Origin of the sequence: Micromonospora sp. NPDC047793, from assembly GCF_040642635.1 — a bacterium.
Taxonomy (GTDB): Bacteria; Actinomycetota; Actinomycetes; order Mycobacteriales; family Micromonosporaceae; genus Micromonospora.
The window spans coordinates 1-56,465 of record NZ_JBEYSG010000029.1 but is presented as its reverse complement, the minus strand read 5'-3'; the positions used below and the strand labels follow the sequence as shown (position 1 = coordinate 56,465).

The 56,465-nt window shown below is 72.5% G+C and carries 58 protein-coding genes (1 of these 58 running past the window's edge); 41 read left to right on the top strand and 17 right to left on the bottom strand.

Annotation, left to right across the window (positions count from 1 at the left end):
- The 4 genes in view from ABZ738_RS31800 to ABZ738_RS31785 are tightly spaced (at most 43 nt apart) and all read left to right on the top strand, a layout consistent with a single transcriptional unit that may run on beyond the window.
- Positions 1-341 carry the final stretch of a cytochrome P450 gene (locus tag ABZ738_RS31800; protein ID WP_131055814.1) on the top strand. It extends 928 nt beyond the left edge of the window, so the window shows 341 of its 1,269 coding nt (coding positions 929-1,269); its start codon lies beyond the left edge, outside the window; the stop codon is at positions 339-341.
- Between the two features lie 43 nt (positions 342-384).
- Positions 385-945: a peptide deformylase gene (gene def, locus ABZ738_RS31795; protein ID WP_131055810.1), complete on the top strand. Its 561-nt coding sequence runs from the start codon at positions 385-387 to the stop codon at positions 943-945.
- 4 nt (positions 946-949) lie between these two features.
- Positions 950-1,876, top strand: a complete 927-nt coding sequence (fmt, locus tag ABZ738_RS31790; RefSeq protein ID WP_131055812.1) for a methionyl-tRNA formyltransferase — start codon at positions 950-952, stop codon at positions 1,874-1,876.
- The gene (locus tag ABZ738_RS31785) at positions 1,873-3,288 is read left to right on the top strand and encodes a transcription antitermination factor NusB (protein ID WP_303393482.1); all 1,416 of its coding nucleotides are present in this window, start codon (positions 1,873-1,875) and stop codon (positions 3,286-3,288) included. The genes fmt and ABZ738_RS31785 overlap by 4 nt, the downstream gene beginning before the upstream one ends.
- Positions 3,289-3,341: 53 nt before the next feature.
- Here the strand turns inward: ABZ738_RS31785 and ABZ738_RS31780 are convergent, their stop codons facing one another.
- Positions 3,342-4,226, bottom strand: coding sequence for a septum formation family protein (locus ABZ738_RS31780; protein WP_357219503.1), 885 nt, complete (start codon positions 4,224-4,226; stop codon positions 3,342-3,344).
- A 78-nt stretch (positions 4,227-4,304) separates the two neighbouring features.
- On the bottom strand, positions 4,305-5,192 hold the full coding sequence (locus tag ABZ738_RS31775; RefSeq protein WP_176093310.1) for a septum formation family protein: 888 nt from the start codon (positions 5,190-5,192) through the stop codon (positions 4,305-4,307).
- A gap of 246 nt (positions 5,193-5,438) precedes the next feature.
- Between ABZ738_RS31775 and rpe the strand changes: the two genes are divergently transcribed.
- The 6 genes from rpe to ribH all read left to right on the top strand — a co-directional run bounded on the left by rpe (position 5,439) and on the right by ribH (position 11,000).
- Positions 5,439-6,119, top strand: a complete 681-nt coding sequence (gene rpe / locus ABZ738_RS31770; RefSeq protein ID WP_176093311.1) for a ribulose-phosphate 3-epimerase — start codon at positions 5,439-5,441, stop codon at positions 6,117-6,119.
- The gene (locus tag ABZ738_RS31765) at positions 6,085-7,101 is read left to right on the top strand and encodes a response regulator (RefSeq protein ID WP_254876775.1); all 1,017 of its coding nucleotides are present in this window, start codon (positions 6,085-6,087) and stop codon (positions 7,099-7,101) included. The genes rpe and ABZ738_RS31765 overlap by 35 nt, the downstream gene beginning before the upstream one ends.
- Positions 7,102-7,476: 375 nt before the next feature.
- Positions 7,477-8,538: a bifunctional diaminohydroxyphosphoribosylaminopyrimidine deaminase/5-amino-6-(5-phosphoribosylamino)uracil reductase RibD gene (gene ribD, locus ABZ738_RS31760; RefSeq protein WP_176093312.1), complete on the top strand. Its 1,062-nt coding sequence runs from the start codon at positions 7,477-7,479 to the stop codon at positions 8,536-8,538.
- Between the two features lie 2 nt (positions 8,539-8,540).
- Complete coding sequence (locus tag ABZ738_RS31755) at positions 8,541-9,158, top strand: riboflavin synthase (RefSeq protein ID WP_357219498.1); 618 nt, start codon at positions 8,541-8,543, stop codon at positions 9,156-9,158.
- Positions 9,159-9,234: 76 nt separating this feature from the next.
- A complete protein-coding gene (locus ABZ738_RS31750; protein ID WP_131057558.1) occupies positions 9,235-10,494 on the top strand; it encodes a bifunctional 3,4-dihydroxy-2-butanone-4-phosphate synthase/GTP cyclohydrolase II in 1,260 nt (419 codons plus the stop codon).
- 5 nt (positions 10,495-10,499) lie between these two features.
- Positions 10,500-11,000, top strand: a complete 501-nt coding sequence (gene ribH, locus ABZ738_RS31745) for a 6,7-dimethyl-8-ribityllumazine synthase (RefSeq protein ID WP_176093313.1) — start codon at positions 10,500-10,502, stop codon at positions 10,998-11,000.
- Positions 11,001-11,061: 61 nt separating this feature from the next.
- On the opposite strand, the gene ABZ738_RS31740 is transcribed toward ribH, so the two are convergent.
- From ABZ738_RS31740 to ABZ738_RS31720, 5 genes are all read right to left on the bottom strand, one after another.
- Positions 11,062-11,715 (bottom strand): hypothetical protein, encoded by a 654-nt coding sequence (locus ABZ738_RS31740; protein ID WP_357219495.1) that lies wholly within the window; start codon positions 11,713-11,715, stop codon positions 11,062-11,064.
- Positions 11,716-11,789: 74 nt separating this feature from the next.
- Positions 11,790-13,793 (bottom strand): acyl-CoA dehydrogenase, encoded by a 2,004-nt coding sequence (locus ABZ738_RS31735; RefSeq protein ID WP_131052969.1) that lies wholly within the window; start codon positions 13,791-13,793, stop codon positions 11,790-11,792.
- 83 nt (positions 13,794-13,876) lie between these two features.
- On the bottom strand, positions 13,877-14,626 hold the full coding sequence (locus ABZ738_RS31730) for an amino acid ABC transporter ATP-binding protein (protein ID WP_131052968.1): 750 nt from the start codon (positions 14,624-14,626) through the stop codon (positions 13,877-13,879).
- Between the two features lie 2 nt (positions 14,627-14,628).
- On the bottom strand, positions 14,629-15,474 hold the full coding sequence (locus tag ABZ738_RS31725; RefSeq protein ID WP_131052967.1) for an amino acid ABC transporter permease: 846 nt from the start codon (positions 15,472-15,474) through the stop codon (positions 14,629-14,631).
- Positions 15,471-16,331 (bottom strand): ABC transporter substrate-binding protein, encoded by an 861-nt coding sequence (locus ABZ738_RS31720; RefSeq protein WP_357219490.1) that lies wholly within the window; start codon positions 16,329-16,331, stop codon positions 15,471-15,473. Before ABZ738_RS31720 ends, ABZ738_RS31725 begins: the two co-directional genes overlap by 4 nt.
- Positions 16,332-16,451: 120 nt before the next feature.
- On the opposite strand from ABZ738_RS31720, the gene ABZ738_RS31715 reads away from it, so the two are divergent.
- The 10 genes from ABZ738_RS31715 (at position 16,452) to pheT (ending at position 25,945) form a co-directional block, all read left to right on the top strand.
- On the top strand, positions 16,452-16,733 hold the full coding sequence (locus tag ABZ738_RS31715) for a phosphoribosyl-ATP diphosphatase (RefSeq protein WP_217706071.1): 282 nt from the start codon (positions 16,452-16,454) through the stop codon (positions 16,731-16,733).
- 44 nt (positions 16,734-16,777) lie between these two features.
- A complete protein-coding gene (hisG, locus tag ABZ738_RS31710; RefSeq protein ID WP_131052965.1) occupies positions 16,778-17,623 on the top strand; it encodes an ATP phosphoribosyltransferase in 846 nt (281 codons plus the stop codon).
- The gene (locus tag ABZ738_RS31705) at positions 17,620-18,675 is read left to right on the top strand and encodes a DMT family transporter (protein ID WP_131052964.1); all 1,056 of its coding nucleotides are present in this window, start codon (positions 17,620-17,622) and stop codon (positions 18,673-18,675) included. The genes hisG and ABZ738_RS31705 overlap by 4 nt, the downstream gene beginning before the upstream one ends.
- The gene (locus ABZ738_RS31700) at positions 18,672-19,199 is read left to right on the top strand and encodes a PH domain-containing protein (protein WP_357219487.1); all 528 of its coding nucleotides are present in this window, start codon (positions 18,672-18,674) and stop codon (positions 19,197-19,199) included. Before ABZ738_RS31705 ends, ABZ738_RS31700 begins: the two co-directional genes overlap by 4 nt.
- Before the next feature lie 668 nt (positions 19,200-19,867).
- Positions 19,868-20,503: a translation initiation factor IF-3 gene (gene infC / locus ABZ738_RS31695; protein WP_131052962.1), complete on the top strand. Its 636-nt coding sequence runs from the start codon at positions 19,868-19,870 to the stop codon at positions 20,501-20,503.
- A 20-nt stretch (positions 20,504-20,523) separates the two neighbouring features.
- Positions 20,524-20,718 carry a 50S ribosomal protein L35 gene (gene rpmI / locus ABZ738_RS31690; RefSeq protein WP_131052961.1) on the top strand — a complete coding sequence of 65 codons (195 nt, stop codon included), beginning with the start codon at positions 20,524-20,526 and terminating at the stop codon, positions 20,716-20,718.
- A 33-nt stretch (positions 20,719-20,751) separates the two neighbouring features.
- Positions 20,752-21,144 (top strand): 50S ribosomal protein L20, encoded by a 393-nt coding sequence (gene rplT, locus ABZ738_RS31685; protein ID WP_131052960.1) that lies wholly within the window; start codon positions 20,752-20,754, stop codon positions 21,142-21,144.
- A 67-nt stretch (positions 21,145-21,211) separates the two neighbouring features.
- Positions 21,212-22,009, top strand: a complete 798-nt coding sequence (locus ABZ738_RS31680; protein ID WP_131052959.1) for an RNA methyltransferase — start codon at positions 21,212-21,214, stop codon at positions 22,007-22,009.
- Between the two features lie 255 nt (positions 22,010-22,264).
- The gene (gene pheS, locus ABZ738_RS31675; RefSeq protein ID WP_131052958.1) at positions 22,265-23,335 is read left to right on the top strand and encodes a phenylalanine--tRNA ligase subunit alpha; all 1,071 of its coding nucleotides are present in this window, start codon (positions 22,265-22,267) and stop codon (positions 23,333-23,335) included.
- Between the two features lie 39 nt (positions 23,336-23,374).
- The gene (gene pheT / locus ABZ738_RS31670; protein WP_357219480.1) at positions 23,375-25,945 is read left to right on the top strand and encodes a phenylalanine--tRNA ligase subunit beta; all 2,571 of its coding nucleotides are present in this window, start codon (positions 23,375-23,377) and stop codon (positions 25,943-25,945) included.
- A gap of 79 nt (positions 25,946-26,024) precedes the next feature.
- On the opposite strand, the gene ABZ738_RS31665 is transcribed toward pheT, so the two are convergent.
- A complete protein-coding gene (locus ABZ738_RS31665; protein ID WP_357219477.1) occupies positions 26,025-26,732 on the bottom strand; it encodes a Crp/Fnr family transcriptional regulator in 708 nt (235 codons plus the stop codon).
- Positions 26,733-27,075: 343 nt separating this feature from the next.
- Between ABZ738_RS31665 and ABZ738_RS31660 the strand changes: the two genes are divergently transcribed.
- The 13 genes from ABZ738_RS31660 (at position 27,076) to argH (ending at position 41,685) form a co-directional block, all read left to right on the top strand.
- Positions 27,076-27,891: a hypothetical protein gene (locus ABZ738_RS31660; protein ID WP_357219474.1), complete on the top strand. Its 816-nt coding sequence runs from the start codon at positions 27,076-27,078 to the stop codon at positions 27,889-27,891.
- On the top strand, positions 27,888-30,176 hold the full coding sequence (locus tag ABZ738_RS31655) for a hypothetical protein (protein WP_357219471.1): 2,289 nt from the start codon (positions 27,888-27,890) through the stop codon (positions 30,174-30,176). The genes ABZ738_RS31660 and ABZ738_RS31655 overlap by 4 nt, the downstream gene beginning before the upstream one ends.
- Positions 30,173-30,997, top strand: a complete 825-nt coding sequence (locus ABZ738_RS31650) for a hypothetical protein (protein WP_357219468.1) — start codon at positions 30,173-30,175, stop codon at positions 30,995-30,997. The genes ABZ738_RS31655 and ABZ738_RS31650 overlap by 4 nt, the downstream gene beginning before the upstream one ends.
- Positions 30,998-31,221: 224 nt before the next feature.
- On the top strand, positions 31,222-32,424 hold the full coding sequence (locus ABZ738_RS31645; protein ID WP_131054062.1) for a nucleotide sugar dehydrogenase: 1,203 nt from the start codon (positions 31,222-31,224) through the stop codon (positions 32,422-32,424).
- The gene (locus ABZ738_RS31640; RefSeq protein WP_236145813.1) at positions 32,421-33,221 is read left to right on the top strand and encodes a glycosyltransferase family 2 protein; all 801 of its coding nucleotides are present in this window, start codon (positions 32,421-32,423) and stop codon (positions 33,219-33,221) included. Before ABZ738_RS31645 ends, ABZ738_RS31640 begins: the two co-directional genes overlap by 4 nt.
- An 8-nt stretch (positions 33,222-33,229) precedes the next feature.
- The gene (locus tag ABZ738_RS31635) at positions 33,230-34,255 is read left to right on the top strand and encodes an NAD-dependent epimerase/dehydratase family protein (protein WP_357219464.1); all 1,026 of its coding nucleotides are present in this window, start codon (positions 33,230-33,232) and stop codon (positions 34,253-34,255) included.
- Between the two features lie 106 nt (positions 34,256-34,361).
- A complete protein-coding gene (gene argC, locus ABZ738_RS31630; RefSeq protein ID WP_131054060.1) occupies positions 34,362-35,363 on the top strand; it encodes an N-acetyl-gamma-glutamyl-phosphate reductase in 1,002 nt (333 codons plus the stop codon).
- A complete protein-coding gene (gene argJ, locus ABZ738_RS31625; RefSeq protein WP_357219460.1) occupies positions 35,360-36,529 on the top strand; it encodes a bifunctional glutamate N-acetyltransferase/amino-acid acetyltransferase ArgJ in 1,170 nt (389 codons plus the stop codon). Before argC ends, argJ begins: the two co-directional genes overlap by 4 nt.
- 82 nt (positions 36,530-36,611) lie before the next feature.
- Positions 36,612-37,499 carry an acetylglutamate kinase gene (gene argB / locus ABZ738_RS31620; protein WP_131054058.1) on the top strand — a complete coding sequence of 296 codons (888 nt, stop codon included), beginning with the start codon at positions 36,612-36,614 and terminating at the stop codon, positions 37,497-37,499.
- 17 nt (positions 37,500-37,516) lie between these two features.
- On the top strand, positions 37,517-38,728 hold the full coding sequence (locus ABZ738_RS31615; protein WP_131054064.1) for an acetylornithine transaminase: 1,212 nt from the start codon (positions 37,517-37,519) through the stop codon (positions 38,726-38,728).
- Positions 38,725-39,651 carry an ornithine carbamoyltransferase gene (gene argF / locus ABZ738_RS31610; RefSeq protein ID WP_131054057.1) on the top strand — a complete coding sequence of 309 codons (927 nt, stop codon included), beginning with the start codon at positions 38,725-38,727 and terminating at the stop codon, positions 39,649-39,651. Before ABZ738_RS31615 ends, argF begins: the two co-directional genes overlap by 4 nt.
- Positions 39,648-40,163 carry an arginine repressor gene (locus ABZ738_RS31605; RefSeq protein ID WP_117230175.1) on the top strand — a complete coding sequence of 172 codons (516 nt, stop codon included), beginning with the start codon at positions 39,648-39,650 and terminating at the stop codon, positions 40,161-40,163. Before argF ends, ABZ738_RS31605 begins: the two co-directional genes overlap by 4 nt.
- Positions 40,164-40,221: 58 nt before the next feature.
- Positions 40,222-41,685 (top strand): argininosuccinate lyase, encoded by a 1,464-nt coding sequence (gene argH, locus ABZ738_RS31600; protein WP_176095740.1) that lies wholly within the window; start codon positions 40,222-40,224, stop codon positions 41,683-41,685.
- Positions 41,686-41,882: 197 nt separating this feature from the next.
- On the opposite strand, the gene ABZ738_RS31595 is transcribed toward argH, so the two are convergent.
- A complete protein-coding gene (locus tag ABZ738_RS31595) occupies positions 41,883-42,311 on the bottom strand; it encodes a DNA-binding protein (protein WP_131056199.1) in 429 nt (142 codons plus the stop codon).
- A gap of 415 nt (positions 42,312-42,726) precedes the next feature.
- On the opposite strand from ABZ738_RS31595, the gene ABZ738_RS31590 reads away from it, so the two are divergent.
- Positions 42,727-43,332: a DNA-3-methyladenine glycosylase gene (locus tag ABZ738_RS31590; protein WP_176093322.1), complete on the top strand. Its 606-nt coding sequence runs from the start codon at positions 42,727-42,729 to the stop codon at positions 43,330-43,332.
- A 20-nt stretch (positions 43,333-43,352) separates the two neighbouring features.
- Here the strand turns inward: ABZ738_RS31590 and ABZ738_RS31585 are convergent, their stop codons facing one another.
- Together ABZ738_RS31585 and ABZ738_RS31580 are read right to left on the bottom strand one after the other, a co-directional pair.
- Positions 43,353-44,042: a LysE family translocator gene (locus ABZ738_RS31585; RefSeq protein ID WP_357219454.1), complete on the bottom strand. Its 690-nt coding sequence runs from the start codon at positions 44,040-44,042 to the stop codon at positions 43,353-43,355.
- 2 nt (positions 44,043-44,044) lie between these two features.
- Positions 44,045-44,791: a metallophosphoesterase gene (locus tag ABZ738_RS31580; protein ID WP_357219451.1), complete on the bottom strand. Its 747-nt coding sequence runs from the start codon at positions 44,789-44,791 to the stop codon at positions 44,045-44,047.
- Positions 44,792-44,882: 91 nt separating this feature from the next.
- On the opposite strand from ABZ738_RS31580, the gene ABZ738_RS31575 reads away from it, so the two are divergent.
- The 3 genes from ABZ738_RS31575 (at position 44,883) to ABZ738_RS31565 (ending at position 47,412) form a co-directional block, all read left to right on the top strand.
- Positions 44,883-45,491 (top strand): CGNR zinc finger domain-containing protein, encoded by a 609-nt coding sequence (locus tag ABZ738_RS31575; protein ID WP_357219448.1) that lies wholly within the window; start codon positions 44,883-44,885, stop codon positions 45,489-45,491.
- A gap of 170 nt (positions 45,492-45,661) precedes the next feature.
- Positions 45,662-46,792 (top strand): LLM class flavin-dependent oxidoreductase, encoded by a 1,131-nt coding sequence (locus ABZ738_RS31570; RefSeq protein ID WP_176093324.1) that lies wholly within the window; start codon positions 45,662-45,664, stop codon positions 46,790-46,792.
- The gene (locus ABZ738_RS31565) at positions 46,789-47,412 is read left to right on the top strand and encodes an FMN reductase (protein ID WP_131057739.1); all 624 of its coding nucleotides are present in this window, start codon (positions 46,789-46,791) and stop codon (positions 47,410-47,412) included. Before ABZ738_RS31570 ends, ABZ738_RS31565 begins: the two co-directional genes overlap by 4 nt.
- 50 nt (positions 47,413-47,462) lie before the next feature.
- Here ABZ738_RS31565 and ABZ738_RS31560 read toward each other — a convergent pair whose 3' ends face one another.
- Entirely contained in the window at positions 47,463-48,308 is an 846-nt protein-coding gene (locus ABZ738_RS31560) for a universal stress protein (protein WP_131057738.1), read from the bottom strand.
- A 79-nt stretch (positions 48,309-48,387) separates the two neighbouring features.
- Positions 48,388-49,143 (bottom strand): hypothetical protein, encoded by a 756-nt coding sequence (locus tag ABZ738_RS31555; RefSeq protein ID WP_254876778.1) that lies wholly within the window; start codon positions 49,141-49,143, stop codon positions 48,388-48,390.
- Positions 49,144-49,298: 155 nt separating this feature from the next.
- Between ABZ738_RS31555 and ABZ738_RS31550 the strand changes: the two genes are divergently transcribed.
- The 3 genes from ABZ738_RS31550 (at position 49,299) to ABZ738_RS31540 (ending at position 52,073) form a co-directional block, all read left to right on the top strand.
- A complete protein-coding gene (locus ABZ738_RS31550) occupies positions 49,299-49,778 on the top strand; it encodes a GNAT family N-acetyltransferase (RefSeq protein ID WP_131054947.1) in 480 nt (159 codons plus the stop codon).
- Positions 49,779-49,844: 66 nt separating this feature from the next.
- Positions 49,845-50,480: a hypothetical protein gene (locus ABZ738_RS31545; RefSeq protein ID WP_131054948.1), complete on the top strand. Its 636-nt coding sequence runs from the start codon at positions 49,845-49,847 to the stop codon at positions 50,478-50,480.
- Between the two features lie 147 nt (positions 50,481-50,627).
- Positions 50,628-52,073, top strand: a complete 1,446-nt coding sequence (locus ABZ738_RS31540; RefSeq protein ID WP_131054949.1) for a hemolysin family protein — start codon at positions 50,628-50,630, stop codon at positions 52,071-52,073.
- A gap of 32 nt (positions 52,074-52,105) precedes the next feature.
- On the opposite strand, the gene ABZ738_RS31535 is transcribed toward ABZ738_RS31540, so the two are convergent.
- The 4 genes from ABZ738_RS31535 to ABZ738_RS31520 form a co-directional block, all read right to left on the bottom strand.
- A complete protein-coding gene (locus ABZ738_RS31535; protein WP_131054950.1) occupies positions 52,106-52,417 on the bottom strand; it encodes a PRC-barrel domain-containing protein in 312 nt (103 codons plus the stop codon).
- A complete protein-coding gene (locus ABZ738_RS31530) occupies positions 52,404-52,784 on the bottom strand; it encodes a hypothetical protein (protein ID WP_131054951.1) in 381 nt (126 codons plus the stop codon). The genes ABZ738_RS31535 and ABZ738_RS31530 overlap by 14 nt, the downstream gene beginning before the upstream one ends.
- Positions 52,781-54,007, bottom strand: a complete 1,227-nt coding sequence (locus ABZ738_RS31525; RefSeq protein WP_131054952.1) for a divalent metal cation transporter — start codon at positions 54,005-54,007, stop codon at positions 52,781-52,783. Before ABZ738_RS31525 ends, ABZ738_RS31530 begins: the two co-directional genes overlap by 4 nt.
- Before the next feature lie 150 nt (positions 54,008-54,157).
- Positions 54,158-54,550: a PaaI family thioesterase gene (locus ABZ738_RS31520; RefSeq protein WP_131054953.1), complete on the bottom strand. Its 393-nt coding sequence runs from the start codon at positions 54,548-54,550 to the stop codon at positions 54,158-54,160.
- A gap of 99 nt (positions 54,551-54,649) precedes the next feature.
- Here ABZ738_RS31520 and tyrS point away from each other — a divergent pair, with 99 nt between their 5' ends.
- Entirely contained in the window at positions 54,650-55,936 is a 1,287-nt protein-coding gene (gene tyrS, locus ABZ738_RS31515; RefSeq protein ID WP_131054954.1) for a tyrosine--tRNA ligase, read from the top strand.
- Positions 55,937-56,465: the final 529 nt, after the last annotated feature.

Genomic DNA, 56,465 nt, shown 5'->3' with positions numbered 1-56,465 from the left:
CCGCCGGCAGCTGGATGTTGGTGCTGCTCGGCGCGGCCAACCGCGACCCCCGGCGGTACCCGGAGCCGGCGCGGTTCGACCCGTGGCGGGCCCAGCTCGGCCCGCTCTCCTTCGGTGCCGGCCCGCACTACTGCCTCGGTGCGGGGCTGGCCCGGCTGGAGGCGCAGGTGGCGTTCCCGGCCGTGCTGCGGCGACTGCCCGGGCTGGCTTCGGCGGGCACCCCCCGCCACCGCACCCGGTTGACCCTGCGCGGGTACGACACGCTGCCGGTCACCGTCGGCGAGCTGGCGCCGCACGCCGATCGTGGTGCGCCGACCGGCACCTCCGCGGGCACTCCGTAGACTGGTACGGCACTCCCGTCCCACCGTTAAGGAGCCGACCCGCGTGACCGTTCAGCCCATCCGTCTGTTCGGGGACCCGGTGCTGCGCACGCCGGCCGATCCGGTGGTCGACTTCGACGTCGAGCTGCGTTCGCTCGTCGCCGACCTGACCGACACCATGCGTGAGCGCAACGGCGCCGGCCTCGCCGCGCCGCAGCTCGGGGTGGGCCTGCGGGTGTTCACCTTCGACGTCGACGACGTGCTCGGTCACCTGGTCAACCCGGTGCTGGAGTTCCCCGACGAGGAGGAGCAGGACGGCCCGGAGGGCTGCCTGTCCATCCCCGGGCTGTACTTCGACACCAAGCGACGGCAGAACGTGATCGCCAAGGGCTTCAACGGCTACGGCGACCCGATGCAGATCGTCGGCACCGGCCTGATGGCGCGCTGCGTGCAGCACGAGACCGACCACCTGGACGGGGTGCTCTTCATCGACCGGCTGGACCAGGCCGGCCGCAAGGAGGCGATGAAGGCGATCCGGCAGGCCGAGTGGTACGACGTCGCCGCGCCGCCCACGGTGAAGCTGAGCCCGCACGGCAGCGGCAGCCCCTTCGGTCTGGGGCGGTGAGTCGATGCGCGTGATCTTCGCCGGTACGCCGGCCGTCGCCGTCCCCGCCCTCGCCGCCGTGGCCGCCTCGCGGCACGAGCTGGTGGCCGTCGTCACCCGGCCGGACGCCCCGGCCGGACGCGGTCGTGGCCTGCAACGCTCACCGGTCGGCGCCTGGGCCGACGAGCACGGCGTCGAGGTGCTGACGCCGGCCCGTCCCCGGGAGCCGGAGTTCCTGGAGCGGCTGCGCGAGCTGGCACCGGACTGCGTGCCGGTGGTCGCCTACGGCGCGCTGGTGCCCCCCGTGGCGCTGGAGATCCCCCGGCACGGCTGGGTGAACCTGCACTTCTCGCTGCTGCCGGCCTGGCGGGGTGCCGCACCCGTGCAGCACGCCGTGCTGCACGGCGACGAGCTGACCGGGGCCAGCGTCTTCCAGTTGGAGGAGGGGCTGGACACCGGGCCGGTGTACGGCACCCTGACCGACGAGATCCGACCCGCCGACACCTCCGGCGACCTGCTGGAGCGGCTGGCCGACAGCGGTTCAGGGCTGTTGGTGGCGGTGCTGGACGCGCTGGAGGACGGCACCGCCCGCGCCGAACCGCAGCCCGCCGACGGGGTCTCGCTGGCCCCGAAGCTGACCGTCGAGGATGCCCGGGTGCGCTGGGCCGACCCGGCGTTCGCGGTGGACCGCCGGATCCGCGCCTGCACCCCGGCGCCCGGCCCGTGGACGACCTTCCGGGACGAGCGGGTGAAGCTCGGCCCGGTCACCCCGGCACCCGACGGCCCCGATCTCAAGCCCGGTGAGCTGCTGGTGGAGAAGGCGCGGGTGCTGGCCGGCACGGCCACCGTCCCGGTCCGCCTCGGCGAGGTGCGTGCGGCGGGCAAGCGGGTCATGCCGGCGACCGACTGGGCACGCGGTGTCCGGGTCGCCACCGGGGAGGAGTTCGCGTGAGGGAGACCACCGCTCGTCGAGGGCCCGAGCGCCGTGGCCCCCGGAGCGGGCGCAACGCCGCGGACCGGCCACGTCACGCCGCGTACGAGGCGGTCGCGGCGGTGCATCGGGACGACGCGTACGCCAACCTGGTGCTGCCGGCGATCCTGCGCGACGAGGGACTGATCGGCCGGGACGCCGCCTTCGCCACCGAGCTGACCTACGGCACGCTGCGCCACGTCGGCACGCTCGACGCGATCCTCACCGCCGCCGCCGGTCGGGACGTGCAGCGGATCGATCCGCCGGTCCGTGACGCGTTGCGGATCGGCGCGTACCAACTCCTGCACACCCGGGTGCCCGCCCACGCGGCGGTGTCGTCCACCGTCGACCTGGTGCGGGTGGTGGGCCCGGGGGCCACCGGCTTCGCCAACGCGGTGCTGCGCGAGGTCGCCGAGCGCGACAACGAGGCATGGGTGGCCCGGCTGGCACCGCCGCTGGAGACCGACCCGATCGGTCACCTCGCCCTCGCCTACAGCCATCCACAGTGGATCGTCCGGGCGTTCTCCGAGGCGCTCGGCGGGGACCTCGGCGAGACCACCCGACTGCTGATCGAGGACAACGAGCGCCCGCCGGTGCACCTGTGCGCGCGGCCGGGCCGGGCCGACCCGGTCGAACTCGCCGACGAGGTGCGTGGCGCTCCGGGCGCCTTCTCGCCGTACGCGGTCTATCTCGGCGGCGGTGCCCCCGGCGACCTGGCGGCGGTGGTCGACGGCCGGGCGCACGTGCAGGACGAGGGGTCCCAGTTGGTGGCCGACGCCCTCGCCGCCGCGCCGCTGGACGGGCCGGACGGCCGCTGGCTCGACCTCTGCGCCGGTCCCGGCGGCAAGTCGGGGCTGCTCGGCGCGATCGCCGCGCAGCGGGACGCGCGGTTGACCGCGGTGGAGGTGGCCGAGCACCGGGCCCGACTGGTCGAGAACGCGACCCGGGGGCTGCCGGTGACCGTGCTGCACACCGACGGCCGGCTGGTCGGCGGCGAGCCGAAGCTGCCGGAGGAACACTTCGACCGGGTGCTGGTCGACGCGCCCTGCACCGGCCTGGGCTCGCTGCGTCGCCGGCCGGAGTCGCGCTGGCGGCGCCAGCCCTCGGACCTGCCCGCCCTGACCCGGTTGCAGCGTGAGCTGCTCACCGCCGGGCTGCGGGCGGTACGCCCCGGCGGGGTGGTGGCGTACGTGACCTGCTCGCCGCACGTGGTCGAGACGCACGTGACGGTCACCGAGGCGGCCCGCCGCTGCGGCGCACCGGTGGACTTCGTGGACGCCCGGCCGTTGCTGCCGGCCGGCATGCCCGGGCTCGGCGACGGGCCGACCGTGCAGTTGTGGCCGCACCGGCACGGCACCGACGCGATGTTCCTGGCTCTGCTGCGCCGCACCTGAGCCTCGCCGCACCGCGTTCCCGGGCCCGGGCGAAGCGCCCCGGGCCCGCCGGGTCAGGTGATCGGCAGGGCCCGGGTGCCGCCGCCCTTGAGTGACCGGGTCAGGGTGCGCTCGTGCAGCCACAGGAAGCACTGCACCCCACGGTCGCCGCTGCGCCAGTCCGGCTCGGAGGGGTGGTAATAGATCGTGCCGACGCGGTATTGCAGGTTGCCGTCGTCGGGTACGCCGGCGTACTTCGCGATCAGACTGCGGCAGGCGCGGTGCGCCCGCGCGCTGTCCTTGAGGAACGCCGAGTAGCTGGTGGCCGGGGCCTTCCACACCCCGACGAACTCGGCCCGGTGCCGGGCGCTGCACTTCACGGCCACCATCTCGGTGACGTCGTCACCCTTGGTCTCGGCCTCGAAGCAGCCGTGCCGCAACGGCGACGACCCCTCCAGCGTGCCCGCCAGGCTGGCGGTGCGGCGGACCGGGTTGGGGGTGTCCAGCCCGCGCATCTCGTGGGCGTCGCAGCGGAACCAGCGGGCCCCGCCGATCCAGGCCCGGGGCGACGGGAAGACGACGGTCAGCCCGATCCGGGCGGTCCGCCAGTCGCCGCCCAGCACGCCCCGGACGGCCCGGTCGCACTCGCCGTACGCGGTGCGCATCGCCCGGCTGCCGGCCTCGGGCGGAGCCGTCCCGCCCGCCCCGGCCAGCCGCCCGACGTGCAGCGTCTCGGCCCGGTGCGGCTGCGCGCAGTCCACCGGCGCGTACCCGCCGAGGTATCCGACGTCCTGCGGTTGGGTGTGGCAGGTCTGCGCCGCCGGGGTGAACACCTCCGGCGCGGCCATCACCGGCCAGTCGTCGACCAGGTCACCGTCGATGCCGGCCGGTCTGGTGCTGCACGCGGCCAGCGCCAGCGTCACCGCGCCCAGCGCGACCCCGATCCACCACCGTCGCATCCCCCGTCGACCTCCTGCCGCGCGTGGCCGTGACCGCGGACACGGCACGCCACGGTGCGGCAGCATACGGCACCGTGGTCAGGTGACGGGTAGTCCCTGCGGGCCGACACCGCGCATGGAGCCGGTCAGCTTGCGGTCGTCGCTCCACAGGAAACACCGCACTCCCCGGTCGCCCTCCTCCCACTCGCGCTGCGACGGCGGATAGAAGATCGAGCCGGCACGGTACGGCAGGTCGGCGTTGTTCGGTACGTCGGCGAAGGAGGCGATCAGCTCCATGCACCGCTGGTGCGCCCGGGCGGAGGAGTCGACGAACTCCTTCCAGCTCATGTCCCGCTCGACGTAGACCCCGACGAATTCGGCGCGGTGCGGTTCGGTGCAGAGCACCGGCGCCATGTAGTTGAGGTTGTCGCCGATCAGCTTCGGGTCGAAACAGCGGTGCACCAGCGGCGAGTCGCCGATGAGGGCGCCGCGCAGGCTGCCGGTGCGGTTGACCGGGCGGGTGTTGTCGATGCTGTCGGTCTCGCTCAGGTCGCAGCGGAACCACCGGGCGCCGCCGTTCCAGGCGGAGACCGAGGGCAGCGCGATGTTCATCGTCAGGCGTGCGGTGTGCCAGTCGCCGCCGAGCACCAGGCGGGCCCGCTGGTCGCACTCGGCCCGCGCGGTCCGCAGCGCCGCCGAGCCCGGTTCCGGTCGCCGTCCCCGCGCGTCCGACCCGGTGAACGTGCCCACGTGGACCGCCTCGGCGAGGTGGTTGCGGGCGCAGTCCACCGTCTCGTATGTGCCCGCCTGCACGATCGGGGTGATCCGGGGCAGGCAGGCACCGGTGGCCGGGACGAACATCGTCGGCGCCCGCAGGGCGGGCCAACCGTTGGTGATGTCGCCGTCCGTCCCGCCCGGCCGTACGCAGCCACTGAGCACCATCGCCGCCGCGCCGGCCAGCGCCAGCGTCGCGAGCCACCGTCGCATCGTCCGCCCTTTCCGGGAACCGTCGCCCGGCTGTCGGCTCCCGTGCCCACCGGCCTGCACGTTACCGTCACCGTCCCCGATGGAGTGTTGCCGCGATTCGGACCATTGGCCAGTCAAGTCCCCGCTTCGTCCGGTTCCACTGGTCCGAAGGGGGTCATTCTGCACCAATGGTCACGCCCGAGTCACCGGGCGTCCCCGTTGGTGGCGTGCTGCCGCGACCGTCGGGCGCGTTCGTACACTGGCCCAGTGACCGTACCGCCGCCGATCGTCGCGCCCAGTATCCTCGCCGCCGATTTCGCCCGTCTCGCCGAAGAGGTCCGTGCCGTCGAGGACGCCGCGGACTGGCTGCACGTCGACGTGATGGACAACCACTTCGTGCCCAACCTGACCATCGGGCTGCCCGTCGTGCAGAGCCTGCGGGCCGCCACCCGGCTGCCCTTCGACGTGCACCTGATGATCGAGGACCCGCAGCGCTGGGCACCCGGCTACGCCGACGCCGGCGCGTACAACGTGACCTTCCACGCCGAGGCGTGTGACGACCCGGCGGCCCTGGCCAAGGACCTGCGGGCGGCCGGCGCCAAGGCCGGCCTGGCGATCGACCGGGACACCCCGATCGAGCCGTACCTGGACCTGCTGCCGAGCTTCGACACGCTGCTGGTGATGACCATCAAGGCCGGCTTCGGCGGGCAGCGGTTCATGCCGCAGTTGCTGGAGAAGGTCCGCCTCGCCCGGCGGCACGTGGACGCCGGCCATCTCGAACTGCGGATCGAGGTGGACGGGGGGATCGCCGCCGACACCATCGAGCAGGCCGCGGCAGCCGGTGCCGACGCCTTCGTCGCCGGCACTGCGGTCTACGGCGCGGACGACCCGGCCGAGGCCGTACGCCGACTGCGTGCGCTGGCGGAGCGCGCGGCGCCCGGAGCCTGAGGTGGAGCCGGCCGGGGAACACAAGGACGTGATCCTGGTCGTCGACGACGACCGGGACATCGCCCGTTTCGTCGAGGTGAACCTGCGACTGCACGGCTTCGAGGTGGTGCTCGCCGGGGACGGTCAGGAGGCGCTCGAACTGATCGAGCGGCAGCGGCCGGACCTGGCCGTGGTGGACCTGATGATGCCCCGGGTGGACGGCCTGGAACTGACCCGGCGGCTGCGCGCCGATCCGATGACCGCCGCGCTGCCGGTGATCATGCTGACCGCCAAGGGGATGACCGTGGACAAGGTCCACGGGCTCAGCGCCGGTGCCGACGACTACCTGGTCAAGCCCTTCGACACCGCCGAGCTGGTCGCCCGGGTCAGCTCCACGCTGCGGCGCAACAAGGAGTTCCGCGAGGTCTCCCCGCTGACCGGGCTGCCCGGCAACAGCCGGATCCGGCGGGAGATCGCCGACCGGATCCGGGTCGGCTCGGACTACGCCGTCGGCTACATCGACGTCGACCGGTTCAAGAGCGTCAACGACCGGTACGGCTTCTCCCGGGGTGACGGCTTCATCTCGGCGCTGGCCCGCAGCCTGCACCGGGCGGTGGTCTCGGTCGCGTTGCCCCCGGCCTTCCTCGGGCACGTCGGCGGCGACGACTTCGTCTTCGTCTGCACCCCGGAGCAGGTCCTGCCGCTCACCTCCCGGGTCTCGGCGGACTTCGAGACGGCCGCCGACGCGCTCTACGACCCGACCGACCGGGAACGCGGCTACGTGGAGCTGAAGGACCGGCGGGGCAACGTCCGGCGGGCCGCGCTGGTCACGCTCTCCATCGGGGTCTCCGTCTCGGACCGGGACAAACGCCTCACCGACCCCCTGGAGGCGATGACGATCGCCTCGGAGATGAAGACCGTGGCCAAGAGCCAACCGGGCTCGTACGTGGCGGTGGACCGCCGTCGGGGTGTCGCCGACCCCGGTCACCGACATGTGAAGTAGCTCGCCGGGGTGGCGCAGAACCCTGCGAAGCGTGTAAGACTTCCCTCAGTACCCACCACGCGCTGGCGGGACTCGGTGTAATTCCGAACCGGCGGTGATCCACGGTCCGACCGTGGTAAGCCCGCGACCCGGGAGCGGTTCGTCCGCCCGGTGGACCTGGTGAGAATCCGGGGCCGACGGTTGGGGGCGGCTGGTCCGCACCCAGACAGTCCGGATGGGAGACAGCGCGCGGGACGGCACGGGCGTGTGGTTCGCCGGACTCTCGGCGTGCCCACCGTCTGCCGGGGGCGGCTGTGCCGTACCCGGATCTGCGCCGCCTGCTCGCGAGTCGATCTTCCTGCCCGCGCGAGCAGAGCGAGAGGGCAGGGCCAGGTGATGGCGAGCGTCTCCGTCGACGAGGCGATGCGTCGCGCGATCGAGCTCGCGGCGCGCGGACTCGGCACGACCAGTCCGAATCCCGTGGTCGGCTGCGTCCTACTCGACGCCGACGGCGAGGTGGTCGGCGAGGGCTTCCACGCGTACGCGGGCGGACCGCACGCCGAGATCGTCGCGCTGGCCCAGGCCGGGCGGCGCGCCAAGGGCGGCACCGCAGTCGTCACCCTGGAACCCTGCGACCACACCGGCCGCACCGGCCCCTGTAGCGCCGCCCTGGTCCAGGCCGGGGTCGCCCGCGTGGTGATCGCCGTACCGGACCCCAACCCGGTCGCCACCGGCGGCGCGGCGACCTTGCGGGCCGCCGGGGTCCGGGTCGACCTGGGGGTACGCGGCACCGAGGCGGAGAGCGGCAACATCGCCTGGCTGACCGCCATGCGCCGGGGCCTACCCTTCGTCATCTGGAAGTACGCCGCGACGCTCGACGGTCGTTCGGCGGCGGCCGACGGCACCAGCATGTGGATCACCTCCGAGGCGGCCCGGATGGACGTGCACGCGCTGCGCGCCACCGTCGACGCAGTGGTCGTCGGCGTCGGCACCGTGCTCGCCGACGACCCCCGGCTCACCGTCCGCAACCTGCGCGACGGCAGCCTCGCCATCCAGCAGCCGCTGCGGGTGGTGGTCGACTCGGCGGGGCGTACCCCGGCCGACGCCGCGGTCCGCGACGGTGCGGCCCGGACCTGGATCGCCACCGCCGCCGAGGTGGGCACCGGCCCGGACGGCGGCGTGGACCTCTTCGCGCTGATGGCCGCGCTGCACGGGCGCGGGGTACGTGCCGTGCTGCTGGAGGGCGGCCCGCGCCTGGCCGGGGCGTTCCTCGCCGCCGGCCTGGTCGACCGCGTCGTCGGCTATCTCGCTCCCCGGCTGCTCGGCGCCGGACCCGCCGCTCTGGTCGACGCGGGTGTGAGCACCATCGCCGAGGCCATCGACCTGGAACTCACCGACGTTACGCAGATCGGTCCCGACCTGCGGATCACCGCGCTGCCCCGAAAGAGGGAGGGCTAGGCATGTTCACCGGCATCGTCGAGGAACTGGGCGAGGTCGTCGGGATCACCCCGACGGCACAGGATTCGGCCACGGTCGCCGTACGCGGCCCACTGGTCACCTCCGACGCCCGACACGGCGACTCGATCGCGGTCAACGGCGTCTGCCTGACCGTGGTGGAGGTCGACGGCGGAGTGTTCACCGCCGACGTGATGGGCGAGACGCTCCGGCGTACGGCGCTGGGCGCGCTGCGCGCCGGCGACCCGGTCAACCTGGAACGCGCCGCCGCACTGAACAGCCGCCTCGGCGGTCACCTGGTGCAGGGGCACGTCGACGGGGTGGGCGAGGTGATCTCCCGGGAACCGGCGCCGCGCTGGGAGACGGTCCGGTTCCGGCTGCCCGCCGCACTCTCCAGGTACGTGGTGGAGAAGGGGTCGATCACCGTGGACGGGGTGTCGTTGACGGTCGCCGAGGTCGGTGACGACTGGTTCTCCGTGGGCCTGATCCCCACCACGCTCTCGCTGACCACGCTCGGCGGCCGGACCGTCGGCGACCCGGTCAACCTGGAGACCGACGTCCTGGCCAAGTACGTCGAGCGCCTGCTCACCGCGCGCTCCACCGGAAGCGGAGTGCCGGCATGAGCGAGCGTCAGCGAGCGAATCATCGGTGCAGTAAGGCGCTGCCTCATGGCGGCACGGAGCGAAGCGGAGTGCCGGCATGACCTTCGATCGCATCGAGGACGCGCTGGCGGAGATCGCCGCCGGTCGACCGGTCATCGTCACCGACGACGCGGACCGGGAGAACGAGGGCGACCTGATCTTCGCCGCCGAGTTGGCCACCCCGGAACTGCTCGCGTTCACCGTGCGGCACACCTCCGGCTTCATCTGCGTACCGCTCACCGAGGACGAGTGCGACCGGCTCGACCTGCCGCCCATGCACCACACGAACCAGGACCGGCGGCAGACCGCGTACACGGTGACCGTGGACGCCCGCGAGGGCGTGAGCACCGGTATCTCCGCCGCCGACCGGGCGCACACCATCCGGCTGCTCGCCGACCCGGCCACCGGCCCGGCCGACCTGGCCCGACCCGGTCACGTGGTGCCGCTGCGGGCCCGCACCGGCGGGGTGCTGCGTCGGCCGGGGCACACCGAGGCGGCCGTGGACCTGACCCGGTTGGCCGGGCTGCGTCCGGCCGGCGTGCTCTGCGAGCTGGTCAACGACGACGGCACCATGATGCGGTTGCCGGACCTGGAGAAGTTCCGGGCCGAACACTCGCTGACCCTGATCACCATCGCCGACCTGATCGCCTACCGACGGCGCACCGAGAAGCAGGTGGAGCTGGTCGCCGACGCGCGGATGCCCACCGAGCACGGGGTGTTCCGGGCGTTGGGCTACCGCAGCGAGTACGACACGGCCGAGCACGTGGCGCTGGTGATCGGCGACATCGGTGACGGGCGCGACGTGCTGGTGCGGGTGCACTCCGAGTGCCTGACCGGCGACGTCTTCGCCTCGGTGCGCTGCGACTGTGGGCCGCAGCTCAACGCCGCGCTGGAGCGGGTGGCCCGGGAGGGGCGGGGCGTGGTCCTCTACGTCCGAGGCCACGAGGGACGCGGCATCGGCCTGTTGCACAAGCTCCAGGCGTACCAGTTGCAGGACCAGGGCCGGGACACCGTCGACGCGAACCTGGACCTGGGCCTGCCGGCCGACGCCCGGGACTACGGCACCGGCGCGCAGATCCTCTACGACCTCGGGGTCCGCACGATGCGGCTGCTGACCAACAACCCGGCCAAGCGGGCCGGGCTGGAAGGCTACGGGCTCACCGTGACCGGCCGTGAGGGCCTTCCGGTGCGCCCGCACCCGGAGAACGTGCGCTACCTGCGCACCAAGCGGGACCGGATGGGGCACCTGCTCGACCTGGACGAGGTGTCGGAGGCCCCGATGGGCCGTCCGGTCGCCGGCAAAGAGATCGGAGCGTAGGCGAGATGGCGGGTTTCGGCGAGCCGGGGACGACCCCGGTCGACGCGTCCGGGATGACCGTGGGAGTGGTCGCCGCACGGTGGCACGGTGAGCTGACCGACCACATGCTGGAGCGGGCGGTCGCCGCCGCGCAGGCGTGCGGGGCGCGGGCCGTGACGGCCCGGGTGGCCGGCTCGGTGGAGCTGCCGGTGGTCGCGCAGGCGTTGGCCCGCCGCTGCGACGTGGTGGTCGCGCTCGGCGTCGTGATCCGTGGCGCGACCGCGCACTTCGACTACGTCTGCCGCTCGGTCACCGACGGGCTGACCCGCATCGCGCTGGACGAGGGCAAGCCGGTGGCACACGGCGTGCTCACCGTCGACACCATCGAGCAGGCCCGCGACCGGGCCGGGCTGCCCGGCTCCGCCGAGGACAAGGGCTGGGCCGCCACCGTCGCCGCACTCGACGCGGCGCTGGCCGTCCGGCAGGTCGCCACCGCCGGCAACCAGCGCGTCGGCTTCGGCGCCTGACCCGCCGACCGGCGATCCGCCTGTCGCCGGGGACCGCGTCCGGGTCCCCGGCGACGGCGGCTCAGGCCTCGTCCTCGTCCGGGTCGAACTGCTCCTTGACGGCCTCCTCGACGGTCTTCGCGCCCAGCGTGGTGACCACCTGGTTGCGGACCGTGCAGCCGGCCCAGTAGGCGCCGGTGGGCTGCGAGCCCGTGATGCTCATGTAGTCGCCGTCCCACTTCGCGACGTCCTTGTTGACGGATTCGAGGTCGGCATCGCTCTTGAGGACGTGCGGGATGCCGTTCTTGCTGATGTACATGAAGTCCGTCGGCATGTAGATCGTCACGTCGTTCACCCCGGCGGCGGCCAGCAGCGTGCCCAGCGTGGTGACGTCGTGCCCGGTGTGGCAGACGAGGAACCAGAGCGTCCGGCCGCTGATGCCGGCCGGGGTGAACTTCGCCGTGACGTCCTGCACGAACTCGTCCAGCCAGCGCCCGCCGACCCAGGGCCGCTCCTCGTGGTGCCGGTCGTCGAGCGCGTAGCCGGAGTGGGCGAGGACGAGTACCGGCTCGCCGGGTGCGAGCGGGGGTGCGAGCGGGGTCTGCATCTCGGCGATCTTGCTGTTCAGCACGGACCGGGCGACGTGCGCCGCGACCGCCTCGTTGGCCTGCAGGCGCGTGAGGTCGGCCGCGAACACGCGGCTCAGCTTGCTCTTGCTCTCGATGATCCAGATCACCAGGAGGTCTCCCGTCGGTGAGGCGTGTCGCCCCAGGATGGGGTACCGCTGGTGATCACCCTGTCCGCGATCCGTTACCGATCAGTCGGGAACCGGTCGTGAGCGGCCATCGCCTCCTGCCGGTCGCCCTCCTCCCGCAGGATGGCGCAGTGCAGCCACGCCTCCGGGATGGCGAAGCCGTCCACCAGCGTGCGCATCTGCGGGCGCAGCTCCTTGAGCAGGCTGTTCACCACTGCGGTGATCGCCTTGGCGCGGGCCGGGGTGAGCCGGCCGTGCTCCAGGAACCATCCCTTGTGGGCCTCGATGACGCTGAGGGCGTACAGGTCGCAGACGCGGGAGAGCAGGGCCGCGACGGCCGGGTCGGTGGTGCGTTCGATGCCGGCGACGAACGCCTCCAGCGTGACCCGGTCGATGTGTGCGGAGGCGACGGTGAGGACGTGGTCCTGCACGTCGTTGAAGATGTCGAAGGGCCGGTCCCGCTTGCTGCTCGCGCCGTTGCGCAGCCGCCGGACGGCACCGTCGAGGAGGTGCTTCTCGCGGTCCTCGAAGACGGAGAGCTGCCAACCCCGGTCGGTGACGGCGACCTCCTCGTCCCGGCCGGGCACGGCGCTGACGAGCCGCTCGATGAGTGCCCGCGCGGCGGTACGCTCCAGCACCATCTCGCGGACCTGCTCGGCGACGAAGGACGCCCGCCCCCAGCCGTCCAGCGAACCGAACTCGTCCTTGTAACCGGTGAGCAGTCCCTTGGCCACCAGTTGCAGCAGGACCGTGTTGTCGCCCTCGAACGTGGTGAAGACGTCGGTGTCGGCCTTGAGGCCGGGCAGGCGGTTCTCGGCCAGGTAGCCGGCGCCGCCGCACGCCTCGCGGCACATCTGGATGGTCCGGGTGGCGTGCCAGGTCTGGGCGGCCTTGAGGCCGGCGGCCCGCGACTCCAGCTCCCGCTGCCGGTGCTCGTCGACCGGCTCGTCGCTGCCCTGCACCTCGTGGACGGCGGCCACCAGTTCGGCCTGGGCGAAGTGCAGCGCGTACGTGGTGGCCAGCGCGGGCAGCAGCTTGCGCTGGTGGGCCAGGTAGTCGTTGAGCAGCACCTCGCGGTCGGCGTCGGGCGTGCCGAACTGACGGCGGAGGTCGCCGTAGCGGACCGCGATGGTCAGCGCCGACTTGGTCGCCGCCGCCGCCGCGCCACCCACGCTGACCCGGCCCCGGACCAGGGTGCCGAGCATGGTGAAGAAGCGTCGGGCGTCGTCGGCGATCGGGCTGGCGTAGGTGCCGTCCGCCGCGACCTGGCCGTAGCGGTCCAGCAGCATGTCGCGCGGCACGCGCACGTGGTCGAAGCTGAGCCGTCCGTTGTCCACGCCGAGCAGCCCGGCCTTGGGGCCGGCGTCGCCGATGGTCACGCCGGGCATCGGGGTGCCGTCGGCGTCGCGGATCGGCACCAACCAGGCGTGTACGCCGTGCCGCTGCCCGCCGGTGATCAACTGCGCGAAGACCACCGCCATCCGCCCGTCCCGGGCGGCGTTGCCGATGTAGTCCTTGCGGGCGGCCTGGTGCGGCGTGTGCAGGTCGAAGGTCTGCGTCTCCGGGTCGTACGTGCAGGTGGTGCGCAGCTGCTGGACGTCCGAGCCGTGACCGGTCTCGGTCATCGCGAAGCAGCCGAGGAGGTCGCCCGCGACGATGTCCCGGAGGTGGGCGTCGTGGTGCCGGCGGGTGCCGAGCGCCAGCACCGCCCCGCCGAACAGTCCCCACTGCACGCCCGCCTTGACCATCAGCGAGAGGTCGACCTGCGCCAGCATCTCGCTGGCCACGATCGAGGCGCCGATGTCGCCACGGCCGCCGTACTCGGTGGGGAAGGCCGTCGCCATACCCATCTCGGCGGGTAGCTCGGGGAGCAGCCGGCTGATCCGATCCCGGGCCTGCTCGCTGCTCTCCCCATAGACCGGGAGGAAGCGGTCGTCGAGCTTGTTCCGGTGTGCGTCGCGGACCTCGGCCCACGGCCCGTCGAGGACCTTCCGCAGGTGGGCGACGTCGACGGGGTCGGAAGCGGAACGGGTCACGGCTACCTCTACAGACGTCGTCATGGTCGGTTTGTACCCAATCAAGGGTACAAACCTGCCGGTCGGCGCAGGTGACCGTCGTCACGATGCCCGATACGCGACGCCGCTCAGCCCGGCAGCCGACCCGCCTCGATGATCCGGGCCAGGAACTGCCGGGTACGCGGCTGCGTCGGCGCCCCGAACACCTGGGCCGGCGGGCCGGACTCGACCACCCGGCCGCCGTCGAGGAAGCAGACCTGGTCGGCCACGTCCCGGGCGAAGCTCATCTCGTGCGTGGCCAGCACCATGGTCATGCCGTCGGTCTTGAGGTCGCGGATCATCGTGAGCACCTCGCCGACCAGCTCCGGGTCGAGCGCCGAGGTGACCTCGTCGAGCAGCAGCAGCCGGGGCGAGTTGGCCAGCGCCCGCACGATCGCCACCCGCTGCTGCTGGCCGCCGGAGAGCCGATCCGGGTACGCGTCGGCCCGGTCCCCGAGCCCCACCCGTTCCAGCAGCTCCCGGGCGTGCGCCTCGGCGTCGGCCCGGGACCGCCCGTGCACCCGGCGCGGGGCCAGCGTCACGTTGTCCAGCACGCTCAGATGCGGGAAGAGGTTGTACGACTGGAAGACCATGCCGATGCGGCGGCGTACCCGGTCCGGGTCCACGCCCGGGGCGGTGATCTCCTCGCCGTCCAGCTCGATCGTCCCGTCGTGCAGTTCCTCCAGCAGGTTGACGCAGCGCAGCAGCGTCGACTTGCCGGAGCCGGAGGCCCCGATCAACGCCACCACCCGGTGCTCGGCCACGGTCAGGTCCAGCGAGTCCAGCACCACCCGCCCACCGAACTCCTTGCGCAGCCCCCGACACCGCAACACGTCCACGGTCAGCCTCCGGACTGGCGTCGGGCCGCCCGCAACGTCACCTGGTCGGTGACCGCGATCAGCGGGATGGCGAGCAGGACGAAGAGCACCCCGGCCACGATGTACGGCGTGTAGTTGAACGTCTGGGCGGTGGCGATCTGCGCGGCCCGTACCGCGTCGATCGGCCCGGCCAGGGACACCAGCCCGACGTCCTTCTGCAACGCCACCACGTCGTTGAGCAGCGGCGGCGCCACCCGCCGGACCGCCTGCGGCAGCACCACGTGCCGCATCGTCTGCCGATAGGTGAGCCCCAGCGAGCGGGCCGCCGCGAGCTGGCTGGAGTGCACCGACTCGATGCCGGCGCGGAACACCTCGGCCAGGTACCCGCCGTAGGTGAGCACCAGCGCCAACCCGCCCAGCACCAGCACCGGCGGCATGCCCTGCAACCGCAGTCCCGGCACGCCGAGGGTGAGCACGTACAGCACGATGATCAGCGGCAGGCCGCGGAACGTGTACGTGTAGCCCGCCGCGAGCGCCCGGATCGGGAAGAACACCGGCCCGCGCAACGTCCGCAGGACGGCGATCAGCAGCCCGAGCAGCAGTGCGCCGATCGCGCAGCAGACCAGCAGGCGGACGTTGAGCCAGAGCCCGGTGAGCACCCGGGGCAGCGCGTCCCGGGCGATCTCCGGATCGAGGAACGACTCGCGTACCCGGTCCCAGCCCGGTGCCCCGGTCACCGCGACCGCCAGCAGCGTGCCGATCGCCGCCGTGGAGGCGGCGGCGACCAGCACGCTCAGCACGGTCTGCCGACGGCGGTACGCGTCCCGGGCCCGCTGCGCGGGCGACGGGTCGTGGGTGAGGGTGCTCACGTGAGTTCGGGTGCCCCCGCCACCTGGGCGAGCCACTGCTGCTCCAACTGCTTCAGCACGCCGTCACCGGAGAGCTGACCGATCGCTCCGCTGACGCAGCCGGTCAGCGGGGAGTCCTTGTCCAGCAGCAGCCCGAACGCCTCCGGCGAGCCCACCTGGGGGAACTGCCCGACGATCACCGCGTCGTCGATCTCGGCCGAGGTGATGTAGAACGCGGTGGGCAGGTCCACCACCAGCCCGTCGATCTGCCCGTTCTGCAGGGCCTTCTTGGCGTCGTCGTTGCTGTTGTAGACCTGCGGTTCGACGGTCGGCTTCACCAGGTCGGTGATCGCCTGGTAGCTGGTCGTGCCGACCTGGGCGCCGAGCTTGGCGTTCCGCAGGTCGGCCAGGGACTTCTTGCCCGCGATCGGGGACGACTTCAGCGCGATGACCGACTGCCGCACCAGGTAGTACGGCGCCGAGAAGTCCACCGCCCGCTTGCGCTCGTCGGTGATGGAGAACTGGTTGATGTCGAAGTCGAACTCCTTCGGCCCGGGCGCGACGGCGGTCTCGAACTTGACCCGGGTCCAGACCACGTCCGCGCGGGCGAACCCGAGCTTCTCGGCCACCGCGTACGCCACGGCGGACTCGAAACCCTCGCCGTTGTCGGGCTTGTCGTCGACGAACCACGGCTGGTACGCGGGCTCGTCCGTGGCGATGGTGAGCTTGCCCGGCGTGCGGGTGACCAGGCTCTCCTTGTCGCACGCGGCGGACGCGGTGGGCTGGGGGGCGGGTGCGGATTCGGGCGCGCAGGCGCTGACCGCGAGCAGTACCGAGCCGGCGGCCGCGAGCGCGAGGATGCGAGGAGTGCTGACCATGGCGCACAGCGTACGACCCGCATCGGCGGACGTCGAAGGGGTGTCCCACCATGTCGGTAGGGAATTCGGGTCCCGCCCAGCGGTCGGCACCGGACCCGTGGTCACGGCGACCGAGGGCGACTGAGAGAATCCGATTCCGTGAAGACGTTCGAGGAGTTGTTCGCCGAGCTGCAGGCCAAGGCCGCCGCCGGCACCCCGGGCTCCGGCACGGTCGCCGCCCTGGAGAAGGGTGTGCACTTCATCGGCAAGAAGGTCGTCGAGGAGGCGGCCGAGTCGTGGATGGCCGCCGAGCACGAGGGGCCCGAGCGCACCGCCGAGGAGATCTCCCAGCTGCTCTACCAGGTCCAGGTGCTGATGCTGGCCAGCGGTCTCGACCTGAAGGACGTCTACCGACATCTGTGAGTGCCCCGCCGTCGACCTCAACCCGATCGAAGGAGCACTCCGTCATGCTGCGTGTCGCCGTACCCAACAAGGGCGCCCTGGCCGAGTCGGCCGCCAAGATGCTGCGCGAGGCGGGCTACCGCCAGCGCACCGACCCCAAGGACCTCGTCTGCCGGGACGAACCCAACGACATCGAGTTCTTCTACCTGCGGCCGAAGGACATCGCCACCTACGTCGGCTCCGGTGACCTGGACGTCGGCATCACCGGCCGGGACCTGCTGATCGACTCCGGCGCGCCGGCCGAGGAGATCGTCGACCTCAACTTCGGGCGGGCCACCTTCCGCTTCGCCGCCCGCCCCGACGACGTCGACGACGTCCGGGAACTCGGCGGCCACCGGATCGCCACCGCGTACCCGGGCCTGGTCGAGCGGCACCTGGCCGAGCTGGGCGTGAAGGCCGAGGTGACCCGGCTCGACGGGGCGGTGGAGAACGCCATCCGGCTCGGCGTCGCCGACGTGGTCGCCGACGTGGTCGAGACCGGCGCCACCCTGCGCCAGGCAGGGCTGGTGGTCTTCGGCGAGCCGCTGCTGCGCTCGTCGGCGGTCCTGGTCCGTCGCGCCGGCGCCACCTCCCACCCGCAGGCCGAGCAGTTGCTGCGCCGGCTGCACGGGGTGCTGGTGGCCCGCCGCTACGTGATGCTCGCCTACGACGTACCAGCCGGTCTGCTGGACCGGGCCAGCTCGCTGACCCCCGGCATCGAGTCGCCGACCGTCTCCCCGCTGCACCGGGAGGGCTGGGTGGCGGTGCAGGCCATGGTGCTCCGCGACGACGTACACCAGATCATGGACGAGCTCTACGACCTCGGCGCCCGGGCGATCCTGGTCACCAACATCCACGCCTGCCGGCTGTGAGACCGCGCCCGGCGGCGCTGGCGCTCGCCCTGGTCACCCTCGGCGGCGTCGCGTCGGCGGCGCAGGGCGCGGTCAACGCCGAGTTGGGGCAGCGGACCGGCAACGCCACCCTGGGCGCGGTCGTCAACAACCTCGGCGGCTGCCTGCTGGTGCTGGTCGGGCTGCTGGTGCTGCCGTCCATGCGGACCGGGCTCGTCGCGCTGCGGCGGGCCCGGATGCCCTGGTGGTCGTACCTCGGCGGGCTGGGCGGCGCGGCCATCGTGGTGCTCGCCGCCTACGCCGTTCCGGTGCTCGGCGTCGCGGTCTTCACCATCGCCCAGGTCGCCGGCAGCAGCCTCGGTGGGCTGGCCTCGGACCGGACCGGCCTGGCCCCGGTGGGCCGGCTGCCGCTCACCCCGTCCCGGGTCGCCGGGGCGCTGCTCGGGGTGGCCGCGGTGGCGCTGGCCCAGACCGGTCGACCCATCGGTGACCTGGCCGTCGGCGTGCTCCTGCTCGCCGTGCTCGGCGGTGTCGCCGTCGCGTTGCAGGCCGCGCTCAACGGCCGGATCTCCGCCGCCGGTTCGGCCGCCGCCGGGGTCGCGGTCAACTTCGTCGTGAGTACGCCGGCGGTGCTGCTCGTCGCCGCACTGGCCGGCGCCTTCACCGGCCCGTCCGTCAGCTGGCCGAGCGGTTGGCACCTCTACACCGGCGGCCTGCTCGGCGTCGGCATCGTCGCCGCCCTGGTGATCGGTGTCCGCGCGGCCGGCGTCCTGCGCACCGGCCTGGCCCTGGTCGGCGGCCAACTCGTCGGCGCCCTGCTCCTGGACGTGCTGCTGCCGCAGGGCCCCGGCGCCCGGCTACCGGTCCTGGCCGGTGCCGTGCTCACGCTGCTCGCCGTCCTGGTCGCCGGCCGAGGCCCCCGCGCCGCCACCGCCCCCGCCACCGGCACCCCACCTCCGCCCCCGGCTCCACGTGCCTACCCGGTCGCCGAGGTCGGGCCCGGTGGGGACGACGGTGTGGTCCGTGTGGCGCCGGACGACGTGCCGGGGCCGGATGGCAAACTGGGGACATGAGTGAGCGGCGGGACGCGACGCAGGTCAGTGCCGGCACGAGCGAACACGAGCCGGCGGACGGCACCGAGCGGATCCGCCTGCGACCGCGCCGCATCCGGCTGGTCTGCTGGATCTCGGCAGCCGTACTCGTCGTCGTCTTCGCGCTGATCGCCACCACGCTGACCGGCCCGACCGGCAACGGCTACGGCAGCTTCCAGCGCGGCGACCAGTTCGCCATGATCGGGCTCGGCGTCCTCTTCGCCCTCGGCACACTGCTGTTCACCCGCCCCCGGGTCGAGGCGGACGCCCACCGCATCCGGGTCCGCAACATCATCGGCTCGTACGAGCTGCCCTGGGAGGTCGTCCGCGGCGTACGCTTCGACCGCGGCGCACCGTGGGCCGCCCTGGAGCTCTACGACGACGACCTGCTGCCCGTGGTCGCCCTTCAGGCCGCCGACAAGCAACTCGCCGTCGACGGAGTCCGTGCCCTGCGTCGCCTGCACCAGGCGCACCTGACCGCCGTCGCCGACCGCGCCACCCGCTGACCCGCCCCCACCTCCGTCCCGACCGGTCCCCGGCCAGCCCCAGCCCAACGTCGACCGGACCGCAACGCCGCCGGTCGCTGTCGAGCTGAGGGCGTCGACGGATCGCCTCGTCTTCAGTTCATGGGTGATGGCGTCGACGGTTCAGGTCGATAGGGCGGGGTCCGAGTGACTGTTCGTCGTGCCCTTTGGAGCTGAGGGCGTCAACGGGTCGCTGCGTCCTCGGTTCTTGGCGATGGCGTCGACGGTTCAGCTCGACAGGGCGCGAACTCGGGTTCCTGACCGTGGCGCCGGCGGGGGAGTGCACCAGTCCCGGCGCGGGAAGAGCCAGCGCACGGTCGAGCCGGCACAGGGGCGGGTCGGTTTGGGGGCCCGGTTACCCGGGGTGTAGTGTGGTCGAGTCGACCAGGCTGTCCGCGTTGCGCGGGCGGCCATGAAAGTGGGGCGCCTGCTCCCACCCGAGTCGCCGACTACGGCGGCCGGGTCCGGTCTCCGGTTCCGGGCATGTCCCGGGCCGGGATGCGCGATCCTGTGATCGTGCCGACCGGTCGAGCGGGCCCTGGCATGTGCCGGGGCCTTCTGCTTTCCGGGTCGGCTCCCAACCGGGAGCCGCAGGGTCGGACACGCATGAAGAACCGACTCGAGGAGGCCCCATCAGCGTCGAACCACGCGTGAACGAGCAGATCCGGGCACGTGAGGTCCGACTGGTCGGCCCCGAGGGCGAGCAGGTGGGCATCGTCCCGCTGGAGCGCGCCCTTCAGCTGGCCGCGGACGTCGATCTGGACCTGGTCGAGGTTGCGCCCATGGCGCGCCCGCCGGTGTGCAAGCTCATGGACTTCGGCAAGTTCAAGTACGAGAGCGCACTCAAGGCGCGCGAAGCGCGGCGTAACCAGCAGCAGACCGTCATCAAGGAGATGAAGCTCCGGCCGAAGATCGATCCGCACGACTACGAGACCAAGAAGGGTCACGTGGTGCGGTTCCTCAAGGCCGGCGACAAGGTCAAGGTGACGATCATGTTCCGCGGTCGCGAGCAGAGCCGCCCGGAGCTGGGTTACCGGCTCCTGCGCCGGCTCGAGAGCGAGATCTCGGAGCTGGGGTACGTCGAGGCCGCTCCCAAGCAGGACGGTCGAAACATGATCATGGTGCTCGCGCCGCACCGCGCCACCAAGGCCGCCGCGGTCGCCGCGGTCGCCTCCCGGGGCGGGGCGCCCCGGGACCGGGCAGCGGATGAGTCCGCCGCGCCGGAGGCCGGCGAGACCGCAGCAGCCGGTGACACCGGCACCGTCGCCGACAACAGCGGCGAGTAACAGGGGAGAAGACGTTCCACATGCCGAAGATGAAGAGCCACACGGGGACGGGCAAGCGGGTTCGCGTGACCGCCAAGGGCAAGATCATGAAGCAGCAGGCCGGTCTGCGTCACAACCTGGAGAAGAAGCCCTCCACCCGTACCCGGCGGCTGACGGGCCTGGTCGAGGTCGCCAAGTCCGACGTCAAGCGCCTCAAGAAGCTGCTCGGCCGCTGACGCGCGCCAACCTGAGTCCAAGAAGGAGTTGAGATGGCACGCGTCAAGCGGGCTGTGAATGCCCAGAAGAAGCGTCGTACCCTGCTGGAGACCGCGAGCGGTTACCGCGGTCAGCGCTCCCGGCTGTACCGCAAGGCCAAGGAGCAGGTGCTGCACTCGATGCAGTACGCCTACCGGGACCGTCGCGACCGCAAGGGCGACTTCCGGCAGCTGTGGATCCAGCGGATCAACGCGGGTGCCCGTGCCAACGGGATGACCTACAACCGCCTGATCCAGGGCCTCCGCCTGGCCGGCATCGAGGTCGACCGCAAGATCCTGGCCGACATGGCGGTCCACGACGCTTCGTCGTTCGCGGCGATCGTCGAGCTGGCCCGGGCCGCGGTCAAGGCCGAGGGCACCGGCGGCGCGCCGGCTCAGGCCGCCTGATCCCCGCACAACGCAGTGAGGCGTCCCCACGACCGGGGGCGCCTCGCGCGTGTGTGGTGAGGACGAGATGACCTTCACACCGCGTACCCCCAGGGTGGTCGCCGCCCGCCGACTCCAGCGCCGCCGGGACCGCGAGGCCACCGGCCGGTTCCTGGCCGAGGGGCCGCAGGCGGTCCGCGAGGCACTGGCCCGCCCGCGTACGGTGCGCGAGCTGTTCGGTACGCCGACCGCTCTCGACCGGTACGCCGACCTCGCGGCAGCCGCGGCCCGCGACGACGTACCCGTCTCCGAGGTGACCGAGGAGGCGCTCGCCGCGCTCGCCGAGACCGTCGCGCCGCAGGGCCTGGTCGCCGTCTGTGAGCACGTCGACGTACCCCTGGAAACCGCTCTGGCCGGACGGCCGCGCCTGGTCGCGGTCCTCGCCGGTATCCGTGACCCGGGCAACGCCGGCACCGTGCTGCGGACCGCCGACGCGGCCGGGGCCGCCGTGGTGGTCTTCGCCGGGGAGGCGGTCGACCCGTACAACGGCAAGTGTGTCCGGTCCTCGGCCGGCAGCCTGTTCCACGTCGACGTGGTCCGCGAACGCGACCCCGCCGAGGTGGTCGACGCGGTGCGGTCCGCCGGGCTGACCGTGCTCGCCGCCACCGGGCACGGCGCCGACGACCTCGACGACCTGGCCGACGCCGGTCGGCTCGCCGCGCCCACGGCCTGGCTGTTCGGCTCCGAGGCGCACGGCCTCCCCGCCGAGCTGGCCGGGGCCGCCGACGCCCGGGTCCGGGTGCCGCTGCACGGGCGGGCGGAGAGCCTCAACCTGGCTGCGGCGGCGGCCGTCTGCCTGTACGCTTCGGCGAGAGCACAGCGCTGACCTCCGGTCAGGCGCACCGCACGAGTAGGCACCGCACGAGACATGCCGTGCGACAAGACTCAGCACGAGGAGAGCGGCCCCCATGGTGAACGCGACCGGGCGTTCCTTTAGCCAGCCCGCCGGTGTCGGCGGGCGGCGGGCCTGACCTGCTCCCCACGCGACTCCCACCGGCGGGCTGCGGCGTAGCCGCGCGTCCGTAGACTCGCTTCGCCGCCCGTGAGGGCCGGCACCGCCGTGAGGGAGTGCCCGTACGCCATGAGCTACCGCAACGATCCGTACGACCCGAAGCAGGTCGCCCTGCTCGACCCGGCCGCCCTGGCCGAGGCCGTGTCCGAGGCCGAGAAGGCGTTCGCCGCCGCCGGTGACCCCGACGCGCTGGCCGTGGTGCGCCCGGCGCACCTCGGTGACCGCGCCCCGGTCTCGCTGGCCCGCCGGGAGATCGGCGCGCTGCCGCCGGCCGCCAAGTCCGACGCCGGCAAACGGGTCAACGAGGCCCGCCGCGCCATCGAGCAGGCCCACGCCGCCCGCGCCGAGGTGCTGGAGCGCGAACAGGCCGAGCGGGTGCTGGTGGAGGAGCGCGTCGACGTGACGTTGCCCCACGACCGGCGGCCGCGCGGCTCCCGACACCCGGTCAGCCTGGTGACCGAGCAGATCAGCGATCTGTTCGTCGGGATGGGCTACGAGGTGGCCGAGGGCCCCGAGGTCGAGTTGGAGTGGACCAACTTCGACGCGTTGAACATCGGGCCGGACCACCCGGCGCGCGGTCTGATGGACACCTTCCACATCGCACCCGCCACGGAGTCCGGGCTGGTCCTGCGGACCCACACCTCACCGGTGCAGGCGCGGACCATGCTGACCCGCAAGCCGCCGATCTATGTGGTCGTGCCCGGCCGGGTCTATCGCACCGACGAGTTGGACGCCACCCACGCGCCCGTCTTCCACCAGGTCGAGGGCCTGGTGGTGGACAAGGGCATCACCATGGCCCACCTGCGCGGCACCCTGGACCACTTCGCCCAGGCGATGTTCGGCGCAGGGGCGCGGACCCGCTTCCGGCCGCACTACTTCCCGTTCACCGAGCCGTCGGCCGAGTTCGACGTCTGGTTCCCGGAGCACCGCGACGGCCCCCGGTGGGTGGAGTGGGGCGGCTGCGGCATGGTCAACCCCCGGGTGTTGCGCGCCTGCGGCATCGACCCGGAGGTCTACTCGGGGTTCGCCTTCGGCATGGGCATCGACCGCACGGTGATGTTCCGGCACGGGGTCAGCGACATGCGGGACATGGCCGAAGGCGACGTGCGGTTCACCCGCGCGTTCGGGGCCGGTGTGTAGGGCGACGGGTACGAGTCACGGAGACGGTGGTCACAAGTCATGCGAGTTTCTGTCAGTTGGCTGCGGGAGTACGTCGATCTCCCGGCCGACCTGCCCGCCGCCGACCTGGAGCGGGCCCTGGTCGACCTCGGTATCGAGGTCGAGTCGATCGTGGACCTGGCCGACACGGTCCAGGGGTCGCTGGTGGTCGGTGAGGTCCTCGAGATCGAGGAGCTGACCGGCTTCAAGAAGCCGATCCGGTTCTGCCGGGTCGACGTCGGGGCCGCCAACGGCACCGGCGAGCCGCAGGAGATCGTCTGCGGGGCGCGCAACTTCGCCCCCGGCGACCGGGTGGTGGTGATCCTGCCCGGCGGCGTCCTGCCGGGTGGCTTCGCGATCGGCGCCCGCAAGACGTACGGGCGCAACTCCAACGGCATGATCTGCTCGGAGCGTGAGCTGGGCCTCGGCGACGACCACGACGGCATCGTGGTGCTGCCCGAGGGCACCGCCGGCAAGCCCGGCGACGACGCCCGCCCGGTGGTCGGCCTCGACGACGTCGTGGTCGAGGTGGAGATCACCCCGGACCGGGGCTACCAGATGTCGCTGCGGGGGCTGGCCCGGGAGTTGGCGCTCGCCCTCGGGGTGAACTTCCGGGATCCTGGTCTGGTGCCCGCGCCGGCCGGCACCGCCGACCCGGCGTACCCGGTCGAGGTCCGGGACACGGTCGGCTGCGACCGGTTCGCGGCCCGGCTGGTGCGCGGCGTGGACCCGACCGCTCCGAGCCCCGAGTGGATGCAGCGGCGGCTCACCCTCGCCGGCATCCGCACCATCTCCCTGCCGGTCGACATCACCAACTACGTGATGCTGGAAACCGGCCAGCCGATGCACGCCTTCGACGCGGACCGGATCACCGGTGCGCTGGTGGTTCGACGGGCCGAGGCGGGCGAGAAGCTGACCACGCTCGACGGGGTGACCCGGGTGCTCGCGCCGGAGGACATGGTCATCTGCGACACCGGGGCGCCGAACCCGCTCGCCGGCGAGGGCGTGCCGATCTCGCTCGCCGCCGTGATGGGCGGCGAGACCAGCGAGGTGGTGCCCGGCACCGTCAACGTGCTGTTCGAGGCCGCGCACTGGGACCCGGTGATGGTCGGGCGCACCGCCCGCCGGCACAAGCTGTTCAGCGAGGCCGCCAAGCGGTGGGAGCGGGGCGTCGACCCGGCCCTGCCGCTGGTCGCGCTGGACCGGGCGGTGCGGCTGCTCACCGAGTACGCGGGCGGCACCGTCGCCGACGAGGTGCTCGACATCGACCACGTCGCACCGCGTACGCCGGTGGTGCTGCCGGTCGACCTGCCCACCCGGCGGGTCGGCGTGGAGTACCCGCCGGCCCGGGTGGTGGCCCTGCTGGAGCAGGTCGGGTGCACCGTCGCCCGGGGTGCCGACCGGCTCGCCGAGGACGCGGGCGAGGTGGGTGCCGTCGGCGGTGTCGAGGCGCTCAGCGTCACCCCGCCCACCTGGCGGCCCGACCTGACCGATCCGGCCGACCTGGTCGAGGAGGTGGCCCGCCTCGACGGGTACGACAAGGTGCCGTCGGTGTTGCCGACCGCGCCGCCCGGGCGGGGGTTGACCGCGCGGCAGCGCCGTCACCGCGCGGTGTGCCGCTCGCTTGCCGAACGCGGCTTCGTCGAGGTGCTGGCGCACCCGTTCGTGGCGACCGAGCTGGCCGACCAGCTCGGGCTGCCCGCCGACGACCCGCGTCGCCAGGCGGTCCGGTTGGCCAACCCGCTCTCCGAGGAGGAGCCGCTGCTGCGGACCACGCTGCTCGGCCCGCTGCTCGGCATCGTCCGCCGCAACCTCGGTCGTGGTCTGCGTGACCTGGCGCTCTACGAGACCGGCGCGGTCTTCCGCGCGCGTCCGGGTGCCGGCCGACCGCCGGTCATGGGCGTCGACCGGCGGCCCGCCGACGAGGAGTTCGCCGCCGCCGACGCGGTCGTCCCGGACCAGCCCCGGCACGTCGCGGTCGTGTTGACCGGTGACGTCGAGCCGGCCGGCTGGTGGGGTGCGGGCCGGGCGGCCGGCTGGGCGGACGCCGTGGAGGCGGGTCGGGCGGTGCTGGCCGCCGCCGGGGTGCCGCAGGACAGCATCGAGGTGCGGGCCGCCGAGTACGCCCCCTGGCATCCCGGCCGGTGCGCCGCGTTGCTGGTGGACGGCACGGTGGTCGGCCACGCCGGTGAACTGCACCCGACGGTGCTCGCCACGCTGGAGTTGCCCCGCCGGACCAGCGCCATGGAGCTGGACCTGGACGCGCTGCCGGAGGCGCCGGTGGCGCTCGCGCCGACGGTGTCCGGCTTCCCGCCGGCGCTGATCGACGTGGCGTTGGTGGTGGACGAGTCGGTCCCGGCGGAGGCGGTGCGGCAGGCTCTCACCGAGGGCGCCGGCACCCTGCTGGAATCGGTGCGGCTGTTCGACGTGTACGCCTCCGAGCAGGTGGGCGCGGGCCGCAAGTCGTTGGCCTACAAGCTGACCTTCCGCGCACCGGACCGGACGCTGACCGTCGAGGAGGCGGTGGCCGCAAGGGACGCCGCGGTGGCCCGTGCCGCCGAGCGTTACCACGCCACCCTGCGCGGCGCCTGACGCGTATGTAAGGAGGGGTCCCCTGCTAACGCCTCGTGCATAGCAGGGGACCCCTCCTTACATCCGGGGTGTGCTCCGGTCAGTTCTCGTCGTCGAGGCGACCGAGGGCGCGTAGCCCGTCCAGGTCGCGGACGGTCATCCGCCGATAGTCCGTGTCCACCAGGCCCTCGTTGCGCAACTCGCGGAGACTCTTTTGGATCGAGGTCTCGGAGGCGCCGCAGATGGTGGCCAGCTCCGACTGGGTCAGCCGGACGTCGATGACGACCCCGCCGGACGCCTGCCGACCGTGGGTGCGGGACAGCTCCGCCACCACCCTGGCCACCCGGATGGTCACCGGGTAGGAGGTGAAGTCGATCCGCCGCCGGTTCGACCACCGCAGCCGATCGGAGACCATCGCGGCGAGTTCGAGCGCGGCGTCGGGATGGCCCTTCAGGAACGTACGGAACCGGTCGGACGGGATCACGCAGTACCGGGCGGGCCCGCAGGCGGTGACGGTCGCCGAGCGTGGCTGGTCGTTGAGCGCCGACATCTCCCCGACCAGGTCGCCCCCGACCCGCAGGGACAGCAGCGCGGTTCGTCCGTCGGCCAGCGCAGCGGTGACCTTCGTCAGGCCCTCCTCGATGAGGATCAGGTGGGACTCCCGCAGGCCTTCGTGGATCAGGATCTGACCGGCCGGCACCTGGCGGCGGACCCCGAGTTCGAGAAGGGCGGCGCGTACGGGAGGACCCAGTCGTTGAAGAAAGGTGCCGTGAGGCCACTCCGGAATCTGGGGTGGATCTCGCCGCATCAAGGCTCCCAATCTGCTTAGCCAACGACAGCGGTCGAAGCGTAGCCGGTCGCCTACAATCTTCGGCGCCCACCGGAACAGAGCCGCTGTGAGCAGGTATCCGACCAGCAGACCGAGGGTAGGCAGCAACTCCAGATCCAGCCCCAGGAGCAGGTCGATCGGAACTGTCCACATACGGCGAGTACACCGCCCGGAGCTGGCCGGAATGCCCGCTCAGGACGGAATGACGGTTGGTCGACAACCCCTGTGATGCCGTACTTCTACGGGGTCTGCGCCCGTCGCCACGGCTTGGATGTCCCCTGGTGCCAGGACCGGCAGGGTGTGGTGACGAAGGGGTGACGACATGAGACATCCGGAACGGCGGATGCTGATCTGCGTGGACATGGAGCGCTACAGCGGGCGCGGTAACGTCCAGCAGTACGAGGCGCAGCAGGACTTCCACCGACTGCTGCGGGAAGCGGCCGAGGAGGTGGGCCTGCGACGGGAAGACTGGAGGACACAGCAGTCCGGTGACGGAGAACTGGCGATCCTGCCCCGCGAGCTTCCCGAGGCACACCTGATCGGTCGGTTCGTGCCGGAGCTGAACCGTCGACTGCGTCGCTACAACGCCAGTCGCCTCCCGGCGGCCCGCATCCGGCTGCGGATCGCGGTGCACCAGGGCATGGTGCACCTGGACGGCGCCAACGGCTTTCCCGGTCAGGCGGTCGTACTGGTGAGCAGGCTCTGCGACGCCGCACCGGTACGCCGTGCGCTGGCCGCGTTCCCGGACGCCGGGATCGCGCTGGTGGTCTCCTCGGACATCTATCGCGACGTGGTCACCGAGTATCCCGAGCAGATCCGCCCGGACCGCTTCAAGCGGATCGACGTGCGCATCCCGGACAAGCAGTTCCAGGCTCAGGGGTGGCTCTGCGTCGTGGATGAGGACGTCGCCTCGTGGGTGGGGGACGAGTCGCCGGAGATGTCCGGTGGGGTGAGCGAGCCCAGGCTGGGAGAGGAGAGGCGGGGCGGCTACCCCGCGCACCGTGCCCCGGATCCGGTGGCCGGCGGAATCCGTACCGGTGACATCCGTGTCGACGGTCAGAACGCGGTGGGACACGGCGCCATGGCGATCGGTTCGGTGGGCCGGGACGTCCATCTCCGTCCTGGTACGGACCGATGACCGACCCGAACCCGCAGTCGGCTCCGCACGACTCCGTGACCGGCACCGTCCCGGACACGCCGCAGTCCGCGCCGCCGAGTGGTGAGACACCAGCGCCCCACGACGGACCGGCACCGGAGGCCGGTGCGGGCACGTCGGGGCCGGCCGAGCCAGCCGGGCCGGAGGAGCCGGAGGACGTCGAGGAGCCACTGGATCCCGGCGATGTGCTGCGCCGACTCGCGGGTCTGCTCGGCGGCGTCGCCGGCGTCGAGGTGGGCGACGTCCTCGTCCGGGGACAGAACGCCACCGGACACGGTGCGATGGCGATCGGCACGGTCAACGTCACCGCGACGGCAGCGCAGGCGGGCCGGGTCTGGTCCGAGACGCTCAGCGCGACCATCGTCCGGGACGTGGTCCACGGCTACGCCCCGGCCGTCAGTGACCAGCAGCTCGACCGGGTACTGAAGCAACGCCACGTGGTGTGCTTGTCCGGCCCTGCCGGCAGTGGGCGTTTCACCTCGGCGCTGGTCGGGGCAGCCCGCCGGCACGGTCTCGACCGGGTCGGCGTACTCGGTGTCGCGCAGCCCGCCGACCTGCTCGGTGGTGCGACGGGCCCCCGGTCGGGGTGCGGGTACGTGCTGCGGCTCACCGACGAGGCGGTGCGCGGCGTCGACGGTTACACGTTGGTCCAGTTGGCGTCGCGGGCCGAGTCCGAGGGGGTGACGCTGCTGCTGGTCGGTGACTTCTCCCGACGTGCCCGGGACCTTGGCGGGCACGTCATCGAGCATCGACCGGCGCCGGCCGGGGACGTGTTCCGCGCTCGGCTGCGACGGGAGTTGGCCGGACGCTGCGTCGGTTTCTGCGCCGACCGCTGCGACGGGGAGTGCCTGGAGCGTTACGTGGACGAGGAGTGCGCCCGCCATCCGCTGCTCGCCACCTATCTCGCCGCCGAGCCTCGGTCGCGCGAGGTGGTGCCGGTGGTCGAGGCGATCGCCCGGACGCTGCCCCGTGCCGGCCAGCTCACCGAGCGGCTGGCGCAGATGCTTCCCCAGCAGCTCCGGGAGCGCGCCGCGCGCATCCTGGATCCGCAGGACGGTGCCGGCATCCCGGTGGGCTGGTCCGGCGAACAGGTACGTGCGTTCCGACTCTCCTGTGTGGTGTTGGCGGGGCTGTCGACAGCGGAGATCCGGTTCGCCGCCGGCCGGCTGGTGGCGGCCGACGCGCCGGAGCGTCCGCCGGGGGCTCCCGTGCCGGAGCGGTCACCGGCGACGGCGGTACGGCTGCGGGGCACCGCGCTCGACGATCTGCTCGGGGCCACCCTGCGTGCCGCCGTGGTGGTGGAGCCGGCCGACGGATGGGCCGTCGGTGGGGTACGGGTGCAGTTCGCGACGGGCAGCGAGGATCTGCGGTCGGCCGTGCTCGACGTCGCGTGGGCCGAGTGGTGGCCGCCGGAGGTCCTGCTCGGCTGGCTCGCGGACATGGTCCGTACCGACCTGCCGGAGGTGCGGCAGGCCGCGGCGGGGGCGATCGGTTGGTCTGCCGGCCGGGACGTCCGGGCGGCTCTGGACGCCGTGCGGGACCTGGCCCGGGACCGGCGCGCCGGGGTTCGGCAGGCCGCCGCGATCATCCTGGTCGCGATGGCACTGCAGCCTCGCCTGCGTCAGCGGGTACGGGTCGAGTTGGACGGCTGGGCCGCCGGAACGGCCGCGCACCTGCGGGACACCGTGGCCCGCGCCCACGAACTGGGGTTGGCCCGTCTCTGGCCGGACGCGGCCCTGGTCCAACTGCGGATGGTCGCGTCGGCGCGGATGCAGCGGTGGAACAACTCGGTGTCGCGCGGGCTGGTCGAGGTGTACCAGGGCGGGAACGCCGCCGCGCTCGTCCCCGACCTGGCCGGATGGACCCGGTCGAGCGATCGGGAGGTGCGGCTGCACGCCGCGAGGACCCTCCGGGTGCTGGCGGAACGGTGGGCGCCGGCACCCCGGGAACAGTGGCCGGAACTGCTGGACCTGGCCCGGGCGGAGATCGTGTCCCCGCATGACCTGGCCGAGCTCTGGGCGACGGCGTTGAGCCTCCCGGAGACGGCGTACCGCGCCTGGCGGACGCTCGGTTTCTGGCTGGACCGGGCCGACGGGCAGCCGGAGGTCGCCGGCCACGTACTGGCGCTGCTGCGGCTCGTGGTGGCCGGACGGCCTCCGCTGCGCCGCCGGCTCGACCACCAGTTGCGTCATGTGTGGCGTCCCGTCATGCCGCGCAAGCCGCTACTCGACGATGTCGAACGACTGATTCGTGAGGACAGCCGATGACCACTGCATCCCCGGGGAACACGCCCACGCACCATGCCGTACCGCGTCAGCCGGAGCGCTCGTGGTGGCAGCGCATCTTCTCGCCGATGCCCGTTGCGCCAGTGCCTGTGCCGAGGCCCGCTCCGGTGCGGGTGACCTTCCGGCAGGACGTACCGAGACCGATGCTGGTGCCGGCCAAGGGGGACGCCTTCGACTTCTGCCTGTACGTGGCCTACCTGTGGACGGCGTCGAACATGCCCTTCGAGGAGCTGCAGATGCGTGCCGAGGGTCTGCTGCCGTGGGCGCGGAGCATCGTCCGGGAGCGCGTGATCGACCTTGCCCGCGAGTACGAGCCGCACCGGGCCCACGATCTGGAGCGGGCGCTGAACAACGTGTTGATGCACCAGCGGTGGCCGCAGGAGCAGGGCCAGCTGCCGCAGTTCGGGGTGCGTATCCGGGTCAGCCCGGAGGATCGGGTGCGCGAAAGACTCCGTCCGTACTGGGAGGAGCGGATCAGGCTGGAGTGCGACCACGAACTGCAGAAGATCCGGGCTCGCCAGGCCGACGAGTTGACTCGCCGGTGGGGCGCGGTGCTGCGTGACCTCGAGGACGACCCGGTCACCGCCCACGCGGCGGCCCTGGCCGGGGAACAGTTCGCCGATATCTTCCGGCGCTACGTCGAGGAGCGTCGGGGCAGCGTGCCGGACCTGGTGCGGCTGCTCCGCGAGGCGGTCAAGGGGCACAGCGACCTTGCTCTCGGGCCGTCCGAGTACACGCAGGCGTGGGATCTGGCACTGCGCACGTATGAGCGGCAGCACGGGTTGTCCGAGCAGGTCAACTGAAGCGTCAGGGCGCTCGTAGAGATGTTAGGAAGGGTCCCCTCCTATGCACGAGGCGTTAGGAGGGGACCCTTCCTTGCATCCGGTCCTTGCATTCGGGCAGAGATCGGCCGAAAGGCTGGCATCGATAGCTGTTTGGTTACCCGCGAGTCACGTGCGAGCGGTTAGCCTGCTTGGACCCCGCGCACCGCCGCCGATCAGACCCGCCACCCCACGGGAGCCCCCTCATGTCCGACGAGCCACCCCCTGCGGTCGACGTCTGCATAGTCGGTGGTTGTGGCCGGGTCGGCCTGCCACTGGGCATCGCCTTCGCCGCCCGCGGACTCTCCGTCGTGCTGTACGACCTCAACGCCGACGCGGTGGACACCGTCAACGCCGCCACGTTGCCGTTCGCCGAGGCGGGTGCCGCCGCACCGCTGGCCGAGGCGGTGGCCGCCGGTCGTCTGCGGGCCACCACCGACCCGGCGGCCGTCGGCCTCTCCGCGCATCTGGTGGTCGTGGTGGGTACGCCGGTCGACGAGCACCTCAACCCGGATCTCGGTGCCGTGCCCCGGGCCCTGGAACGCTGTGCGGAGCACCTGCGGGACGGTCAGCTCGTCGTGCTGCGCAGCACCGTCTATCCGGGAGTGACCGCGCTGACCGAGAAGCTGCTGGCCGCCAAGGGTGTGCACGCCGACGTCGCCTTCTGTCCGGAGCGTATCGCCGAGGGCCACGCGATGACCGAGTTGTTCGCGCTGCCGCAGATCGTGGCCGCGCGGACGCCGGAGGCGCAGGCTCGGGCGGAGCGGCTGTTCCGGCACCTCACCGAGCAGATCGTGCCGTTGCAGCCGGAGGAGGCGGAGCTGGCGAAGCTGTTCACCAACACGTGGCGTTACATCAAGTTCGCCACCGCCAACCAGTTCTGGATGATGGCCAACGACGTCGGATTGGACTTCGCCCGGATCCGGCACGCCGCGGCGTTCGACTATCCGCGCGCGGCGGACCTGCCGATGCCGGGCTTCGCCGCCGGACCGTGCCTGTTCAAGGACACCATGCAGTTGGCCGCCTTCAACCGGAACAATTTCGTGCTCGGTCACTCGGCCATGCTGATCAACGAGGGGCTGCCGCTGTATCTGGTGTCCCGGTTGGAGGACCGCTTCGATCTGGCCACGTCGACCGTGGGCATCCTCGGCATGGCGTTCAAGGGCGGCAGCGACGACCCTCGGGAGAGCCTGGCGTACAAGCTGCGCAAGATCCTCGCGTTGAAGGCCCGCGAGACGCTCTGCACCGACCCGTACGTGGTCGACGAGCGGCTCCTCGACCTGGACGAGGTGGTGCGCCGGTCGGATCTGCTGGTCATCGCGGCCCCGCACGAGCAGTACGCCCGCCTCGACACCGACCGGCCGGTGATCGACATGTGGGGCCTGACCGGGCAGGGGGTGCGGGTGTGAACCCGCGCGTCTCGGTGATCGTGCCGGTCTACGACGAGGGCGAGGCGATCGTCCGTTGCCTGGAACGGATGCTGCGGGAGTTGATGCTCCCCGCCGAGGTGCTCATCGTGCACGACCAGCCCGAGGACACCACGGTGCCGTACGTGGAGCAGATCGCGCGGACCGATCCTCGGGTGCGGGCGGTGCTGAACACCTACGGGCGGGGCCCGGCCAACGCGATCCGGTTCGGCATCGACGCGGCCCGGGCGCCGGTCGTGGTGGTGACGATGGCCGACGGCTGTGACGACCCCCGGCAGATCGACGAGCTGGCCCGGCTGGTGGACCGGGGTGTGGTGGTCGCGGCGGCGTCCCGGTACATGCCGGGCGGCCAGCAGGTCGGCGGACCACGGCTGAAGCGGATCATGTCCCGGTGGGCGGGCCGGAGCCTGTACACCTTCGCCCGGGTCGGCACCCGGGACGCCACCAACAGCTTCAAGGCGTACGACACCGCGTTCGTGCGGGAGGTCGGTATCGAGTCGCGGACCGGCTTCGAGATCGGGCTGGAGCTGACCGCCAAGGCGACCCGGCTGCGGCTGCCGGTGGCGGAGATCCCGACGATCTGGCTGGACCGACCGCTCGGCGAGTCCCACTTCGACCTGGGGCGTTTCCTGCCGGGCTACCTGCGTTGGTACGTCTTCTCCTACGGTCGGCGGCTGAGCCGGGAGAAGATGGCCGCCCGGCGCGGGCCGGCGGTCGTGGCGGTCCCGCGCGGCGCCGGGTACGAACAGCGCGGCACCGAGTACGAGAAGACGGCTTAGGAGCGTACGTGGCGAAGGTCCTGGTTACCGGTTCGGCCGGCTTCATCGGCGGCTATCTGGTCTCCGAGTTGCTCGATCGCGGGCACGAGGTGGTCGGGATCGACGACTTCTCGAAGTACGGGCCGGTCACCCACAGCTACGACACGCACCCGCGTTTCCGGTTCGTCGAGGGTGACGCCCGCGACGTCGGCCTGCTCACCGACCTGCTCGACGGCTGCGACCACCTGGTCGCCGGTGCGGCGATGATCGGCGGGATCTCCTACTTCCACGCGTACGCCTACGACCTGCTCGCCACCAACGAACGGATCATGGCGGCCACCTGTGACGCGGCGATCCGGGCCCATCGGGAGGGTCGGCTCGCCAAGGTCACCTATCTGTCCTCCTCGATGGTGTACGAGTCGACGACGCACTGGCCGAGCCGGGAGGGCGACGAGCGGCGGATCCCGCCTCCGCTCTCCTCGTACGGCTTCCAGAAGCTGGCCGTGGAGTACTACGCCCGGGCGGCCTGGGAGCAGTACCGGCTGCCGTACACGATCGTGCGGCCGTTCAACTGCGTGGGCGTGGGGGAGGGGCGGGCCCTGGGCCAGGCCGAGGTGCTCTCCGGCAACGTCAAGCTGGCCATGTCGCACGTGGTGCCCGACCTGGTGCAGAAGATCGTCAAGGGGCAGGACCCGCTGCACATCCTCGGCGAGGGCGACCAGGTGCGGCACTACACCTACGGCGGTGACCTGGCACGGGGCATCGCGCTCGCCGTCGAGCACCCGGCCGCGTTGAACGAGGACTTCAACCTCTCCACCGCGCGGTCGACCACCGTACTGGAGCTGGCCGAGGTGATCTGGTGCAAGATCAAGGGGCCGGACGTGCCGTTCCGTCACGTCAGTGACGACCCTTTCGAGTACGACGTGCAGAGGCGTGTGCCGGACACCACCAAGGCCGCCGAGGTGCTCGGTTTCACGGCCGCCACCTCGCTGGACGAGATGCTCGACGAGGTCGTCCCGTGGGTGACCCGGGCGGTGGCCGAGGGGCGGCTCTGACCGTCCCGTCCGCACCCGGTGACATCACCATGCAGCGGTATGCATGACCTTGCGGTCAGTCACCGGCCGCTGCTAACCTCTTCTGCATAGTCATGCGGAGGTAGGTATGGGAATTCGGGTCGCAGTCGCCGGGGCGAGTGGATACGCCGGAGGTGAACTGCTGCGCCTGTTGGCCGGGCACCCCGAGTTCGACCTGGTCGCCGCCACCGCGCACCGCCAGGCGGGGCAGCCGCTGGACAGCGTGCACCCGCAGCTCACCGGCATGGACCTGACGTTCGCGGCGACCACCCCGGACGTCCTGGCCGATGCCGACCTGGTCTTCCTCGCCCTGCCGCACGGTGAGTCGGCGGCGCTCGCGTCCCGGCTGCCCGCGCAGGTGCGGGTGGTGGACCTCGGCGCCGACCACCGCCTGGTCGACGGGGACGCCTGGACCCGCTACTACGGCGGCACCCACGCCGGCGCGTGGACCTACGGGCTGCCCGAACTGCCCGGTCAGCGGGAGCGCATCGCCGCCTCGACGCGGGTGGCCAACACCGGCTGTTACGCGGCCACCATCGTGCTGGCGCTGGCACCACTGATCGCCGCCGGAGCCGCCGACCCGGCCGACGTGGTGGTCGTCGCCGCCAGCGGCACCTCGGGCGCGGGCCGGGCCGCCAAGACCCACCTGCTGGCCAGCGAGGTGGCGGGCGACCTGTCGCCCTACAAGGTCGGCGCCCACCAGCACGTACCCGAGATCAAGCAGGCCACCGGCGCGACCGGGCTGTCGTTCACGCCGGTGCTGGCGCCGATGCCGCGCGGCATCCTGGCCACGGTCACCGCGCGGCCGACCGGCGAGGTGGACCCCCGCGCGGTGCTGGCGCAGGCGTACGCGGACGCGCCCTTCGTGCACCTGCTCCCCGAGGGCCGGTGGCCGCACACCGCCGCCACCCTCGGTGGCAACTCCTGCCACCTCCAGGCCACCGTCGACGTCGACTCCGGTCGGCTGATCGTGGTCGCCGCCCTGGACAACCTCGGCAAGGGCGCCGCCGGCCAGGCGGTGCAGAACGCCAACCTGATGTTCGGTCTGCCCGAGACCACGGGCCTGTCCTGCTTCGGAGTCGCGCCATGACCGTCACCACCCCCGGGGGGTTCCGGGCTGCCGGGGTCGCCGCCGGCCTCAAGACCAGCGGCGCCTCCGACGTGGCCCTGGTGGTCAACGACGGCCCGGACGCCGGGGTCGCCGCGGTCTTCACCAGCAACCGGGTCAAGGCCGCCCCGGTGGTCTGGACCCAGCAGGTGGTCCACGGCGGCCTGGTCCGGGCGGTGGTGCTCAACTCCGGCGGCGCGAACGCCTGCACCGGCCCGGCCGGCTTCCAGGACACCCACGCCACCGCCGAGCACACCGCCGCCGAACTGAGCGCGGTCAGCGGCCGGGAGTACGGCGCCGGTGAGGTGGCCGTCTGCTCCACCGGTCTGATCGGCGAGCGGCTGCCCATGGAGAAGCTCCTGCCGGGAGTGGCCTCGGCGGTGCGGGCCCTGGCCGGTGACGGCGGCGACGCCGCCGCCGAGGCGATCATGACCACCGACAGCCGACCGAAGACCGCCGTGACGCGCGGTGACGGCTGGACCGTCGGTGGCATGGCCAAGGGCGCCGGCATGCTGGCTCCCGGCATGGCCACCATGCTCTGCGTACTCACCACCGACGCGGTGGCCCCGCCGGAGACGCTCGGTGCGGCGCTGCGGGCCGCCACCCGGGTCACCTTCGACCGGGTCGACTCCGACGGCTGCATGTCGACGAACGACACCGTGCTGCTGCTGTCCAGCGGTGCCTCCGGGGTCACGCCGAGCGAGGCGGAGCTGACCGGCGCGGTCACCGCCGCCTGCCACGACCTGGCGAGGCAGTTGCTGGCGGACGCCGAGGGTGCCACGAAGGAGGTCGCCATCGAGGTGGTCGGCGCGGCGAACGAGGACGAGGCGGTCGAGGTGGGCCGGTCGGTGGCCCGCAACAACCTGGTGAAGACCGCGCTGTTCGGCAACGACCCGAACTGGGGGCGGATCCTCGCCGCCGTCGGCACGACCGCCGCCACGTTCGAGCCGGACGAGATCGACGTCGCGGTCAACGGGATCTGGATCTGCCGCTCCGGCGCCGCCGCCGAGGACCGGTCCCGCGTCGACCTGACCGGACGCGACGTCACCATCCGCATCGACCTGCACGCCGGCGCCGCCGAGGCGACGGTGTGGACCAACGACCTGTCGCACGGGTACGTGCACGAGAACTCGGCGTACTCGACGTGAGCGCGAGGAACGCAGCGAAGCGGAGTCCCCGCAGTCGCGAACAGAAGGTCAGCGACGTGATCTATTACGGAAGGCCGGTCCGGTGACCCTGACCTCGGATCTGACCCGCGCCCAGGAGAAGGCCGCCACCCTGATCGAGGCCCTGCCCTGGCTGGCCCGTTTCTCCGGCTCCACGGTGGTGGTCAAGTACGGCGGCAACGCCATGGTCGACCCCGAGTTGCAGCGGGCCTTCGCCGCCGACATGGTGTTCCTGCGCTACGTCGGGCTCAAGCCGGTGGTGGTGCACGGCGGGGGGCCGCAGATCTCGGCGATGCTCGGTCGGCTCGGCATCGACAGCGAGTTCCGGGGCGGCCTGCGGGTGACCACCCCGGAGGCGATGGACGTGGTCCGGATGGTGCTGGTCGGGCAGGTCGGCCGGGAACTGGTCGGGCTGATCAACGCGCACGGCCCGTTCGCGGTCGGGCTCTCCGGCGAGGACGCCGGGCTGTTCACGGCGGTACGCCGGCACGCGTACGTGGACGGCGAGGCGGTCGACGTGGGTCAGGTCGGCGACGTCGAGTCGGTGGACGTCTCGGCGGTGGACGACCTGATCGGAGCGGGCCGGATTCCGGTGATCTCCACCGTGGCGCCGGACGTGGACGGGGTGCTGCACAACCTCAACGCGGACACCGCCGCCGCCGCGCTGGCGGTCGCGCTGCGCGCCCGCAAGCTGGTCGTGCTCACCGACGTGCCCGGCCTGTACGCCGACTGGCCGGACACCTCCAGCCTGGTCAGCGAGATCGGCACCACCGAGCTGGCCGCACTGCTGCCGTCGCTGGAGTCGGGCATGGTGCCCAAGATGGAGGCCTGCCTGCGCGCGGTCAGCGGGGGCGTACCCGCGGCCCACGTGGTCGACGGTCGGGTCGCGCACTCCACCCTGTTGGAAGTTTTCACCTCGGAAGGCTTCGGGACGATGGTGATCCCCTCATGAGCGGGCGGAGTGCCGGCATGACGCTGGTCGAGCGGTGGCGGCAGTCGATGATGGACAACTACGGCACGCCGCCGCTGGCCCTGGTGTCCGGTTCCGGCGCCGTGGTCACGGACGAGGCCGGTCGGGAGTACGTGGACCTGCTCGGCGGCATCGCCGTCAACTCCCTCGGGCACGCGCACCCGGCCGTGGTGGCTGCCGTGTCGAAGCAGGTCGCCACGCTCGGGCACGTCTCCAACCTGTACGTCGCCGAACCCCCGGTGGCCCTGGCGGAGCTGCTGCTGGCCCTGGCCGGACGCCCGGGTCGGGTGTTCTTCGCCAACTCCGGGGCCGAGGCCAACGAGGCGGCGTTCAAGCTGTCCCGGCGTACCGGCCGCACCCACGTGGTCGCCACCGTCGGTGGTTTCCACGGCCGGACCATGGGTGCCCTGGCGTTGACCGGTCAGCCGGCCAAGGCCGACCCGTTCCGTCCGCTTCCCGGCGAGGTCGACCACGTCCCGTACGGTGACGTCGCCGCCCTTGAGGCGACGGTGACCGACGCGACCGCGATGGTGATCCTGGAGCCGATCCAGGGCGAGAGCGGCGTGGTGGTCCCACCGGCCGGCTACCTCGCCGCCGCCCGGCGGATCACTGCCCGGCACGGCGCGCTGCTGGTGGTCGACGAGGTGCAGACCGGTGTCGGTCGCACCGGACACTGGTACGCGCACCAGGCCGAGGGTGTCGAGCCGGACGTGGTGACCCTGGCCAAGGGGCTCGGCGGCGGGTTGCCGATCGGTGCCACCCTGGCTTTCGGCCCGGCTGCGGACCTGCTGGTCGCCGGGTCGCACGGCAGCACGTTCGGCGGCAACCCGGTGAGCTGCGCCGCCGCGCTCGCGGTGATCTCCACGATCGCCCACGAGGGGCTGCTCGACCACGTCAAGCGGATCGGGGAGCGGCTGCGCCGGGGCATCGAGGGGCTCGGGCATCCGCTGGTCGGCGGGGTGCGGGGCGCCGGGCTGCTGCTCGGCGTGACCCTGACCGCGCCGGTGTCGGCCGCCGCCGCCGAGGCGCTGCGCGGCGCCGGTTTCCTGGTGAACCCGATCCAGCCGGACGTGCTCCGGCTGGCCCCGCCGCTGATCCTCACCGCCGACCAGGCCGACGCGTTCCTGGCCGCGCTGCCCCTCGCCCTCGACGCGGTGACGCCCACCCCCGGCCCGGCCGGTGACCTCGACCCGACGGAGGCCAAGGCATGACCCGGCACTTCCTGCGTGACGACGACCTGTCGCCCGCCGAGCAGGCCGCCGTGCTCGACCTGGCGGCCCGGATGAAGGCCGACCGGTTCGCGTACGCGCCGCTCGCCGGTCCCCGGTCGGTGGCGGTGCTCTTCGACAAGCAGAGCCTGCGGACCCGGATCTCGTTCGACGCCGGCATCGCCGAACTCGGCGGGCACCCGCTGGTGGTGGACACCCAGGTCACCCACTTCGGGCGGGGGGAGACGCTGGCCGACGCGGGGCGGGTGCTGTCCCGCTACGTGGCCGCGATCGTGCTGCGGACGCACGGTGACGACCGGATCGCCGAGGTCGCCGAGGGGGCCACCGTGCCGGTGGTCAACGCGCTGACCGACGGCTTCCACCCCTGCCAGCTCCTGGCCGACCTGCTGACCGTGCGGGAACGCTTCGGCGACACCGCCGGGCGCACCCTGGCGTACGTCGGCGACGCGGCGAACAACATGTCCCACTCGTACCTGCTGGCCGGCGCGACCGCCGGGATGCACGTCCGGGTCGCCGGTCCGGAGGGCTTCGCGCCCGACGCCGACGTGGTGGCCCGCGCCGAGGCGATCGCCGCCGACACCGGCGGCAGCGTCCGGGTGCTCGTCGACCCGGTCGACGCGGTCCGGGACGCCGACGTGGTCGCCACCGACACCTGGGTCTCGATGGGGCAGGAGGGCGACGGGCTGGACCGCGCCACCCCGTTCCTGCCGTACCAGGTCAACGAGGAACTGCTCGGGCACGCCGCACCGACGGTGATCGTGCTGCACTGCCTGCCGGCGCACCGGGGCGAGGAGATCACCGGCGAGGTGCTGGACGGCCCGCGCAGTGCCGTCTTCGACCAGGCGGAGAATCGGCTGCACGCCCAGAAGGCGTTGCTGGCGTTCCTCCTGGAGGAGAAGACATGAGCGCACCTCTGACCCGTGCCGCCCGGCACGCCCGCATCGTCGAGCTGATCCGTGACCGGGCCGTCCGTTCACAGACCGAGCTGGCCGAGTTCCTCGGCGACGAGGGCGTCCAGGTCACCCAGGCCACGCTCTCGCGGGACCTGAAGGAACTGGGGGCGGTCACCGCCCGGGGCGGCGACGGTCGGGCCGTGTACGTCATCCCGGAGGACGGCCACCGGCCGTTGCGCGACGCCGAGGCGGCGCCGGCCCGGCTGGTACGGCTGCTGCGGGAACTGCTCAACGAGGTCGACTCCAGCGGCAACATCGCCGTGCTGCGGACGCCGCCGGGGGCCGCACAGTATCTGGCCAGCGCGTTGGACCGGGCGGGACTGCCGGAGGTGGTCGGCACCATCGCCGGTGACGACACCATCCTCGTGGTGGCCCGCGAATCCGACGGCGGGGCCGCGCTCGGCGAACGGCTCGCCGGCTGGGCCCGTCGCGACGAGTACACCGAAGGGAACACAGCACCATGACCGAGCGGGACTTCGGGCGGGACGCCCGGTGCGGAGCGTCGCGGTGGTGACCGCCAGAATGGGCCAGGTGGACGACAAGAGCCTGACCGAGAACAGCGCGCCCGCCAACCGTACGAGCCTGTGGGGTGGCCGGTTCGCCGGTGGCCCGTCGGAGGCGCTGGCCCGCTTGTCGGTGAGCGTCCAGTTCGACTGGCGGCTGGCCCCGTACGACATCGCCGGTTCGCGGGCCCACGCCCGGGTGCTGGCCGGCGCCGGCCTGCTCGACCCGGACGAACTGGGCCGCATCCTCGCCGCCCTGGACGACCTGGAGGCGGCCTGCGCCTCCGGCGCCTTCCGGCCCACCGTCGACGACGAGGACGTGCACACCGCCCTGGAACGCGGGCTGCTGGAACGGCTCGGCAGCCTCGGCGGCAAGCTGCGCGCCGGCCGGTCCCGCAACGACCAGGTCGCCACCGACCTGCGGCTCTATCTGCGCGACCACGCCCGGGGGGTGGCGTCGCGGCTGGTCGAGCTGGCCGAGGCGCTGGTGGAGCAGGCCGAGCGGCACGTGGACACCGCCGCGCCCGGGATGACGCACCTGCAGCACGCCCAGCCGGTCACCTTCGGTCACTGGCTGCTCGCCCACGTGCAGCCGCTGCTGCGGGACCTGGAGCGGCTGCGCGACTGGGACCACCGTGCCGCCGTCAGCCCGCTCGGCGCGGGCGCGCTGGCCGGGTCGGGGCTGCCGCTGGACCCGGTGGCGGTCTCCAAGGAGTTGGGTTTCCGCACCTCGTTCGCCAACTCGATGGACGCGGTCGCGGACCGGGACTTCGTCGCCGAGTTCCTCTTCATCACGGCGCTGGTCGGCGTGCACCTGTCCCGCCTCGGCGAGGAGGTGGTGCTCTGGACGTCGCACGAGTTCGGCTGGGTGGAGCTGGACGACGCCTTCGCCACCGGCTCCTCGATCATGCCGCAGAAGAAGAACGCGGACATCGCCGAGCTGGCCCGGGGCAAGTCGGGACGGCTGGTCGGTGGGCTGGTCGCGGTGCTGACCATGCTCAAGGGCCTGCCCATGACGTACGACCGGGACATGCAGGAGGACAAGGAGCCGGCCTTCGACGCGGTCGACACCCTGGAACTGCTGCTGCCGGCCCTGGCCGGGATGATCTCCACCATGACGGTACGCGTCGACCGCCTGGTCGCCGCCGCGCCGGTGGGCTTCTCGCTGGCCACCGAGGTGGCCGACTGGCTGGTCCGCAAGGGTGTGCCGTTCCGCGACGCGCACGAGATCACCGGCAAGCTGGTGGCGCTCTGCGCGGTCCGGGACTGTGCCCTGGACGAGGTCTCCGACGACGACCTGGCCACGGTCAGCGAGCACCTCGACCCGAGCGTGCGCGACGTGCTGTCGGTCCGCTCGGCGTTGGCCGCCCGGATCACGCCCGGCTCGACCGGCCCCGGCCCGGTCGCCGACCAGCTCGCCACCGCCGCCGACCGGTTGGCCGGTTGGCGGGAGTGGGCGGCGGAGCAGGTCGTACCCCGCTGAGGCGGACGGCCCGGCCGACATCGGCCGGGCCGTCCGCTCGTTTCCCCAGTACGTCGGCTTCGGAGGACGGGCTCGTCGCTCCGGGTACTTGTGGTTGGTGTCCTTTCGAGCTGAACCGTTCGTGCTGTCGGGCCTGGGGCCCGCCGGTGGTGGCGACCTCCGGGGCAGGGTGCTGCGACCCTGGTGCAGCACCCGGCTCAGTCGGCGGCCTGGTCCGGTCGGGTGCGGGCGGCCAGCCGGTCGTAGCGCTGGCGGGCGGCCTGGGCGCTGCCCAGGCCGAGTCCGTGCCCGATCGCCTGCCAGGTCAGCCCACGGCTGCGCGCGAGGTCCAGCAGTCCCGCCTCCATGGTGTCGATCTCCGCCCGCAGGTGCGGGAAAAGGGTCAGCGCGGCGAGCAGGTCTCCCTCGTCGACCGGTTCCTCACCGTTCGTAGCTTCGGCGGCCCCGGCGGCCAGGGCCAACACCACGGCGATCGCCGCGTACGGATCGGCCGCGTACGGGTTGGTGTGTCGACGGCGCTGGGCCTCGGTGGCGGCGTGCCGCTCGGTGAGCCGGTGCAGGGCCGCGTAGGTGCGGTGGGCCGGATCCTGGGCTGCCTGTGCTGAGGTGCGGGCGGAGGCGGTCATGCCCCCAGTCCACTACTTCAACGAAGCGTTGTCAACAAGGTGTTGAGCCCTTGAGGTCGGAGGGGCGTCGATCGGCGGGCGTCGGTGGGGCGTCGCTTGTCCATCGAGGCGCCTGTCGAGCGGACCGCAGCAGCGGATCGGGCATAGCCGTCCGCACCTGGGGGCGGGCGATAGCGCCGACGGTTCAGCTCGAAAGGCGACCAGGAGGAGCACCGCAGGCCCGATTCGTCGAGGGTGCGCTCCCGCCGAGGGGTGGGATCGACATGCCGACCGTCTCAGCCGAGCGCGATGTCGTCCCGGACATGTTCGGCCGCGACCTGGACTCCCAGGTCATACCCGGGACGGACCATGCTGGGCTCTCCGAGACGTCGGCGCGTGGTTGCCGATCGAACCCCGGTCGCGGTTACCTGGACGGGTGGACCACTCCTGGCTGACCGCGCCCGCCGCCGAGATCGCCGAGACCGCGCGCAGGCTGCTGGGCTGGGAGGTCTCGGCCGGCGGCGTTCGGATCAGGCTGACCGAGGTCGAGGCGTACGCCGGGACGGGCGAGGACCCGGCCTCACACGCCCACCGGGGGCCGACACCGCGTACGAAGGTCATGTTCGGTCCGGCGGGCCACGCCTACACGTACTTCGTCTTCGGGATGCACTGGTGCCTCAACGTGGTCTGCGGGCGCGAGGGGGAGGCGGCGGCGGTCCTGCTGCGGGCCGGTGCGGTGGTCGACGGGGTGGATCTCGCCCGCAAGCGTCGCGGCGAGGTGCCCGACCGGGACCTGGCGCGCGGCCCGGCCCGGTTGGTGGTGGCGCTGGGGCTCGACGCGACGGCTAACGGCACCAACCTCGTCGACGGCAGCGGGCCGTTGCTGCTGACTCCGCCGACGCGTCCGGTCGCGCCGTCCGAGGTCTCCGCCGGCCCCCGCGTCGGCGTGGCCGCCGCCCACGACGTCCCCTGGCGCTTCTGGATCACCGGTGACCCGACGGTCAGCACCTACCGTCGCCACGTGCCCCGGCGACGGCACTGACTCGGGTCTGCCAGGCCGCTCTATCCGACCGCGGTGCGGACACCGAGACCGACCAGGAGTGCGCCGGTCAGCCGGTCCAGCAGTCGGCGGACCCGGAGGGTGCGCAGCAGCCGGGCCGCCGCACCCGAGACCACGGTCCAGCCGGCGAGCCAGCAGGTGTGCAGCACCGCGTGCGCCGAGGCCAGCACCAGCATCGGCACCAGCACGGAGCGGTGGGAGCCGAGGAACTGCGGGGCCAGGGTCAGGTAGACGGCGGCGGCCTTGGGGTTGAGCACGGTGCCGAGCAGCCCCTGCGCGTACGGATGGTGCCCGCGCCACGGCAGGCGCCGGGGCCGGCGGACGGTGGCCGGGCCGTCGGACAGAGCAGAGCCGTCGGACAGCGCAGGGCCGTCGGGCGGGGCAGAACCGGTCGGGTGTCGGCGACGGATCGTCGACCACAGCAGCCACAGCCCGAACCCGACCAGATAGGCGGCGCCGAGCAGCTTCACCGTCCAGAACGCCTGCGACGAGCGCAGCACCAGAGCGGCGAGGCCGATGGCCGCGAGCGTGCCGTGCACGTAGATCCCGGTGACCGTACCCAGGATCACCCACCAGCCCTGCCGGGGCCCACCGGCGGCGACCCGCGAGACGACCAGGGTCAGGCTGGTGCCCGGGGTCAGGGTGATCGGCGCGACGGCGACGAGGAAGCCGAGCACGGCGACCCTGTCCAACCTCAGACCACCACGCGGTAGTGGGTGGTGAACAGTCCCGCGTCGTCGTACACGTGGAACGCCACCCCGGGTGGCTGGCGCAGGTCGACCAGCGGTCCGTCACCCTCCCAGGGCAGTCGGAGCGTGGAGACGACGCCGGGCGCGATCCGCAGGGGTCGGCCGGCGAAGGTGCTCGCGGCGGCGGTGTGGAAGTGGCCGGTGAGCACGGCGACGACCTGTGGGTGGGCGGCCAGCAGGTCGGCCAGCGGCGCGGTGGGGGAGAGCCGCATCGAGTCGACGACGGGGTGGTGCAGGGCGACCGGCGGGTGGTGGAAGGAGACGAAGACCGGAGTCCCGGCCGGCACCGAGCCGAGTTGTCCGGCGAGCCACTCCATGGTCTCCTCGTCGAGGTGACCGTCGTTCTCGCCCGGGATCGACGAGTCCGCGAGCAGGAAGACCGCGCCGGCGACGTCGTGCCGGGTGTTGATCGGGCCGTCGCCGCCGTCCGCGTCGCCGAGCAGACCCTTGCGGTACGCGTCGCGCACGTCGTGGTTGCCGGGGCAGACCATCACCGGCAGTGGCGACGCGAAGAGTTCCGCGGCGAGCCGGTACTCGGCCTCCTCGCCGTGGTCGGCGATGTCCCCGCTGATCAGGATCGCGTCGACCGGTCGGGGCAGGGCGTGCAGGTGGTCCATCACCCGGGCGGTCCGCTCGGCCGAGCGGGGATGACTGTCGAGGTGCGTGTCGCTGAGGTGGGCGATGACGAGCACAGCAATCCCCTAATGGTTGTAGCGTCCGCAAGCATTAGGGAAACTACACTCGATCGCACGGGGCGCGTCAAGCAGGACCTGAGGAGGCCCGATGTCACAGCAGCTCGTGCTCGCCCTGGCGAGCACCATCCGGCACGACGGCAACGGGGGCGTGGCCGACGACCTCGCGGACGTGGCCGGGCTGGCGGCCTGGCTCCGGGAGCAGGCCGAACCGCTGCGGGAGTACGCCGCCGAGCCCTTCGCCGGTACGCCGGACGAGCACCTGCGGCGCGACGTGGTGGCCGTACGGCGTGCCGTCCGGGCACTCTTCGCGCACGCGGTCCGTCCGGGGCCGCCCAGCCGGGCCGACTCCTCGACGTTGATGCCCGTGCCGGACGCCGTCGAGCGACTCAACGAGGATGCCGGCCGGCTGCCCGTGCGGCCGGTGCTGAGCTGGCCGGACGGGTCGACACCGGCGGTCGCCTGGCGGGGTGCCGCGACCGGCGCCCGGCGGTGGCTCGTCGCGGTGCTGGCCCGGGCGGCGATCGAGTTCCTCACCGGCCCGGCTCGCACCCACCTGCTCGCCTGCCCGGCGCCGCGCTGCGTGCGCTACTTCGTGAAGGATCACCCGCGCCAGGCGTGGTGCAAGCCGTCCTGCGGCAACCGTGCCCGGGTGTCCCGGCACTACCAGCGCCACGCGGCGAGCCCGACGGTTCCGTAGTGTTTCGGCGGCGTCCTCGGCTTCCCGGCGGCGTCCTCGGCCGGGCGGATGAGTGCGGCGTGACGGGGGACACTGGTGGGGGCCGGGGTTACGGAATAGTTGACGAGTCAAATATGTTGTCCGCGACGCCGGGTACGAACCGCCCGGGTCGGACGACACGAGGAGCTGTCATGCAGTTCGGAGTCTTCACCGTCGGCGACGTCACGGTCGACCCGACCACCGGTCGTGAGCCGACCGAGGCGGAGCGGATCAAGGCGATGGTGGCCATCGCGCTCAAGGCCGAGGAGGTCGGTCTCGACGTCTTCGCCACCGGCGAGCACCACAACCCGCCGTTCGTGCCCTCGTCGCCCACCACCATGCTCGGCTACATCGCCGCCCGCACGGAGCGGCTGCTGCTGTCCACCGCGACCACGCTGATCACCACCAACGACCCGGTGAAGATCGCCGAGGACTACGCGATGCTCCAGCACCTGGCCGACGGCCGGGTCGACCTGATGATGGGGCGCGGCAACACCGGCCCGGTCTACCCATGGTTCGGGCAGGACATCCGCAACGGCATCCCGCTCGCCATCGAGAACTACGACCTGCTGCGCCGGCTCTGGCGGGAGGACGTGGTCGACTGGTCGGGCAAGTTCCGTACCCCGTTGCAGTCGTTCACCTCGACGCCGCGACCGCTCGACGGCGTGCCGCCCTTCGTCTGGCACGGCTCGATCCGCAGCCCCGAGATCGCCGAGCAGGCCGCGTACTACGGCGACGGGTACTTCGCCAACCACATCTTCTGGCCGGCCGAGCACACCCGCCGGATGGTGGGCCTCTACCGGCAGCGTTTCGCGCACTACGGCCACGGCTCCGCCGACCAGGCCATCGTCGGCCTCGGCGGGCAGGTGTTCCTGCGCCGCAACTCCCAGGACGCGGTCCGCGAGTTCCGGCCGTACTTCGACAACGCGCCGGTCTACGGGCACGGCCCCTCGCTGGAGGAGTTCACCTCGCAGACGCCGCTGACCGTGGGCAGCCCGCAGCAGGTGATCGACCGGACCCTCGGGTTCCGGGAGTACGTGGGCGACTACCAGCGTCAGCTCTTCCTGGTCGACCACGCCGGCCTGCCACTGAAGACGGTGCTGGAGCAGCTCGACCTGCTCGGCGAGGAGGTCGTGCCGGTGCTGCGCAAGGAGTTCGAGTCGCTGCGGCCCGCCCACGTACCTGCGGCACCGACGCACGCCTCGCTGCGCGCCGCCGCCGAGCGGGCCGCCTCGGGCGGCGACGCGCTGGCCGGCGCCGCGTCGGCGGAGGGGGAGCGGTGACCGTACGCGCGATCGCCGTCGTCTCGGCCGGCCTCAGCCAGCCGTCGTCGACCCGGTTGCTCGCCGACCAGCTCGCCACGGCCACCCGTGACGAGCTGGTCGGGCGCGGCGAGCAGGTCGAGCTGCACCACGTCGAGTTGCGCGAGTACGCCCACGACATCGTCAACCACCTGCTCACCGGGTTCGCCCCGGACGCCCTGCGGCAGGTGCTCGACCAGGTCACCGGCGCGGACGGGCTGATCGCCGTGACGCCGATCTTCAACGCCTCGTACAGCGGCCTGTTCAAGTCGTTCTTCGACCTGCTCGACGCCGACGCGCTGGGCGGACGGCCGGTGCTGATCGGGGCCACCGGTGGCACCGCCCGGCACTCCCTCGCGCTGGAGCACGCGCTCCGCCCGATGTTCGCCTACCTGCGGTCGGTGGTGACGCCGACGGCGGTGTTCGCCGCCTCCGAGGACTGGTCCGGCGGTACGGCCGAGGGCGCGCTGCGGTCCCGGATCACCCGTGCCGCCGGTGAACTCGCCGAGCAGGTGCACCGTGCCGCTCCGTCGAGCGGGCCGGCCGACCCGTTCGCGCTCGGCACCGACTTCGAGCGGCTGCTGCGCGGCGGCAATTCCTGACCGTACGACGCGGACGCCCTCGCCGTGACCACGGCGAGGGCGTCGGTGACTCAGACCTCCGGTCCGTGCGGGTGGGCGACCAGCACCGGGCAGCGGGCGTGCTGCACCAGCGCCTGGCTGACCGAGCCGAGCAGCAGGCCGGCGAAGCCGCCCCGACCACGGGAGCCCGCCACCACCAGGGCCGCGTCGGACGTCGCCTCGATCAGCGCCTGGTCCGGCTTCGCCGCGGTGATCAACCGCTCCGCCACGGTCAGCCCCGGGTGGCTGCCCCGGGCCGAGGCCGCCGCCGTGGCCAGCAGTGCCGCCGCCTCCCCGCCGTCGTCCGTGTGTCGCTCGTCGGCGACGTGCGCCAGCACCAGCGTGCCGCCGCGCCGGACCGCCTCCTCGGCGCCGTACCCGAGGGCCAGTTCGGCCGACTCGGAGCCGTCCACCCCGACCAGCACCGGCCCCTCCGTCGGCAGGGGACGGTCCGGCGGCCGGACCACCAGCACCGGACAGTGGCCGTGCGCGGCGACCTGGGTGCCGACCGAACCGAGCAGCAGCCCCGCGAAGCCGCCGAGACCCCGGCTGCCCACCACGACCAGTTCCGCCCGCCGGGACTCCTCGACAAGCGTCGCGCCTGGGCCTCCGGCCACCTGGCGTACCTCGACGGTGAGCCCCGGCCACCGGTCGGCCAGCTCGGCGGAGGTCTGTTCGAGCATCTTCCGGCCGTCCTCGGTCGGTGCCGGCACCCCCACCTCGTACGGGTTGATCGGCACCCCGTAGCCGAGCGGGTGCAGGTAACCGTGCACCAGGTGCAGCGGGCGGGACCGCCAGACCGCGGCCTGTGCCGCGTGTTCCGCGGCGACCAGGCTCGGCGGTGATCCGTCCACCCCCACCACGACAGGTCGATTCATCGGCCCTCCAGATTCGCCTCTGCCCAATTGTCGGGGCCGTCCCCGGCCGGGACCGGCCCCGACACACCATGCCCGCTCGCTACCAGCCTGACCCACCCGGCGCGGCCACGGTCCGTGGACCACGGTTCCGGTCCGGGTGGCCGGGTCGGCCGGCGGACTCCGCGAGATCACCGACCGCGACCAGCCCCAGCGGACGCAACCCGACCGGGTGGGCGGTGTCGACCGGTGCCGTCCCCACCAGGGCCGCCGCCAGCGCCAGCACCCGCAGCCCGGTGTCGGCCATCCGCTGCGCGGCGGCGGTCAGGGTGGTCACGTCCCCGTCGACGGCGTCGAGCAGCGGCATGCGCAGCACCCCCTCCGGCGTACCCGTGCAGACCACCAGGTACCGGCGGTCGCAGCAGCGGTGCACCATGGTCGTCCGGCGCAACCGGCGGTCGAAGGGGCGGGCGGCGATCCGTGGCCAGGCCGTCCGGGTGGAGACCGGGTCCAGCCCGCAACGGGCCGCGAAGGTCACCAGCGCCGCCTCCACCGGATCGCCGACGGCGTACCAGTCCGGTCGGTCGGCGTCCGGCGGGGCCACCGAGGCGTCGGCGCAGAGCAGCCCGGCCCGCGCCAGCCGGCGCAGCTCGTCGGGCACGGCCACCGGTGTGCCGTCGCGGTGCACGCCGCCGAACGGGGCGTACCCGGTGCCGGTCACGTCGAAGCGGTCGCCGTCCGGGGTGACCACGTGCCGTACCGCCCACCGCCTCTCGGTGCGGGCGCCGCGCGCCCCCTCCACGACCACGCCGGTGCGCGCCGTCGTCGTCCCGCCGGTGACCTGGACCTGTCCGGCCAACGTCCGCTCCGCCCTGTGCCGGGGCCGTCCCGCTGACGGCTCTCCCGGTGCCAGCCTGGTCCGGTCCGACGCCGGGCGGCAGGGGCGATCCGCCCGCGTGGCCCGGGACCAACGGCCCTGCCCGACCGAAGGAGTCACTGCGTATCGTCTGAGGAATGACCGACGACCTGCGGCTGCGGCCCGTCGGCGAGGACGACCTGCCGGAGTTCTACGCCCACCAGCTCGACCTCGAGGCCAACCGGATGGCCGCCTTCGGTCCGGCGGACCCCGCAGACCCGCGGGTGTTCGCCGCGCGCTGGGTCCGGATCCTGACCGACCCGGACATCGTGTCCCGCACCGCGACCGTCGGGGACACCGTGGTCGGTTACGTGCTGGCCTTTCCCGTCGGGGACCGCACCGAGGTCAGCTACTGGATCGATCCGGCCCGGTGGGGCCGGGGCCACGCCACGCGGGCACTCGGCGCGCTGCTGGAGGAGGTGACCCGACGGCCGCTGCACGCGCGCGCGGCGGTCGACAACGCCGGCTCGCTGACCGTGCTGCGTCGCTGCGGGTTCGTCGTGCGCGGCACCGACCGGGGGTACGCCCCGGCCCGCGACCAGGAGGTCGACGAGTACGTCCTGGAACTGCCCGCCTGAGCGTCCGCCCCGCCTGACCGTCCGCCCCGCCGGGGCGTTGACCTGGGCGGCGACTACCCTCGCGGGGTGAACTGGCTGGATCTCGTCGGCTGGGCCGGCTCCGCGTTGCTGGTCTGGTCGCTGCTGCAGACGCGCATCCTGCGGCTGCGCGCCCTCAACCTGGTCGGCTGTTTCGTGCTGATCGGCTACAACGCCGCCGTGCAGGTGTGGCCCATGGTGGGGCTGAACGTCGTGCTGGCCGTGATCAACGTGTGGTACCTGCGCGGGCTGCTCACCACCCGGCACGACGAGCAGACCTACCAGGTGGTCGAGGTCGGTGCCGACGACGCCTTCCTGGCCCACACGCTGCGGGTACACGCCGCCGACATCGCCCGGTTCAACCCCGGTTTCCACCCGGGGCGGGTGGCCGGCCGCACGGCCTTCCTGGTGGTACGCGCCGACGAGGTGGTCGGCGTGGTGCTGGCCCGGGACGTCGGCGACGGCGTCGCCCAGATCGACCTCGACTACGTCACCCCGCCGTTTCGCGACTTCACCCCGGGGGAGTTCGTCTACCGGCGCAGCAGCCTCTTCACCGAGCGTGGTTTCCGCCGTGTGGTCAGCCCACCGGGCATGGTCGGCGCGTACTACCACCGGCTCGGCTTCCGCCGGGAGGGCGACTCGTTCGTGCTGGACCTGCCGGCACCGACGGTGCCGTCGAGCTGACCTTCCGCGTCGGTGCCGCGCCCGGTCGGAAGCCTCCTTCCGATACCAGGATTCGGCGTCGGGACGACGGGGAATTGGCACCGCTACGCCGCGGGGCCTCCGCCGGCGACGCCACCCGGCGTGGTCCAGTGAGGGAGAGAACCGGGCGTGCAGAGCTACTGGAGCCAGCTGGCCCTGGTCGGAGTCCTGATCGTGATCAACGCGATCTTCGCCGGTAGTGAGCTGGCACTGGTGTCGCTGCGGGACAGCCAGGTCCAGCGGCTGGAGCGCACCGGCCGGGCCGGACAGGTGCTGGCCCGGCTCGCCCGGGACCCGAACCGCTTCCTGGCCACCATCCAGATCGGCATCACCCTGGCCGGCTTCCTCGCCTCGGCCGCCGCCGCCGTGTCGCTGGCCCGGCCGCTGGTGCCACTGCTGGACGACGTCTTCGGCCGGGCCGCCGAGATGGTCGCGATCGTCCTGGTCACGCTGGTGCTGACCTTCGTCACCCTGGTCTTCGGCGAACTGGCCCCGAAGCGGATCGCGATGCAGGTGCCGGAGCGCTGGGCGCTGCTGGTCGCCCGCCCCCTCGATCTGCTCGCCGCCCTCACCCGGCCGGTGGTGTGGGTGCTCGGTGCCACCAGCGACCTGGTGGTGAAGCTGTTCGGGCTCGACCCGAAGCCGGAACCGGACGAGATCAGCCCCGACGAGCTGCGGGACATCGTCTCCGGCCACCACGGCTTCACCAAGGAACAGCAGACCATCATCGCCGGGGCGGTGGAGATCGCCGACCGCCGGCTGCGCGCCGTGCTGGTGCCCCGGCTGCGGGTCTTCTGTCTGGACAGCGGCACCACCGCCGAGGACGCCCGGCTGGTGCTCGCCGCGTCCGGGCACTCCCGGGCGCCGGTGGTCCGGCACGGCGGGCTGGACGAGGCGGTCGGCGTCATCCACCTGCGCGACCTGGTCGGCGTCCGCGACGACCGGCCCGTCGACGAGTACGTCCGCCCGCCCATGCTGCTGCCCGACTCGGTGCCGGTGGTCGACGCGCTGCGCCAGTTCAAGGCCGAACGGCAGCACATGGCGCTGGTCGTGGACGAGCGGGGCGCCGTGGACGGCATCGTCACGCTGGAGGACATCCTGGAGGAGATCGTCGGCGAGATCTACGACGAGACCGACCGGGACGTGCGCTCGGTGCGCACCGAGCCGGACGGTGCGTTGCTGCTGCCCGGCACCTTCCCGGTGCACGACCTGCCGGACATCTCCGTGGAGCTGCCCAGCCGCCCGGAGGGCGACTACACCACCATCGCCGGCCTGGTCCTGGCGGCGCTGGGCCGCATCCCCGGGCAGGGCGAGCACGTGACCGTCGACGGCTGGCTGCTGGAGGTCACCGAGGTCGACACCCGGGCCATCCACGGGATGCGGCTGTGCCGCCCCGGCGACCCGGACACCCCGGCCGCCTCCGCCGAGCAGTCCTCGACCGACCCGGCGGAGCACGCGCCGGCCGACGCGCAGGCCTCATCGGTGGTGGAGCCCGCGCAGGCGTCATCGGTGGTGGAGCCCGCGCGGGCCGCGACGCCGGAAGAGCGGACCGTGCTGGACGGCACCAGGCCCTGAGGCTCGCCTGCTCTCATGGCACCCGCCTTCGGTCAGCCCGGCGGCACCCCGTCGCCGGGCGGTTCCGGCAGCGGGGGATCCAGCCGGACCCGGTGCAGCGGCACCTGCACGGTGCTGCGGCCGAGTCGCCGGGCCACCGCGCGGAGCGCCCACGGGGCGGACGGATGCCGCTCCGGCCCGATCAGACGCCCGCTCACCCGGCCGTACCAGTGCCGGGTCACCACCAGGTCGGTCAACCGCAGCGGCCCGGCCGGACCACCCCGCACCACCAGGTCGACCACCCGACCCAGCCGCCGGCCGTGCTCGTCGTACACGGTCCGGCCGAGCAGCTCACCCGCTCGCACGGCCGGACCCCGGGATGCGGCCGATCAACCTGCGACGCAGCCATTCCTCCACCGGTGAGGGCGTCAGCTCCTCGGCCGGTATCCGCAGCCGCACCGCGCTGTCGACCCGGTCGACCAGGTCGTACGGGATGCGCAGCGGCGCTACCGGGCGGTCCGTGACGAAGCGTTCGGCGGTGAGCACCAGCATCCGTCCGAGCCGTCCGCCGACCCGTGCGCCGAGCGCGCCGGGCCCGCTGAGCAGCGTGCACAGGTACGGCACGCCGTTCGCGTCGAACGCGAACTCCACGTCGTCCACCTTGCCGACCAGCCGACCCGCCACGTCGACGAGTTGGCGGTCCAGCAGTTGCCGGCTCACCCCGATCCTCACTGTCCCATCCTCGTGCCCACGGCCAGCGGAACGGCGGCGATCGCCGCCGCGACGATGACCAGCAGGATCACCGCGCCGAGCAGGTTGAGTGCCCGCCCGTTGACCCGGTCGCCGAGGTACGTGCGGTCGTTGGCGACCACCAGGATCGGCAGGTACGTCAGCGGCAACGCCACCGCGCTGATGATCAGCATGTACTCGGTGAGCGTCACCGGGTCGATGGTGGTGAGCAGCAGCAGGACCCCGAGCAGCACACTGACCAGCAGCACGGTGTGGAACCGCGCCGCCTCGCGCGGGCTGACCCGCTTGCCCCACTGCCACCCGAAGTACTGCGCGGCGGCGTACGCGGCGGAGAGCCCGGTCTCCAACGCGGCGCCGAAGGTGACGGCGAAGAACGCCAACGCCGCCACCGCCAGTCCGACCGTGCCGAAGGCCAGCACGACCGGGTGGGCGACCTCGTCCAGGCTGCTCACCGTCAACCCGGCCGGCCGCAGCACCACGGCGGCGGTGGCGATCAGCGACAACGCGAGGAACCCGCCGATCGGGAACCCGACCAGCACGCTGAACCGGGCGTCGGCCAGGTCGGCCGCACTCCAGCGTTCCTCCACCCCGCCGGAGGAGAAGAAGAACACCTCGTACGGGCTGACCGTGGAGGCGAACAACGCCACCGCCACGAACCAGTACGCGCCCCAGCCCTGCCCGGAGTCGCTCGGCGAGATCGCGCTGCGGCCGAGCTCCGCCCAATCGGTGGGCAGCCAGAACAGCGCCACCGCGAAGACCACCAGGGTCAACCCGGCGAGTCCGAACACCCGCTCCATCAGCGGGAAGCGCATCCGCCACAGCACCAGCCAGACGGCCGCCCCGGCGATCGGCACCCACACCAGGTACGGCACCCCGGTGGCCAGCCGCAGCGCCAGCGCCACCCCGCCCAGTTCGGCGGCCAGCGTGATCACCGTGACCAGGTACGACGCCGCCAGGTTGACCAGGGCCACCCGCGCGCCGAGCCGTTCCCGGACGAGGTCGAAGACCGCCCGGCCGGTCACCGCCGCGATCCGTCCGGCCATCTCGGCGTACGCGCAGATGGCGACCACCCCGAGCAGCAGCACCCAGGTGTGCGCCATGCCGAATCGCGCGCCGGCCTGCCCGGCGGCGACCAGGTCGCCGATGTCCACGAAACCGCCGACCGCGGACAGGATGCCGAGCGTGGCGGCGAGCAGCTTCCTCACGTCGGCGGCGGGGCGGGCGCGGTCATCGACGCGACCATATCGCCGTTAACGCGTCAATTTTCCACAAAACCGGCATCCGCTGCCGGGCTCAGCCGTGGTCAGGTGCGCGCACCACCGAGCCGCGCCCCGGCGTCGGACGTCCGGTCGGGGTCAGGCGTTCGGGTAGAGGTTCTGCAGGCGTACCTGGCCGCGGGCCACCAGCCGGCCATCCGCGTCGGTGATCTCCACCTGCCAGAGCTGCTGGCTGCGTCCCCGGTGCACCGGGGTGCCCACCGCGGTCAACTCGCCGTCGCGCACCGCCCGCAGGAAGTCCGTCTGGTTGGACACGCCGACGACCTGCCCCCGGTCACCCAGCCAGACACCGCCGCCCACACTGGCCGCCGTCTCCACCACCGCGCAGTAGACCCCGCCGTGCTGGAGCCCGTACGGCTGGTGCAACTCCGGGCGTACCCGCCAGCGAATCGTCACCCGGTCACCGCTGATCTCGGTGAACTCCAGCCCGAGCAGTCCGGCGAAGCCGCTCGACACGTCCGGGAACTCCACGGCAGCCTCCTCGATCTTGGCGTCGTCAGCGTAACCGGAGCGTCGGCACGGGCTGACCCGGTAGGGCCGAACCCGGCCGATGGGGGAGAATCGGTGACCGTGACCGAGAGCAGCCCCCCGCCGCCCCGGCGGGACTCCCTGACCGATGACCTGCGGTGGCGCGGCCTGATCCAGGACTCCACCGACCCCGACGAGCTGCGCGGGCTGCTCGACGGCAGCGGGGCCGCGTTCTATGTCGGCTTCGACCCGACCGCGCCGAGCCTGCACGCCGGCCACCTCATGCAGGTCACCACCGCCCGCCGTCTCCAGCTCGCCGGGCACCGACCGCTCCTGCTGGTCGGCGGCGCGACCGGGCAGATCGGTGACCCGAAGGAGAGCGCGGAGCGGACGCTCAACGCCCCCGAGGTGGTGGCCGGATGGGTGAGCCGCATCCGCGACCAGCTCGCCCCGTTCGTCTCGTACTCCGGGGACAACGCCGCCGAACTGGTCAACAACCTGGACTGGACCGGCGAGATGTCGGTGGTCGAGTTCCTCCGCGACGTCGGCAAGCACTTCCCGGTCAACAAGATGCTGGCTCGCGAGGTGGTGCGGGCCCGGCTGGAGAGCGGGATCAGCTTCACCGAGTTCAGCTACCAACTCCTGCAGGCCAACGACTTCTTCGAGCTGCACCGCCGGCACGGCTGCCAGCTCCAGTTCGGCGGCTCGGACCAGTGGGGCAACATCACCGCGGGCGTGGACTACGTACGCCGTCGCGGGCTCGGCCCGGTCCAGGCCTTCACCACTCCACTGGTCACCAGGTCGGACGGCACGAAGTTCGGCAAGACCGAGGGCGGCGCGGTCTGGCTCGACCCGGAGATGACCAGCCCGTACGCCTTCTACCAGTTCTGGATCAACGTCGACGACCGGGACATCGGCCGTTACCTGCGCTACTTCAGCTTCCGCTCCCGGGAGGAGCTGGAGGCGTTGGAGATGGAGAGTGCGGAGCGCCCGGCGGGTCGGGCGGCACAACGGGCCCTGGCCGAGGAGTTGACCAACCTGGTCCACGGCGAACGCGAGATGGCGCAGGTGGTCGCCGCCAGCCAGGCGTTGTTCGGGCGGGGCTCGCTGGCCGACCTGACGCCGGTGACGCTGCGCGCCGCGCTCGCCGAGGCCGGCCTGGTACGCCTCGACCACCTACCGGACGTGGCCACCCTGCTCAAGGAGTCCGGCCTGGTGCCGAGCATGAAGGAGGCCCGTCGGGTGATCACCGAGGGTGGTGCCTACCTCAACAACGAGCGGGTGACCGAGGTCGACGCCGTACCCACGGCGCAGGACCTGTTGCACGGGCGGTACCTGGTGCTGCGACGGGGCAAGCGCTCGTTCGCCGGCGTCGAAGTGGCGAGCTGAGCGCGGTGTGACGCGGGACGCGTCCGGCGGATTTGACGATCAATCCGTCGGGCGCGTAACTTTCTCTCTGTCAGCGCGGAACGGACGAAACGGTCGAAAGACCTAAGGCCGGGGTGCTGGTCAACCCCTCGAGTGCGGTGGATACACTCATCGAGACCGAGGCCGGGTGGTGCACCCCGATTCGCCGCGAGGCGGATTTGGCGAGGCGGAACCGACCGGGTAGGGTTGACGACCGGCAGGGAACCGGGCGAGCTAGCGGGAAACCGCAAGCGGCCGGCCTGCCAAAGCCACGAGACGAGCGGCGATAGCCGAACGGATCTGTGGTGCCCGACAAAAGGGTGGAAGCGCGACAAACCAGCGGAAGCGGGTTTGACACGGTTGAAACCAGCGGGTAACGTAGTAAAAGTGCCCGCCGCGAGGTGGGTGCGGGTGATGCCCCGGAGGGGTGCCTGCTGGTGTGGGTGTTCTGATGGTGTGTGGTTGTTCTTTGAGAACTCAACAGGGTGCTTGATAAGCCAGTGCCAAATTG

Coding starts and splice junctions, on each gene's coding strand:
- ABZ738_RS31775 (WP_176093310.1), bottom strand. CDS start 5,192: ATGCGACGGTGGCTCGCGACGCTGGCGCTGGCCGGCGCGGCGGCGATG.
- ABZ738_RS31755 (WP_357219498.1), top strand. CDS start 8,541: ATGTTCACCGGCATCGTCGAGGAACTGGGCGAGGTCGTCGGGATCACC.
- ABZ738_RS31780 (WP_357219503.1), bottom strand. CDS start 4,226: ATGCGACGGTGGTGGATCGGGGTCGCGCTGGGCGCGGTGACGCTGGCG.
- ABZ738_RS31720 (WP_357219490.1), bottom strand. CDS start 16,331: ATGGTCAGCACTCCTCGCATCCTCGCGCTCGCGGCCGCCGGCTCGGTA.
- ABZ738_RS31660 (WP_357219474.1), top strand. CDS start 27,076: ATGAGACATCCGGAACGGCGGATGCTGATCTGCGTGGACATGGAGCGC.
- ABZ738_RS31735 (WP_131052969.1), bottom strand. CDS start 13,793: ATGACGACGTCTGTAGAGGTAGCCGTGACCCGTTCCGCTTCCGACCCC.
- ABZ738_RS31750 (WP_131057558.1), top strand. CDS start 9,235: ATGACCTTCGATCGCATCGAGGACGCGCTGGCGGAGATCGCCGCCGGT.
- hisG (WP_131052965.1), top strand. CDS start 16,778: ATGCTGCGTGTCGCCGTACCCAACAAGGGCGCCCTGGCCGAGTCGGCC.
- ABZ738_RS31550 (WP_131054947.1), top strand. CDS start 49,299: ATGACCGACGACCTGCGGCTGCGGCCCGTCGGCGAGGACGACCTGCCG.
- fmt (WP_131055812.1), top strand. CDS start 950: ATGCGCGTGATCTTCGCCGGTACGCCGGCCGTCGCCGTCCCCGCCCTC.
- ribD (WP_176093312.1), top strand. CDS start 7,477: ATGGCGAGCGTCTCCGTCGACGAGGCGATGCGTCGCGCGATCGAGCTC.
- rpmI (WP_131052961.1), top strand. CDS start 20,524: ATGCCGAAGATGAAGAGCCACACGGGGACGGGCAAGCGGGTTCGCGTG.
- pheT (WP_357219480.1), top strand. CDS start 23,375: ATGCGAGTTTCTGTCAGTTGGCTGCGGGAGTACGTCGATCTCCCGGCC.
- ABZ738_RS31575 (WP_357219448.1), top strand. CDS start 44,883: ATGTCACAGCAGCTCGTGCTCGCCCTGGCGAGCACCATCCGGCACGAC.
- ABZ738_RS31595 (WP_131056199.1), bottom strand. CDS start 42,311: ATGACCGCCTCCGCCCGCACCTCAGCACAGGCAGCCCAGGATCCGGCC.
- ABZ738_RS31645 (WP_131054062.1), top strand. CDS start 31,222: ATGTCCGACGAGCCACCCCCTGCGGTCGACGTCTGCATAGTCGGTGGT.
- rplT (WP_131052960.1), top strand. CDS start 20,752: ATGGCACGCGTCAAGCGGGCTGTGAATGCCCAGAAGAAGCGTCGTACC.
- ribH (WP_176093313.1), top strand. CDS start 10,500: ATGGCGGGTTTCGGCGAGCCGGGGACGACCCCGGTCGACGCGTCCGGG.
- ABZ738_RS31560 (WP_131057738.1), bottom strand. CDS start 48,308: ATGAATCGACCTGTCGTGGTGGGGGTGGACGGATCACCGCCGAGCCTG.
- argH (WP_176095740.1), top strand. CDS start 40,222: ATGGGCCAGGTGGACGACAAGAGCCTGACCGAGAACAGCGCGCCCGCC.
- ABZ738_RS31655 (WP_357219471.1), top strand. CDS start 27,888: ATGACCGACCCGAACCCGCAGTCGGCTCCGCACGACTCCGTGACCGGC.
- ABZ738_RS31650 (WP_357219468.1), top strand. CDS start 30,173: ATGACCACTGCATCCCCGGGGAACACGCCCACGCACCATGCCGTACCG.
- ABZ738_RS31700 (WP_357219487.1), top strand. CDS start 18,672: ATGAGTGAGCGGCGGGACGCGACGCAGGTCAGTGCCGGCACGAGCGAA.
- pheS (WP_131052958.1), top strand. CDS start 22,265: ATGAGCTACCGCAACGATCCGTACGACCCGAAGCAGGTCGCCCTGCTC.
- argF (WP_131054057.1), top strand. CDS start 38,725: ATGACCCGGCACTTCCTGCGTGACGACGACCTGTCGCCCGCCGAGCAG.
- ABZ738_RS31615 (WP_131054064.1), top strand. CDS start 37,517: ATGACGCTGGTCGAGCGGTGGCGGCAGTCGATGATGGACAACTACGGC.
- ABZ738_RS31605 (WP_117230175.1), top strand. CDS start 39,648: ATGAGCGCACCTCTGACCCGTGCCGCCCGGCACGCCCGCATCGTCGAG.
- argC (WP_131054060.1), top strand. CDS start 34,362: ATGGGAATTCGGGTCGCAGTCGCCGGGGCGAGTGGATACGCCGGAGGT.
- ABZ738_RS31680 (WP_131052959.1), top strand. CDS start 21,212: ATGACCTTCACACCGCGTACCCCCAGGGTGGTCGCCGCCCGCCGACTC.
- ABZ738_RS31570 (WP_176093324.1), top strand. CDS start 45,662: ATGCAGTTCGGAGTCTTCACCGTCGGCGACGTCACGGTCGACCCGACC.
- ABZ738_RS31665 (WP_357219477.1), bottom strand. CDS start 26,732: ATGCGGCGAGATCCACCCCAGATTCCGGAGTGGCCTCACGGCACCTTT.
- argJ (WP_357219460.1), top strand. CDS start 35,360: ATGACCGTCACCACCCCCGGGGGGTTCCGGGCTGCCGGGGTCGCCGCC.